This window comes from Georgenia sp. Marseille-Q6866, assembly GCF_965111665.1.
Genome location: NZ_CBCOOR010000017.1, coordinates 1 through 57,214, shown reverse-complemented (window position 1 = coordinate 57,214; position 57,214 = coordinate 1). Strand labels below are relative to the sequence as shown.

Annotated in this window: 49 protein-coding genes and 1 tRNA gene (1 of these 50 cut by a window edge); 24 read left to right on the top strand and 26 right to left on the bottom strand. The window is 71.4% G+C overall.

Translation table 11 applies throughout. From position 1 onward, the window contains the following. Window positions 1–114, bottom strand: partial view of an ABC-F family ATP-binding cassette domain-containing protein gene (locus ACWPXV_RS14055; RefSeq protein WP_454085795.1) — the 5' end (the start) only. It extends 1,446 nt beyond the left edge of the window; only the first 114 of its 1,560 coding nucleotides appear in the window; it begins with the start codon at window positions 112–114; the stop codon falls past the left edge of the window. A gap of 246 nt (window positions 115–360) precedes the next feature. Here ACWPXV_RS14055 and ACWPXV_RS14050 point away from each other — a divergent pair, with 246 nt between their 5' ends. The 5 genes from ACWPXV_RS14050 to ACWPXV_RS14030 are packed head-to-tail and all read left to right on the top strand — an operon-like array spanning window position 361 to window position 4,548. Beyond that, window positions 361–867, top strand: a complete 507-nt coding sequence (locus ACWPXV_RS14050; protein WP_454085794.1) for a DUF2975 domain-containing protein — start codon at window positions 361–363, stop codon at window positions 865–867. Continuing rightward, window positions 868–1,089 carry a helix-turn-helix domain-containing protein gene (locus ACWPXV_RS14045; RefSeq protein WP_454085793.1) on the top strand — a complete coding sequence of 74 codons (222 nt, stop codon included), beginning with the start codon at window positions 868–870 and terminating at the stop codon, window positions 1,087–1,089. It abuts the gene before it with no gap. Further along, complete coding sequence (locus tag ACWPXV_RS14040; RefSeq protein WP_454085792.1) at window positions 1,086–2,210, top strand: NAD(P)/FAD-dependent oxidoreductase; 1,125 nt, start codon at window positions 1,086–1,088, stop codon at window positions 2,208–2,210. Before ACWPXV_RS14045 ends, ACWPXV_RS14040 begins: the two co-directional genes overlap by 4 nt. Window positions 2,211–2,245: 35 nt before the next feature. Next, window positions 2,246–3,043 carry an alpha/beta fold hydrolase gene (locus ACWPXV_RS14035; protein ID WP_454085791.1) on the top strand — a complete coding sequence of 266 codons (798 nt, stop codon included), beginning with the start codon at window positions 2,246–2,248 and terminating at the stop codon, window positions 3,041–3,043. After that, window positions 3,040–4,548: a SpoIIE family protein phosphatase gene (locus tag ACWPXV_RS14030; protein ID WP_454085790.1), complete on the top strand. Its 1,509-nt coding sequence runs from the start codon at window positions 3,040–3,042 to the stop codon at window positions 4,546–4,548. The genes ACWPXV_RS14035 and ACWPXV_RS14030 overlap by 4 nt, the downstream gene beginning before the upstream one ends. A gap of 334 nt (window positions 4,549–4,882) precedes the next feature. On the opposite strand, the gene ACWPXV_RS14025 is transcribed toward ACWPXV_RS14030, so the two are convergent. The 4 genes from ACWPXV_RS14025 to ACWPXV_RS14010 all read right to left on the bottom strand — a co-directional run bounded on the left by ACWPXV_RS14025 (window position 4,883) and on the right by ACWPXV_RS14010 (window position 11,336). Then, the gene (locus tag ACWPXV_RS14025) at window positions 4,883–5,230 is read right to left on the bottom strand and encodes a type II toxin-antitoxin system PemK/MazF family toxin (RefSeq protein ID WP_454085789.1); all 348 of its coding nucleotides are present in this window, start codon (window positions 5,228–5,230) and stop codon (window positions 4,883–4,885) included. Then, complete coding sequence (locus ACWPXV_RS14020) at window positions 5,217–5,447, bottom strand: ribbon-helix-helix domain-containing protein (protein WP_454085788.1); 231 nt, start codon at window positions 5,445–5,447, stop codon at window positions 5,217–5,219. The genes ACWPXV_RS14025 and ACWPXV_RS14020 overlap by 14 nt, the downstream gene beginning before the upstream one ends. A 3,070-nt stretch (window positions 5,448–8,517) precedes the next feature. Further along, window positions 8,518–9,024, bottom strand: coding sequence for a hypothetical protein (locus ACWPXV_RS14015; RefSeq protein ID WP_454085787.1), 507 nt, complete (start codon window positions 9,022–9,024; stop codon window positions 8,518–8,520). A 485-nt stretch (window positions 9,025–9,509) separates the two neighbouring features. Further along, window positions 9,510–11,336 (bottom strand): hypothetical protein, encoded by a 1,827-nt coding sequence (locus tag ACWPXV_RS14010; protein WP_454085786.1) that lies wholly within the window; start codon window positions 11,334–11,336, stop codon window positions 9,510–9,512. Between the two features lie 740 nt (window positions 11,337–12,076). Between ACWPXV_RS14010 and ACWPXV_RS14005 the strand changes: the two genes are divergently transcribed. Beyond that, window positions 12,077–13,123: a DUF3644 domain-containing protein gene (locus ACWPXV_RS14005; RefSeq protein WP_454085785.1), complete on the top strand. Its 1,047-nt coding sequence runs from the start codon at window positions 12,077–12,079 to the stop codon at window positions 13,121–13,123. Between the two features lie 941 nt (window positions 13,124–14,064). On the opposite strand, the gene ACWPXV_RS14000 is transcribed toward ACWPXV_RS14005, so the two are convergent. Together ACWPXV_RS14000 and ACWPXV_RS13995 are read right to left on the bottom strand one after the other, a co-directional pair. Further along, entirely contained in the window at window positions 14,065–14,778 is a 714-nt protein-coding gene (locus ACWPXV_RS14000; RefSeq protein WP_454085784.1) for a hypothetical protein, read from the bottom strand. Between the two features lie 1,078 nt (window positions 14,779–15,856). Then, on the bottom strand, window positions 15,857–16,087 hold the full coding sequence (locus ACWPXV_RS13995) for a hypothetical protein (protein WP_454085783.1): 231 nt from the start codon (window positions 16,085–16,087) through the stop codon (window positions 15,857–15,859). 548 nt (window positions 16,088–16,635) lie between these two features. On the opposite strand from ACWPXV_RS13995, the gene ACWPXV_RS13990 reads away from it, so the two are divergent. Continuing rightward, window positions 16,636–16,839, top strand: a complete 204-nt coding sequence (locus ACWPXV_RS13990; protein ID WP_454085782.1) for a hypothetical protein — start codon at window positions 16,636–16,638, stop codon at window positions 16,837–16,839. A 535-nt stretch (window positions 16,840–17,374) separates the two neighbouring features. Here the strand turns inward: ACWPXV_RS13990 and ACWPXV_RS13985 are convergent. The 4 genes from ACWPXV_RS13985 to ACWPXV_RS13970 form a co-directional block, all read right to left on the bottom strand. Further along, window positions 17,375–18,574 (bottom strand): tyrosine-type recombinase/integrase, encoded by a 1,200-nt coding sequence (locus ACWPXV_RS13985; RefSeq protein WP_454085781.1) that lies wholly within the window; start codon window positions 18,572–18,574, stop codon window positions 17,375–17,377. Window positions 18,575–18,580: 6 nt separating this feature from the next. After that, on the bottom strand, window positions 18,581–18,811 hold the full coding sequence (locus tag ACWPXV_RS13980; RefSeq protein WP_454085780.1) for a helix-turn-helix transcriptional regulator: 231 nt from the start codon (window positions 18,809–18,811) through the stop codon (window positions 18,581–18,583). A gap of 179 nt (window positions 18,812–18,990) precedes the next feature. Further along, a tRNA-Met gene (locus tag ACWPXV_RS13975) sits at window positions 18,991–19,067 on the bottom strand. A gap of 91 nt (window positions 19,068–19,158) precedes the next feature. Then, the gene (locus ACWPXV_RS13970; protein ID WP_454085779.1) at window positions 19,159–22,233 is read right to left on the bottom strand and encodes a UPF0182 family membrane protein; all 3,075 of its coding nucleotides are present in this window, start codon (window positions 22,231–22,233) and stop codon (window positions 19,159–19,161) included. A 134-nt stretch (window positions 22,234–22,367) separates the two neighbouring features. On the opposite strand from ACWPXV_RS13970, the gene ACWPXV_RS13965 reads away from it, so the two are divergent. Further along, window positions 22,368–22,925 (top strand): PPA1309 family protein, encoded by a 558-nt coding sequence (locus ACWPXV_RS13965; RefSeq protein WP_454085778.1) that lies wholly within the window; start codon window positions 22,368–22,370, stop codon window positions 22,923–22,925. Between the two features lie 4 nt (window positions 22,926–22,929). Here ACWPXV_RS13965 and ACWPXV_RS13960 read toward each other — a convergent pair whose 3' ends face one another. Further along, window positions 22,930–24,048: a YlbL family protein gene (locus ACWPXV_RS13960; RefSeq protein ID WP_454085777.1), complete on the bottom strand. Its 1,119-nt coding sequence runs from the start codon at window positions 24,046–24,048 to the stop codon at window positions 22,930–22,932. 139 nt (window positions 24,049–24,187) lie between these two features. Here ACWPXV_RS13960 and ACWPXV_RS13955 point away from each other — a divergent pair, with 139 nt between their 5' ends. Continuing rightward, window positions 24,188–25,639: a zinc-dependent metalloprotease gene (locus ACWPXV_RS13955; RefSeq protein ID WP_454085776.1), complete on the top strand. Its 1,452-nt coding sequence runs from the start codon at window positions 24,188–24,190 to the stop codon at window positions 25,637–25,639. Here ACWPXV_RS13955 and ACWPXV_RS13950 read toward each other — a convergent pair. After that, on the bottom strand, window positions 25,636–26,169 hold the full coding sequence (locus tag ACWPXV_RS13950) for a M48 metallopeptidase family protein (RefSeq protein ID WP_454085775.1): 534 nt from the start codon (window positions 26,167–26,169) through the stop codon (window positions 25,636–25,638). The two genes, ACWPXV_RS13955 and ACWPXV_RS13950, sit on opposite strands and share 4 nt — an antisense overlap. Window positions 26,170–26,305: 136 nt before the next feature. Between ACWPXV_RS13950 and ACWPXV_RS13945 the strand changes: the two genes are divergently transcribed. Continuing rightward, a complete protein-coding gene (locus tag ACWPXV_RS13945; RefSeq protein WP_454085774.1) occupies window positions 26,306–27,337 on the top strand; it encodes a thiamine biosynthesis protein ThiF in 1,032 nt (343 codons plus the stop codon). 1 nt (window position 27,338) lies between these two features. On the opposite strand, the gene ACWPXV_RS13940 is transcribed toward ACWPXV_RS13945, so the two are convergent. From ACWPXV_RS13940 to ACWPXV_RS13930, 3 genes are all read right to left on the bottom strand, one after another. Beyond that, window positions 27,339–27,593: a WhiB family transcriptional regulator gene (locus tag ACWPXV_RS13940; protein ID WP_454085816.1), complete on the bottom strand. Its 255-nt coding sequence runs from the start codon at window positions 27,591–27,593 to the stop codon at window positions 27,339–27,341. 193 nt (window positions 27,594–27,786) lie between these two features. After that, window positions 27,787–27,921: a hypothetical protein gene (locus tag ACWPXV_RS13935; RefSeq protein WP_454085773.1), complete on the bottom strand. Its 135-nt coding sequence runs from the start codon at window positions 27,919–27,921 to the stop codon at window positions 27,787–27,789. A gap of 196 nt (window positions 27,922–28,117) precedes the next feature. After that, a complete protein-coding gene (locus tag ACWPXV_RS13930) occupies window positions 28,118–30,163 on the bottom strand; it encodes an ATP-dependent helicase (RefSeq protein WP_454085772.1) in 2,046 nt (681 codons plus the stop codon). A 101-nt stretch (window positions 30,164–30,264) separates the two neighbouring features. Between ACWPXV_RS13930 and ACWPXV_RS13925 the strand changes: the two genes are divergently transcribed. Then, window positions 30,265–30,537 (top strand): mycoredoxin, encoded by a 273-nt coding sequence (locus ACWPXV_RS13925; RefSeq protein WP_454085771.1) that lies wholly within the window; start codon window positions 30,265–30,267, stop codon window positions 30,535–30,537. Window positions 30,538–30,608: 71 nt separating this feature from the next. On the opposite strand, the gene nudC is transcribed toward ACWPXV_RS13925, so the two are convergent. Then, window positions 30,609–31,583, bottom strand: coding sequence for an NAD(+) diphosphatase (gene nudC, locus ACWPXV_RS13920; protein ID WP_454085770.1), 975 nt, complete (start codon window positions 31,581–31,583; stop codon window positions 30,609–30,611). 85 nt (window positions 31,584–31,668) lie between these two features. On the opposite strand from nudC, the gene ACWPXV_RS13915 reads away from it, so the two are divergent. The 9 genes from ACWPXV_RS13915 (at window position 31,669) to ACWPXV_RS13875 (ending at window position 40,822) form a co-directional block, all read left to right on the top strand. Continuing rightward, complete coding sequence (locus ACWPXV_RS13915; protein WP_454085769.1) at window positions 31,669–32,850, top strand: phosphotransferase; 1,182 nt, start codon at window positions 31,669–31,671, stop codon at window positions 32,848–32,850. Beyond that, window positions 32,847–33,710, top strand: a complete 864-nt coding sequence (locus ACWPXV_RS13910; RefSeq protein ID WP_454085768.1) for a phosphatase PAP2 family protein — start codon at window positions 32,847–32,849, stop codon at window positions 33,708–33,710. Before ACWPXV_RS13915 ends, ACWPXV_RS13910 begins: the two co-directional genes overlap by 4 nt. 109 nt (window positions 33,711–33,819) lie before the next feature. After that, the gene (locus ACWPXV_RS13905; protein WP_454085767.1) at window positions 33,820–35,082 is read left to right on the top strand and encodes a sugar ABC transporter substrate-binding protein; all 1,263 of its coding nucleotides are present in this window, start codon (window positions 33,820–33,822) and stop codon (window positions 35,080–35,082) included. After that, window positions 35,079–36,074, top strand: a complete 996-nt coding sequence (locus ACWPXV_RS13900) for a carbohydrate ABC transporter permease (protein ID WP_454085766.1) — start codon at window positions 35,079–35,081, stop codon at window positions 36,072–36,074. The genes ACWPXV_RS13905 and ACWPXV_RS13900 overlap by 4 nt, the downstream gene beginning before the upstream one ends. Beyond that, a complete protein-coding gene (locus ACWPXV_RS13895) occupies window positions 36,074–36,922 on the top strand; it encodes a carbohydrate ABC transporter permease (RefSeq protein WP_454085765.1) in 849 nt (282 codons plus the stop codon). Before ACWPXV_RS13900 ends, ACWPXV_RS13895 begins: the two co-directional genes overlap by 1 nt. A 25-nt stretch (window positions 36,923–36,947) precedes the next feature. Next, window positions 36,948–38,249 (top strand): ABC transporter ATP-binding protein, encoded by a 1,302-nt coding sequence (locus tag ACWPXV_RS13890; RefSeq protein WP_454085764.1) that lies wholly within the window; start codon window positions 36,948–36,950, stop codon window positions 38,247–38,249. 378 nt (window positions 38,250–38,627) lie between these two features. Continuing rightward, window positions 38,628–39,101 carry a diaminobutyrate acetyltransferase gene (gene ectA, locus ACWPXV_RS13885; protein WP_454085763.1) on the top strand — a complete coding sequence of 158 codons (474 nt, stop codon included), beginning with the start codon at window positions 38,628–38,630 and terminating at the stop codon, window positions 39,099–39,101. A 48-nt stretch (window positions 39,102–39,149) separates the two neighbouring features. After that, a complete protein-coding gene (gene ectB, locus ACWPXV_RS13880; protein WP_454085762.1) occupies window positions 39,150–40,430 on the top strand; it encodes a diaminobutyrate--2-oxoglutarate transaminase in 1,281 nt (426 codons plus the stop codon). Window positions 40,431–40,432: 2 nt separating this feature from the next. Next, window positions 40,433–40,822 carry an ectoine synthase gene (locus tag ACWPXV_RS13875; protein WP_454085761.1) on the top strand — a complete coding sequence of 130 codons (390 nt, stop codon included), beginning with the start codon at window positions 40,433–40,435 and terminating at the stop codon, window positions 40,820–40,822. A 101-nt stretch (window positions 40,823–40,923) separates the two neighbouring features. Here the strand turns inward: ACWPXV_RS13875 and ACWPXV_RS13870 are convergent, their stop codons facing one another. The 5 genes from ACWPXV_RS13870 to ACWPXV_RS13850 all read right to left on the bottom strand — a co-directional run bounded on the left by ACWPXV_RS13870 (window position 40,924) and on the right by ACWPXV_RS13850 (window position 46,265). Continuing rightward, a complete protein-coding gene (locus tag ACWPXV_RS13870) occupies window positions 40,924–42,480 on the bottom strand; it encodes a leucyl aminopeptidase family protein (protein WP_454085760.1) in 1,557 nt (518 codons plus the stop codon). A 3-nt stretch (window positions 42,481–42,483) separates the two neighbouring features. Next, window positions 42,484–42,654 (bottom strand): DUF3117 domain-containing protein, encoded by a 171-nt coding sequence (locus ACWPXV_RS13865; protein ID WP_110852098.1) that lies wholly within the window; start codon window positions 42,652–42,654, stop codon window positions 42,484–42,486. Window positions 42,655–42,794: 140 nt separating this feature from the next. Next, window positions 42,795–43,652 carry an LOG family protein gene (locus tag ACWPXV_RS13860; RefSeq protein WP_454085759.1) on the bottom strand — a complete coding sequence of 286 codons (858 nt, stop codon included), beginning with the start codon at window positions 43,650–43,652 and terminating at the stop codon, window positions 42,795–42,797. Next, on the bottom strand, window positions 43,649–44,755 hold the full coding sequence (gene dapE / locus ACWPXV_RS13855) for a succinyl-diaminopimelate desuccinylase (RefSeq protein ID WP_454085758.1): 1,107 nt from the start codon (window positions 44,753–44,755) through the stop codon (window positions 43,649–43,651). The genes ACWPXV_RS13860 and dapE overlap by 4 nt, the downstream gene beginning before the upstream one ends. Before the next feature lie 4 nt (window positions 44,756–44,759). Continuing rightward, window positions 44,760–46,265, bottom strand: a complete 1,506-nt coding sequence (locus ACWPXV_RS13850; protein ID WP_454085757.1) for an NAD(P)H-quinone dehydrogenase — start codon at window positions 46,263–46,265, stop codon at window positions 44,760–44,762. Window positions 46,266–46,331: 66 nt separating this feature from the next. Here ACWPXV_RS13850 and ACWPXV_RS13845 point away from each other — a divergent pair, with 66 nt between their 5' ends. After that, a complete protein-coding gene (locus ACWPXV_RS13845) occupies window positions 46,332–47,165 on the top strand; it encodes a purine-nucleoside phosphorylase (protein ID WP_454085756.1) in 834 nt (277 codons plus the stop codon). Window positions 47,166–47,180: 15 nt separating this feature from the next. Beyond that, complete coding sequence (locus ACWPXV_RS13840; protein ID WP_454085755.1) at window positions 47,181–48,878, top strand: phospho-sugar mutase; 1,698 nt, start codon at window positions 47,181–47,183, stop codon at window positions 48,876–48,878. 166 nt (window positions 48,879–49,044) lie between these two features. Here ACWPXV_RS13840 and xylA read toward each other — a convergent pair whose 3' ends face one another. After that, window positions 49,045–50,226, bottom strand: a complete 1,182-nt coding sequence (xylA, locus tag ACWPXV_RS13835; protein ID WP_454085754.1) for a xylose isomerase — start codon at window positions 50,224–50,226, stop codon at window positions 49,045–49,047. A gap of 67 nt (window positions 50,227–50,293) precedes the next feature. Further along, on the bottom strand, window positions 50,294–51,535 hold the full coding sequence (locus ACWPXV_RS13830; RefSeq protein WP_454085753.1) for an ROK family protein: 1,242 nt from the start codon (window positions 51,533–51,535) through the stop codon (window positions 50,294–50,296). Window positions 51,536–51,605: 70 nt separating this feature from the next. Between ACWPXV_RS13830 and xylB the strand changes: the two genes are divergently transcribed. After that, window positions 51,606–53,057 carry a xylulokinase gene (xylB, locus tag ACWPXV_RS13825; RefSeq protein WP_454085752.1) on the top strand — a complete coding sequence of 484 codons (1,452 nt, stop codon included), beginning with the start codon at window positions 51,606–51,608 and terminating at the stop codon, window positions 53,055–53,057. Between the two features lie 89 nt (window positions 53,058–53,146). On the opposite strand, the gene ACWPXV_RS13820 is transcribed toward xylB, so the two are convergent. After that, window positions 53,147–53,770 carry a mycothiol-dependent nitroreductase Rv2466c family protein gene (locus ACWPXV_RS13820; RefSeq protein ID WP_454085751.1) on the bottom strand — a complete coding sequence of 208 codons (624 nt, stop codon included), beginning with the start codon at window positions 53,768–53,770 and terminating at the stop codon, window positions 53,147–53,149. 52 nt (window positions 53,771–53,822) lie between these two features. Beyond that, entirely contained in the window at window positions 53,823–54,248 is a 426-nt protein-coding gene (locus ACWPXV_RS13815) for a glutaredoxin domain-containing protein (protein ID WP_454085750.1), read from the bottom strand. A gap of 125 nt (window positions 54,249–54,373) precedes the next feature. Here ACWPXV_RS13815 and pepN point away from each other — a divergent pair, with 125 nt between their 5' ends. Beyond that, a complete protein-coding gene (gene pepN / locus ACWPXV_RS13810) occupies window positions 54,374–56,962 on the top strand; it encodes an aminopeptidase N (RefSeq protein WP_454085749.1) in 2,589 nt (862 codons plus the stop codon). Window positions 56,963–57,214: the final 252 nt, after the last annotated feature.

The window sequence follows — 57,214 nt, the reverse complement described above, 5'->3', positions numbered from 1 at the left end:
GAGCCCGGTGCTCCCGCGGCCGAAGGCGCCGCTGACGCCCTCCAGGGCAGGGGTGCCGTCGGGCCAGGAGAAGGAGAGGTCGTGGAGGACGACGGAGGACGAGGGGTGGGGCACGGTGAGGACCTTCCGGGGCGGCGGGACGTCGCGCCGCGCCCGTGGGGGCGTCAGCGCGCTGGCGGGGCGCTCCGCAGGTCTGTCATCGCTGGTCCTCTCGTCCGTCCCTCTCGCGCGGGGCAGTCCGCGGGGACCCGCACAGCCTGCGTCGCCGTGGCCGCTCGGGCAACGTATTTACTCGCCCCCTTGCCAGCACCTATCGAGTGTCGATAGATTCCGATCGTCGTTCGATTCAAGGAGGCTTCCATGGGCAGGTACGTCATCCGCGTGCTCCAGCTCGTCATCGCGATCGCGCTGCTCGGGTCCGTCGTCGTCCAGGCGGTCCTGCTGCCGCTGCTGTGGATCGATCTCGACGGCCTGGCCACCGCCCCCCGGGTGACCTTCGCCGCCAGCCTCTTCCTCGGGGTCGTGTGCCTCCAGGTCATCGCCGTGTGCATCCTGCGCCTGCTGGGGATGGTGCGCCGTGGCACCGTCTTCTCCACGGGCGCGTTCCGCTACGTCGACGTCGTCATCGGCGCCATCGCGGCGGCGTCGGTGCTCGTCCTCGCCGTCGCGGTGACCTTCGCCGTCGCCAATCGCACGACGCCAGGGGACGAGGTCGCGCCCGGCGTCGTCGGGTTCATCTGCGGCATCGCGCTCGTCGTCGCCGGCGTGGCGCTCGTCGTCTACGTCATGCGGACGCTGCTCGTCCAGGCCGTCGAGACCGCCGCTCGTGCCGAGCACCTGCGCTCCGAGCTCGACGAGGTGATCTAGGTGCCCATCGTCGTCGACATCGACGTCATGCTCGCCCGCCGGAAGATGTCGGTCGGGACGCTCGCCGAGCGGGTGGGCATCACACCCGCGAACCTCGCGGTGCTCAAGAACGGCCGCGCCAAGGCCGTCCGCTTCACCACCCTCGAGGCGCTGTGCGAGGCGCTCGACTGCCAGCCGGGCGACCTGCTGCGCTGGGCGCCGGACGGGACGCCGGCACCGTGAGCGCCGGGTGGGACACCGACGTCCTCGTCGTCGGTGCGGGGCTGGCGGGGCTGCACGTCGCCGCGCTGCTCGCCGGCCGCGGGCACGCCGTGAGTGTCGTCGACAAGCGCACCGACCTCGGCCGGTCAGTGCGCACCACCGGCATCTTCGTGCGCCGCACCCTGGACGACTTCGCGCTCCCCGAGGACCGCCTCGGGCCGCCGATCCGGCGGGTGGCGCTCTACCCGCCGAGCCTGCGCCGGCCCGTCGTCCTGGACAGCGACCGCGACGAGTTCCGCGTCGGGGACATGCCCGGGCTCTACGCGGCCTTCACCGACCGGGCGCGCGCGGCCGGTGCCCGCGTGCTCCTCGGCACCCGATACGCCGGGTACGCCGACGGCGCGGTGCAGTTCGTGGGCAGCGACGGCGCACCGTCCGTGGTCCGCCCGCGGTTCGTCGTCGGGGCCGACGGCGCCCGCTCCCGGGTGGCCCGCGACCTGCACCTGGACCGCAACGAGCGGCTCCTCGTCGGCGCGGAGGAGGTGTTCCCGAGCGCGGGCACCGAGGTGCCGGCCTTCCACTGCGTCCTGCACCCCCGGCTCGCCCCGGGCTACCTCGGCTGGGTCGTCGACGACGGCGAGCACGTCCACCTCGGCACCGCCGGCTACGGCGCCCGCTACCCCGACGGCGTGTGGCGTGCGATGCGGGACCTCGCGGCCGTGGCACCCGGCCTGCCGTCCCGCCCGGCCGCCGTCGAGCGCCGCGGCGGTCCCATCCCGGTGGGCGGGCTGCTGCGACGCATCAGCTCCCCGCGCGGGCTGCTCGTCGGGGACGCCGCCGGGGCCGTGTCCCCACTGACGGCCGGCGGCCTGGACCCGTGCCTGCGCCTGTCCGAGCACGCCGCGGACGCCCTCGACGACGCCCTGACGAGCGACGACGCCGGGGCCCTGCGCTCCTACGATGGTGCCGCGCTGCGCCGCCGGTTCCGCGGGCGGGTGGCGATGCGACGCGCCATGGGCCTCGTGCGTTCCCCGGGTGCCATGGAGGCGGCCTTCGCGGCCCTGCGCACCCCGCCGGGGCAGCGCGCGGCCCGGAGCATCTTCTTCGCAGACCGGTCCTTCCCGCTGCCCGCCCCGGTCTGATCCGGGGCGCGCCGCCATACCGTAATGTCGCCCTCGTGGATGTCCTCGAGCGGAACAACGTCCGGGTGAGCGGCACGGTAGACGGCCCCACCATGGTGCTGGCGCACGGCTTCGGCTGCGACCAGCAGATGTGGCGCCTCGTCGTCCCTCACTTCGAGGCGACGCACCGGGTGGTGCTCTTCGACCACGTCGGCGCCGGGGGCTCCGACGCGTCCGCCTACGACGCCGCCCGCCACGCCCGCCTCGAGGGCTACGCGCAGGACGTCGTCGAGATCATCGAGGCGCTCGACGCCGGGCCCGTCGTCCTCGTCGGCCACTCCGTGAGCGCGATGATCGGCCTCCTCGCCGCTCGCGAGCGGCCCGAGCTCGTCGACCGGCTCGTCCTCGTGGGCCCCAGCCCCCGCTACATCGACGACGGCGACTACCGCGGCGGCTTCAGCCAGGAGGAGATCGACGAGCTCCTCGAGACGATGGACGACAACTACCTCGGCTGGTCGGCCCACATCGCCCCGGTCATCATGGGCGTGCCCGACCGCCCCGAGCTCGGTGAGGAGCTCACGGCGAGCTTCTGCCGCACCGACCCCACCCTCGCGCGCCGCTTCGCCCGCACGACCTTCCTCTCCGACAACCGCGCGGACCTGCCGGAGGTCACCACCCCCGCGCTCGTCGTCCAGTGCCGCGAGGACGTCATCGCGCCCATGGAGGTGGGCGAGTACGTCCGCGACCACCTCCCCCACAGCGACTTCGCCGTCCTCGACGCCGTGGGCCACTGCCCCAACCTCAGCGCCCCGGACCAGCTCGTCGCGGCGATGAAGGCGTACCTGCCGGCGTGAACGACCGCGCCGCCGCCTGGGACGAGGCGCCGTGCGGCCTGCTCCTCCTGGCCGACGACGGCACGGTCCTCGACGCCAACGCGACCTTCCTCCAGTGGGTCGGGCGGCCCGCCGCCGAGGTCCTCGGGCGGGTACGCCTGAGCCAGCTCCTCTCGGTGGGCGGGCGGATCTACTGGGAGACCCACCTGTCCCCGCTGCTGCACGTCGAGGGCCGGGCCGACGAGGTGGGGCTCGAGCTGCGCGGCACGGGCGGCCGCGTCCCCGTGCTCATGACCGCCGTCGTGGGCCCGGACGGCCGCGTGCGGGTCTCCGTCTCCAGCGCGCGGGACCGCTCCCGCTACGAGCGCGAGCTGCTGGCCGCGCGCAAGGACGCCGAGTCCGCCGCCGAGCGCACGCAGGTGCTCCAGGACGTCACCGCCGCCCTCTCGGCCGCCGTCGGCCGGGAGGGGGTGTCCGCCGCCCTGCTGCGCACCACCCCCTCCCTCGGCGCGCGGGCTGCGACGTGCTGGCTCACCGACCCCGCGGGCCGGCTGGTCCCCCACTCGGCCACGGGTGAGGAGGCCGGCAGCACCGGCCCCCTGCCCGTGCGCTCGTGGCCGCGCGCCGCGGTCGTCGCCGACGGCCGGGTCCTCGTCCCGCTCCACGGGCAGGCGGGCCTGCACGGGGTGCTGTCCCTCCAGCCCGACGACGGCGCGGGCGCCGAGCCGCCGGACCTCGCCGTGCTCACCGCCGTCGGGCAGCAGGCAGGCGCCGCCCTGGACCGGGCCGGTCTCTTCGACCGCAGCGCCGCGATCGCCCACCAGCTCCAGCAGGCGCTCCTCACCGCACCCCTGCCCCAGGACGAGCGCGTCGACGTGACGACGGCGTACCGCCCGGGCGTGGAGTCCCTCGAGGTGGGCGGGGACTGGCACGACGCCTTCCACCTCGACGACCACGTCCTGGGGGTCGCCATCGGCGACGTCGTGGGCCGCGGGCTGGACGCCGCCATCGCGATGGGACAGCTGCGCAGCGCCGTCCGGGCGCTCGCCGGTCCCGGCGTCGGCCCCGCCCGGGTGCTCGGCGCCCTGGACACCTTCGTCCAGCGCGTCCCGGACTCCACGTCCGCCACCGTCCTCTACGGCGAGCTCGACCTCCTCACGGGGCGCTTCCGCTTCGCCTGCGCCGGCCACCTGCCGCCGCTGCTCCTCGAGCGCGAGGGCACGCCCCGGCTCGTGTGGGACGGGCGCTCCACGCCCCTCGGGCTCAACGCTCCCGGCAGCGAGCGCCCGGAGGCGTCCGTGGACCTCGTGCCCGGCGACCGGCTGCTCCTGTACACCGACGGGCTCGTGGAGCGGCGCGACCGCCCGCTGCCCACCCGGCTCGACGAGCTCGTCGCCGTGGGCGCGCAGAGCCGGGCGCTCGAGCCGGACGCGGCGGTGCGCACGGTGACCGAGCGGATGCTCCCGGCCGGCGAGGGCCACGACGACGTCTGCCTGCTCCTGCTCACCTGGAGCGGCACCGCCTGACCTGCCGGTGCCCAGCGCCTGGGGAACGCAGAAGGCCCGGACCTGATGGTCCGGGCCTTCTCCTGGTAGCGGGGGCAGGATTTGAACCTGCGACCTCCGGAACGAATCAAGGGCGTTCCGGCTACCGCCGATCGGCGCGGGAAACAGCGGATTCGCTTGTGTTGTCGAGGAAGTCTCCTCGCTGACACCTCCGACTCTACCCGGTCTGTGACGGGCTGTGACGGCTCAATGTGGAGGGTAAATGGAGGGCGGCTCGAACGCTGGCACTCCAGCGATCTCGCCGACTGCCAGCGTCCCCAGGATCCAGGCCAGCGCCACTTTTGCCGTGCGGTGCTTACAGCTGCAGGTGGAGGCGAAGTGCGTCGTCGAGGTGGGCCATGACGTCGGCGGAGGCTCGTCCGAGGACGGCGCCGAGGCGCTCGACTGCGATGGAGCGGACTTGCTCGGCCTGGGCCTTGGAGTCCTGCCGGAGGCCGGTCGCGGCTGCGGGCAGGAGGGTTTGAAAGGGGAAGATCCGGTCGGTGTTGCTGGTCACCGGCACCACGGTGACCACTCCGCGGCCGAGCCGCGCCGCGGTCGCGTTCGCTCGGTCATTGCTGACGATCACGGCAGGACGACGACTGTTGGCCTCGCTCCCGCGAACGGGTTCCAGATCGACGAGCCGGATCTCACCGCGCAACATCAGCGATCCCGTCGGCCGCGCTCGAGTCCCATGCCGCCTGATCACCCGAGGCTTCCCACTCCTGCCACGCGGCTTCGTAGTCCTGCTCCAAAGCGGGCAAGCGAAGCATTCGCACTGCGTGTTGCACCGCTGCAGACCTCGAGGGCAGGCCGGCGGTACGGGCGTACTCGTCAAGGATCGCCACATCCTCCTCCGGCAGGCTGACACTGAGCTTCATACCGCAATGCTACCGCAGTACTACCATGAGTCGAGAGAGCAGCTCTCGTGCTCGCGATGGACGCGCGGGCGTCGCGCGCAGAGCGTGCGTCGAGCGCGTCCGGTGTAACCGCCAGCACTGCCGGTCCGCCCCGCTGGACGATCCGCTCGCGGGGATAGACGGCGCTTAGCGGCTGGTGGCTCGATCGGCGTCGGATCGAGTCCTTGTCACGGCGCAGCCGTTGTCGTCCACAACCGCGGTTCAGGGACAAGGTCGGAGCGGCGTGTGGTATGGCATGTACATGAGAATCGTCGCTGTGGCCGTTGGCCTGATATGCGCCCTTTCCTTCTACCTCGTTTCGGTGACCCTCAACGCTCATCCGGAGCCCACCGCCTTCAATGGCTGGATTGAATTGGTTCAGGAAGAAGACGGACTACCCGAGTCCAAACATCAAATCCTCTTGCAGGCCCACTCGGATTATCGCGGTCTCGAGGCTGAACTATTGACGTACTCTGTCGTTGTATGCGCAACGGACGGTGAGCCATTCGAAGGCTTGCTCCTGATAGGTGGCGATGCACGTCTACGCGATTTGCGTGCAACCGGGCCCACCGAGTCCATTCCTGCGGTGCGCGATATACCGAGTCTCGCGCTTGGCTGGCCGGGAGCTCCGGTAGCGCTCGGCGGTGTGCAGGCGGTCGAGATCAACATCGACCGGCCGTCGCCGTGCTGGGCCGAGACGCTTGAGGACACTTCGGCGGGGTTCGGCGGATCTCCCGTGGAAGTGTCAGGACGCCCAGAGGGTAACGTGAGGCGGCCAACGACGGTGGGATGGTGGTCAGGTCCGCGGTCTGGGATGACATGGCCCCTGATCGGAGCCATTCCTGGACTTCCCTCGAGCGCCGCAGGGGTGTTCGAAGCGGTCGAGGGACTGTCTGGCTCGTGGCTTCGCGTGACGGCCCGACGCAACGTCGTTACCGGCCCCGTACTCGAAGGACGATCGCACATCGAGGTTGCGCGGCCCGGACTTTCGGAGGTCGACACTCTTGCCTGGGAAAGCAGCCGACCGGTCGCACCTACTGTGCGGATAGTGGACTTCGAGATTCTGAACAGGTGGCAGCACTGGCAGGTGGTGGCATCGATTGCTCTTGGTATCGGCGGGTCGCTGGTCGCGGGCGTGTTCCTAAATGACCGGCGCATGGGTCCTACACCACTCGGGACGTCCAGCGGTGAGGGCACGGCGCCAGTTGAGGCGCTTCAGTGGCAGCGGGATGGTGGGGCCCAGCCGTTTCACGGTACGCGCGAGAATCACGTAGTTCGCGTAGTCGTCCTCGCTTTCCTTCTAGCCATTTTCCGCCGTCTTCACGCGTCTCGGAGACGGAGAAGGGGGTGAGGTTCTGAGGTCACGTACCCATGATCGTCGGGCTGCCCGCATCGGGAACCCGGAAAGATGCGAAGCGCAGCCGAGACGCTTGATACCGTGCGTTTATGCCGAAGCACCCTCGCCTCCCGGACGTCGTCGATGCGGCGACCTCGCTCGCCGCTGGACTCGACAATCCAACCCTGCTCGTGACTCTTCATCGCGACATCGATCAGTTGAGCGGTCTGGACGGGCGCAGGCTCGGAAACTCAGCCAAGCAGTACGCGCTACGCTGGGCGGTCTTTTCCATGTCGTACGCAGCGCTCGAGGCATTTTTCAACGACGTACTCAGAGACCCAGCCTCCCCGCGTACGTTGCCGCTGAACCCGGATAAGCTCCGCCATGCCGGTCAACAGCAGGGCGTCACACTCTTCGCCAACAACTGGGGCGTGCGTACGAGGACGCCGAGCGCTGGATTGGGCAACCGATCCAGATGGATGGCATTCGAGGGGACGCAGTCACTGAGTGCCTACCTGGCCGACATGAAGAACCTCCGCGACCTTCTCAGTCATGGACAAGATCCGCGAACGGTCTCTAACGCCTCTGGAGCTTTGTGGCCCCTGGCGGACGGAGGTCACTCAATGCGGCTGATGGGTGCCGAGGGATTCATCCAAGCCGTGTGCGACTTGGCCGCACAGACTGTCCTGGCCTTCGGTGGCGATCAAACCGACTTCCCTGCCTGGCCTGAGCCAGCAAGGTCCGGGCTCTCAGCTGAGCCGCGCCCAGCGCTCACACTCCTCACGTAAGTCCGCCGGTAAGGCCCCGCTGACCGCGGTGGTGTCGGAGAGTTCGTACCCGACGTCCGACGCCTCTCTGCGAGCCTAAGTCGGTGCTCGACGTAGTTGCGTCAAGCGCTATCCCCCGGAGCGGATCTTCCTACCGGACACTCGGACAGAAGCGGTCGTGAGACCGGCCTCGGTCCGAGAATGGCGAGCGCGTTGAGATCTCCCCGATGCCACGATCTGAGGTCGCGAGACCCTAGCCGGCGCTGTGCTGAGCGCCCGGTTCAAGCCGAGCACACCGTGAAGTACTGATCACCTCGGCAGCCACTTGGAATGTGCTCAGCGCTCGATGAGGGCAGCGTCTGGTGGTAGCCCCCCCCAGGGACACGGAGTCGCCCGCGGAGAACGTATGGCCGAATCCGGAGAGCTCGCCAGCTTCGTCGTCCCAGGTGAACTCGGTTGGGAAGACCGGCACGATGACCTAGCCAGCATCATCGACCACCGTGAAGCAGCCGTTCTCCAATGCGACGATGCCCCCGAGAAGTGCGGTGTCGCCCTCGCCCCAGCGGCTCGTTCGCGTGTAAGAGACCGCTGGCGACTCGGGATCCGCCTCGGGAGGCGTCGAAGACGAAGAACACCCCGCGAACGCGATTGTCGCTGCAGCCAATGCCACCCACGATGCTCGGGCGCTCCGGGTGATGGTCCGCATGTGGCCAGCCTGGCATCACTGGACTTCGCTTCGGAGTCGATTCAGACCGCTGACGCCGCATCGTTACGCGCCTTCCACGGCTCTTTGGTCGCCAGCGCCCTAACGCTCCCGAAAGTCGGTCGGCCTACGGAACGTCGACCAGTGCCGCGCCTGCGTTGTGACCGAGAGCGTGGGCCGCCACTGAGCGGCGAAAGAACCCCGCCATCTAGCGGCCAAAGCCAGGCCCCTCGGAGGGGCGGCTGCTCAGTTCACCACCGGTATCGCGACCGTGGTTCCGTGCTCGGAAGTCTCCCACCGGTTTCTGTCGGCATCGGTGAAGCCGATTCTCAGTACTGCGTGAGCCCAGCGCATCCGTGGTGGAGGCAGCTCCTCCATTAGCACTTCTTGGGGGTGCTCAGCTGGGGGCAGAACGCTCAGGCCGACAACCTGCTTCTCCTTGTCGAATACGGCTACGTCGTAGATCGGTCCGCCGGATCCATTGAAAATAAAGTAACTCTGTCGAAACCCTGCGGGTTGACCCGCTTCGAAGGAGGTTGCCGCCTCAACCCAAGCGACGATCCTTCGCGCGCGAGCGTAGCTTTCACGCTTGATGATCTCCTCACGTTCACGCCGGCCGCGTCGAAGCTCGGCGACGGCGAGCCACACAGCCACGACGATCGCGAAGAGGGCCCCCACACCAGCGGCCAGTTCTGCCCAAGAACCGGCAAGGGGGATCGACAGCCACCGTGGCACGTCGCTGGACGTCAGCATGGACAGCGGGGCTCGGAGGTGCACAAGAAGTGAGCGTAGAGGCGCAGAGGCCTCGGTGGTGAATGATCCGGAACGAATCGAGGGCCTTCCGGCTACCGCCGATCGGCTCGGGAAAGAGCGGATTCGCTTGTGTTGTCGAGGAAATCTCCTCGCTGGCACCTCGGACTCTAGCCGATCGATGACGGGCTGTGACGGCTCAATGTGGAGGGTAAATGGAGGGCGGCCGAATCGCGAGGTCCACCGGCGACGTTGAAGGCGGGGAGGGGGCTACCGCGCCGAGGCGCCGAAGCCGAGTCGCGCGGATGGGCAGGGCTGGGGCACCGCGACGGTGACAAACGTCGGGACGAAGACTTCCGCACATTGCCCAGCAGACGCCGCCACGCTTTCCCGTCGCTGCGCGGGTCGTCGGATCGCCCACTCTGGCGCCCGAAGGGCACCACTCATGGCGGGGATCCGCTCCTGGCCGACCCCGCCGGCGTCCGGTCTTAAGGTGCCGAACCGCTACCCGTGCTGGCACGCGGCCCTGAGTCTAAGTCGTTCTGGTTGACCATCACGCCACTCAACGGCACCAAGTGGTACTCCTCCACCCAAGGACCTGCGATCTCCACGGAGGGCCCTGCATCGCGATCCAAGCCGAAGGAAACCGCCTTCTGCGGGTCTATCTGACTCAACTCGTCGAGTTTCGACCGCAAGTCAACGAACTTGTCAGATGGGAGCATGCTCTCATCCACGGTGACGCGTGCAGCGAGGTGCTGGGCACGATCATGAAGGCACCACGTGAGCATGCCGTTCGGATGCCGTACGGCGTACAGGAAGGCAGCGGCGGGATCGGGGACGCGCGGATGCTCCTTGTCGCGGCGGCGGCGGGTCACCGTTTCACGCCATCGCACAAAAGTCTCGTCCCAGTTCGGCTGGCTCGGATCCGCCATGAGCGCGACCAACTCTGGCGACCGTACTTTCCGTTCTTCGAAGGTTCGGGCGCCGGCCAGCATCCACGCGGTTCGCGGATATTTGCTCAGGTTGCGCTTGTTCAGCAGGCGGTCGACGAGGAACGCCAGGAGCTCGTCGAGCCGTGACAGTGCAAGGGTCGCCTCACCACGGGTCGGGACATAGGTGCCGTGGACGACTCGGTGCCGGAGCTGCGCCACGTCGTCATGCCACCTGGTCACCTGGTTCGGCGCGCGGAGATCCCATTGCCCACCGAGGCGCGATGCGTACTCACGCTTCACCCGCGACTTCAGGGAATCAGGCCAACTTCCGGCTACATCCTCAGGATAGGCACCTTCCTCCCAGATCATGTGCAGGAGGAGCTCGTCCAGAAGCGACTCAGACGTTACGCCACACAGGATCGCTGCGATCCGAGTGTCACCGTGGCGGTGCAGCGCGACTTTGGCTTCGCGATAGATATCCAGGGATGCCACGAACGGAGCAGATCCGGCGATTCGAGGCCGCGCACGGGCAACGTCCGCAAGTTGGTCATCCGACAGCGTCGGTGGCGTGATGATCGCGCGGAAATTGTCGTTCGCTTGGACGATGCCATGGGCCCAGGCACCTGGGCCGTCGTCATTAGGTCCGTGCTTGCGCAGGATGAGTGGCACAAACGTGGGCAATCGTTCACGCGTCAAGAGGGTGATCGGGTCGCCAGTGACGGCATGATACGACCGCTGAAAAGCATGGATATCTGAGACTGCGTACTCGAGGGCCATGCTCAGTCGGGGTGCGAGATCCTTCGGTAGCTCAGCGGTGTATGGCCACTCCGCCGTCTGCAGTTGGCGCTCGGAAATATCGAGCACAGGGTGGGGTAACACTGGTACTTCTCCGACGATCCGCAGCGGGACGACCGCTTCGATGATCGTGACTTGGCCGACGCCTTGCTCTCGAGGAGGTCGGGGCGCCTCGGACCAAGTGACGCCGGCCTGATCGAGCGTTGAGAGTGGTGCTTCGTCGTGGAGAAAGTTTGCTCGCATGACGATGTTGGCCGCGTCGAACGCGGTTCTAGCCCACACGTCTGTCTCGACATGGCGGACCATCAGTGAACTGAGAAACGTGCAGTAGTGAAACCACTTCTCGATAGCTTGCACGTCGATGGGAGCGATCTCAGCCCTGCCTCGTGCTTCCAATGGCTTCGTTACGAAGGCGACGCCGCTATCTATGATGCTCTGCGAGGTAGGGACGTCGATGGCACCGTAAGTCGGAATCTCTTGTTTGTCAGCGAGCGCCAAGGGATCGGGCAGAGGTAGGAAAAAGACTGCGTAGACCTCGTCCAAATTTAGTAGCACATGGCGGGGTTCACCCAGGAGTTCATCGTCCATCGCAAACCTTTCCTGACAGCCGCTGGGGCGAGGCTGCTGCCTCTAACACGCAGCCTCTTGGAACTTCCCTTGGATGAGGTCATTACCCACCGAACTTCTTCAGGGTCTTCTCCAGATCACTGAGAGCCTTCGATGCTTGGCGAGCACCGCCACCTTCGTCCTCAAGTTTCACGCTGTGCCCTCGCGAGCAGCGGACTGTCCGTTGTCTGGCAACGTCGTCGAGTGTAAAGCGCACCTTGCCATTACATGACGGGCACTCGGTTTCCAACTTGTCGAACATCGAGCATCACCTTCCTTCGAAGGCCATTGTGCACTCACCCTCCGACATTCTCAGGCGAATCGACGGCGAGCCGGCGGCCAACTCCTCATCGGACACTCGATCTGAGACTGTCCACGCGCCAGAGCGCTCGAGGCAGTGCGAAGTGACGCCAGGTTGCCGAGAGCCGATGCGTGCTACCCGTCCCAGGCAGCCGCGAGTGTCCGTAGCATGATTTCTGCGCGATCTACGGGGAGCACGGCCGCCACCCCGGCATTCCCCCGTGCCGGGTCTCCGGCTAACGACCAGACGACGGCGGGCCCCGTCTGCGGCGATGAGCCAGCCGCCGATCGTGCTGGCCCGTCGTCGGCGGTAACGCGCACAACGCGATAACGACCGCGACCACAGCCAGGAACTCGTAGGCTCTTGCTGACCGCTGACGTTGCAACACCAGTGGGATAGAGCCGAGCGAGAGGGAGTCCGAATGCCGCCCCGCCCACGTTGGTGGCACACCCTGCAAGCGGCCAAGAATGAGGCGCGGCTGGCCGTAGACCTATACAACCGCCAGGGCAACGAACGCCAATTGGAAGCGTTCATCGTGCACATGGCGCTAGCGTGGTTGAAGTTAATGCAGTCCCACACAGAGCGGACCGGCGGCGACCTGTACGTGCGTGATAAGCGAGGTCGACGCGTACGAAGCGAGGACGGGGACTGGCAGTACAAGGCTGCTAGACAGCTGCGTCGCGATCTGTTCCCTGACAACGACCCGCGGCGGATCAACATCGAGTTCTTCGCCGGGCTCCGCAACCGGGTGGAGCACCGGCATGAGAACAACATCGCCACACTCGTTGCAGGTCGGACCCAAGCGCATCTGTTGAATTTCGAGGAGACGCTGATCGAGTGGTTCGGCGCTGACGAAGCCCTGGCAGACGAGTTGCGGTTCCCGCTCTTCGTCTCCTCCATCACCCAGGACGCCGTCTCCGCGGTGAAGCGAGTCCGTAGCCAAGTGCCGGTCGCAGTGCTTGAATGGATCCAAGACTTCGACGCTTCAATCGAACCGGACGTAGCTCAGAACCAGGCGTTCGACTTCCGCATATACCTCATCCCACACAAGGGCCCGAAGACAGAAGCCGACGCAGCGATGACCTACGTCAACGCGAGCGACCTGACCGACGAGCAGAATGCCGTCGTGGACCAGGTCCGCAGCATAATCAAGGAGAAGCAGGTCCCGGTCGTCGACCTCGGAAGCCTACTTCCAGGTCAGGTGGTCGAACAGGTGGCCGCGACCCTCGCGCGACCATTCACCATGCACACCCACACGCAGTGCTGGCGCCACTTCCGGGTGCGACCTCCAGGCGGGGCGAGCGATCCAGCCGCCACGCGTGCTGACTTCTGCCGCTGGAACGCCGCGTTCGAGCAGTACGTCTATACCGAAGCGTGGGTTAAGTTCCTGATCCGCAAATTGAGCGATCAGGAGACCTACACACAGGTCACCGGTACCGCTCCCTCAACGAGTGAGAGACAGGCCTAGCGAGCCCGGAGCGAGACGTCAAAGGCGCCCTGTAGGCACTCGTTTGCAAGGTTTCGCCGGCGCAAGACCGTCCTTGATGTCGCGCGACCGGTGGCTGATCCCCCGCAGATCTTGGCTAGCGTCTGGTCCGAGGAGGCAGATGCCTGATGCCGGGGCCCTCGACGGGTTCCCAAACCGGGACGTGCGCGGGCTTCGCGGCATGAGTGGACTCACGCGCGACCGGGCGTGGTGCGGCCCCGACACCGAAGCGCTACCGCCCGCTGGTGCCGGGGCCGAACGGTCACCCCTTACCGAGAGTCGACGCGGCCTTGCTCTTCGCCGACTTACTCGAGGCGCTAGACGCGAGCGTCTTACCCGCCTTCGACAGTGCTGACTTCGACGGCTTGGCCATGCGGATCACCTCCTCTCAGCATCAATCTCAGCGTCGCATCGAGGTCTGACATCGAGCCGACCGCTCCGGCACTGCGAGAGCATGCGAACTCCTGCCGACTCCTAGTGCGCGGCACATCACCGCCGGCGGCTCGGTCGGCGACCTCCTGCTACTTCACCTCCACGGCGAAGAGAACGAGTTCGTCCCGATCGATCCTGGCCAAGCGAGCCTCGAGGTAATCCATGGGCCACGGACCGGGTTGAAGACGTACCTGGCCGCACGGCACGAAATCTTCAACGAGACGAACAAGGCGGACGCGCTTGCCGACCTCATCGCGTTCATCGACGCGTCCCTCACTAGTTGACCGACCAGCGCATCGACGCTGCAGGTCGTCGACGTACTGTCGAACTCGCACCGATGTCCAGGTAGCCCACGGTGGACAGTGTCTCGACGCCATGATTGTCCGTCGAAGGGTCAGGTTGCCTCACCAGGCGGCACTGGCGGTGTTAGATAATCGTCAGTGCTGCGATCGACGAGCGTTCCCGAAATCCGCACAGGAGTGCGGCCTTCGTCAACTTCCTATCGTTTTCGTCCAACGATCAGGGCGATCTGGTGTTGTTTCAAAGCCGCATTGGCGCAAGAGTTTGCCGAGCTGGAACGGCTCGAGCCCGAGAACCCGGTGAAGATGGTCGGTATCCCATTTGTCTCGGCCATGCAGGTATCTCCTGAGGCGTCTCGAGAGCGTGCCGAACTGCACCCACTTCTGTGCCTCCGTGCGAGCGGGCGAGACTCGCCTGCGTTGAAGGTGTCGGCCTACTTGTTGTACGAACCCCACGGCCCCGTAAAACTCCAGTCCGAAGCGAGCCAGCTCGAGTGCCGAGGCGAGAATGTCCCACAGACCGCTGGGCCCTGCACCGTTCCCGACGCCGTCGAGCGACTCGAGCTCGAACCTGACGCTCGGGTCGTCGAGCCAGGGGCCGAAGTAGTGTCTCAAGTCTTCTATCGTGGCATTGCCATCAAGAATAATCGACGCAGTCTCTGATTGGACGGGCTTCAGCATTATGGCAGGGGACCCTCGGCCGGCGATGATCGGCCCCCACGCCTCGCCGTCGCGAATTTCGCCGATCGCTTTCAGAATCTTGAAAATACTGTCATGACGCGTGCAAGTGACGTCATAGTCGACCCAGGAGTCGGTGTCCGCGGCGTCGGGAGCTTGGTCGGCTGGAGCCGGATATGCTGAGGCCGCCTGGCTACCGATGCGGAATCGGAATATGTGCTGGATCACATGCACAGCCTATGTTGCTGGTTCCAGATGCGATGGCGTATCGCCGGCGGTAGCTCCGCCGATGACCTGCCGTGGCTCCGCCTCGCGGCCAGGAAGATCAACTCGTCCCGATGAGTCATACTCATTGCGCTACCAACAGCGGGCTACGGACCCAGGCGAGACGCAGCACTGTTGGCGTTGTCGTCGAAAGACGGCGACTTCCGTGGCGTCCAGCTTCCTCGCACGCCCCCGGTTCACGCCCAGGTGAGAGAATGCACAAGGTGCGGGCCGGCGCGATTACTCGTGTGCTCCAGCGCGCAACCGTGAGTGCGCGGTGTGGACAGCGATGCCCGCTGCACTCCGGTGGCGCAACCCCGCCGGGCGCGGCTCTGCAGGCCAGTCTTCGGGGGCGACCTGTACTCCTACCCTTCCGCGTTCTGGTCGGAGCGGGCGTGCGCCGTTCAGGACCTCGGCGTCGCGGCTCTCGCGAGACCCCCACCCCCACACATGACCGAGGGACGTCGCCTGGCCGACCACGTTCTCGTTGTCGCCCGCGCTCCCTAGTGAGAACGTCGATGTTCGCCGGACTGTCTAGGAAGTCGGTGCGGTCGAGCACGGACCGGCGTCGGCGCCGCCATCCTCGCCGTCACCGCGACCACCGTCCTCAAGGGCCTGCGTGCGGGGGACTCCCACGCCGTGGCCGGGACGTCCCGGAGTCACGGGACTTCACGAGGCCCGCTTCCTTGCCAACGTCGCGCCCGAGTCACTGCGCGTCGAGAGACCTTCGACGCTGCTGCGTCCAGGCGACTCCGTCAACCCGGAGCGCGCCGTCGACATCGACGGGCGGCCCGGCGGCCACTCCGTCCGAGGTCACACCGACGGCGTCAGGAACGTCCTGCAGCGGCGCTCCGGCCGCCGGCAGGGCGACATCGGCCTCCGGCTTCCCGCCCGTACGTCCCCGAGAAGGGATCCTGCCGCGGACACTGATGACGCTGGAAGGCTGCGGTCTTCGATCTGCGGCGCCGAGTTCATCGGCAGCGCGCACTTCGTTCCTGCCGCACTCGCGGACTCCGGTGAAGACCATGACAGGACCGCACGCTCATCGAGTGCGCGTCCGCGCGAACGCCAGCGTGCCGCCGACGCGTACCGCGACGCCGACGGTCCGCGCCCATTTCGGGTCCCACATTTTCTGCTCGTCAATGAGGTGCTCTACCAGCGCCTCGAGCAGTACCGTGCACGCCACCGGTGACGCGAGCACCCGCCCGACGCAGTCCTCGATCCCATGCTCGTTCTCGACCGTCTGCGTGGTCACCCGGTCGACGACACGCACCGCGCTCGCACCACCTGCGGCCGCACGCCTCTCCTCGTATGCCGCGCGCCGGCACGACTGCGAGCACCACGTAGCGGGGCGCCCCACTCGTTGTCGCGGGACCGGCGCACCGCAACGCGGACAAACTCCCGGGTCGATCTGGATGTCTGACAGCTCCTCCATCACGCACCTCCTTCCGTACGGACGTAACAGCAACGGCCTCTGGTGCCAGAGGTGTGAGGACCACAACTCGGCCCCTGCCAAGCTCGTTCCTCAGGTACCTCAGCAAGAGCGCGACCCGCTCGCAGGGCGGCGTGATTCTCGACGACGAGTCCGCGGTCCCGCTCCGCATCGGGCTACGCGTTGGTGCCCTCTGGCGCCGAGGGCGCACCTGGTAGTCGAACGGGGGCTGCTCGGGCACATGATTCGGGGCATGGACGAGCGTGCGGGAGAGGACTGCACTGTCACCGTGAGCCACAATCCTGGCCGACGTCGGTGCGCCGCAATACCATCGCGATCCATGACCCCGAAGCTGAAGGCGTACATCGAGGCGGGCTACTCGCTCCCCCATGATCAGCGCCTTGAAGCTTGCTCGCATGCTTCGGCTCAGCGTGGATCAGGACGCCGCCACGGATCCGGCGGGGGTCGAGGTCGCCTGGCGCGATGAGGTCGGCTCTCGAATCAACGACATCCTCGCGGGCAAAGTCGAACTGGTCGACGCAGACGAGACATACCGCCTCCTCTCAGCTGAGCTCGCGTCGAAGGGCCGGTGACGCTCGCCCCAGCGCGAGCATCCTGAGGCGCGCGCCGAGCTTCGTGCCGCACAATTGGCGCGACGACACGGCCACCGGCCAGGAGTGGTTACCGGGGTACCGGAAGCACCGCGTGGGCGACTGATCGACGGTTCGCCGCCGGTCGCGGGCGGGGTGTCTGACACCAGTCACCCGACACGCGGCGACCTTCTCCCCGTACGCACCATGACCTGGGCTGACGCTCCTCGTCAGGGTGCGTACGGGGTGCGTACGGGATGCATACGGGGTCAGGCACCCCGTACGTTCTCGGTAACGCACCCCCGCGAGACTGGCCACATGGATCGAGCGATCGCCACTCGTGGACGGTGAGCAGGCCGAAGTCGGCCTGCGCCCCGGGTTCGACGAGCGCGCTTCGGGGGAAGAGAGCGGTGGTGATGAGTCATCACCACCGCGGACGCGCCGGCGGGCAGACGACTCCCTTCGGTGCAGACGCCGACCTCAGGGGGGGGGGGAGAGAGAAGCGGTGGTGAGGAGTCCCCACCACCGGCGTTCAACGTCACTTCTCGTCGTTGCTGCTGTCACGAGGAGCGAGTGACTCGAGGATCTCGGCGGTCACCGGGTTCACCTTCTCGTCGGGCTCGATGTAGTGTTCCCTGGTGATCTGGGACGAGGTGTGGCCGAGCATCTCCGCCGCGAGGTCTGCACCGCCTGCCCGGTCGATGACCGTCGCGACGGTCCGACGGAACGAGTGCGGCGTGACGCCCGCGATGCCGGCCTCGTCCAGGATGGCGCGCAGGCGCCGGCGCACGTTGTTGGTCGTCAGCGGCGTGTGGTTGCGGCTGAAGAAGATCAGGTGCTCCGCGTCCTCGTCGGTGATCGCGGCGAGCCGCTGGCGCAGCACCTCAGCGGTGAAGGACGGCACCGCGACGGTTCGGGCCGACTTCGCGGTCTTGGGGTGCGGCTGCCGATGCGTCGGCCTACCCGTCGGGGAGACGATCGTCCCGCTGAGCCGGACGGTGGCGGGTGAGACGGTGAGGTCGACGTCGCACTTGCGGATCGCCAGCACCTCACCGATCCGGGCCGAGGTGCCGAGCATGACCTCGATGATCTGGTCGAGCTGGCCGTCCGGTGGCGGTCCTGGCATCCCGGGCTCTCGGCGCCAGCCCCGCACCGCGGCCCGGATCGCGTCGACCTGCTCCAGGGTCAGGGCCATCGCCCGGGTCGGCGGCTTCCGCAGCCGGGCCGTGTCCCGCACCGGGTTCTCCCGGAGCGCGTCGTAACGGACCGCCAGGCCGAGGGCGAGGCTGAGGACGGTGCGCGCCTGCTTGGCCATGCTGTAGCTCCGGGTGGTCGCCAGAGCCTTGATGAACCTGTCGACCTTGGCGACGCTGATCTCACGCAGCGTGTAGTTCTCGAAGGCGGGCATCACCAGCTGCCGCATGTTGCGTTCGTAGAGCGCCCTGGTGCTCGGCGCGAGCTTGCCCTCCAGGTCGAGGTCCTCCAGCCAGAGGTCGACGAGGCGCCCGAAGGAGGCGTCGGGAGTCAGCTCGCCGGTCCCGATGGCGTAGTCGGCCCGGCGGGAGAGCCTCTCCTTCAGGCGGTGCTCCGCCGCCTTGCGCGTCGTGGCGCGCGCCTCGACCCGGCGGAGCCGACCGTCGAGGTCCCTGACGCGCACCCGAGCGCGCACCACGCCGTTGGCCAGGGCGGTGAACTCGATGTCGCCGAACGTGCCGATCGGCGTGCGCGGCCGTGCCACCTCAGCTCACCCCGCCGAGCGATCGTGGCCGTGTGTGCCGTTGCGCTGGGCATCGACCCACGCCGCGACGTCGGAGACGGCGAACTTCAGGTGCCGGCCGACCCGGAAGCCGCGCGGACCGTGCCCGGTCTGGCGCCAGTCGTAGATCGTCCGGACAGGCACGCCGAGGTACTCGGCGAGCTCCTGGACGTCCAGGAGCGGGTCCAGCCCGTCCAACCGTGTCGTTGAGGTTCCCATGCCTGCCAGGTGCGCGGGACGCGCCGTGGCAGCCGTGACACCCCGGCAGCGACCGGCGCCGACCGCACGGCAGACCCGGCCCGACCTCGACGGAGAGGTCAAAGTGGAGGGTTTGTGGAGGGTGGATCAAATCTCTATACGCCTCAGGCCCGGGAATCCGTGGATTCCCGGGCCTGACCTGGTAGCGGGGGCAGGATTTGAACCTGCGACCTCCGGGTTATGAGCCCGGCGAGCTACCGAACTGCTCCACCCCGCGTCGGTAGTCACCACCTTACGCGGCGGTGACCCCCGGTGGCAATCCGGCGGGCAGTGAGGTGACTCACCACCCGCCGGACCGCCGGGCCGAGTCAGCCTCCGCCGTCGTCGCCGCCCTCGGGCGGTGTGCCGTCGGCGGGCGCCTCGCCCTCACCGTCGGCCGGCGGGGTCGCGCCGTCCTCCGGCGCGGGGACCTCGCCCGCCGCGGCGGCGTCGAGCTCCTGCTGGGCCTCGGCCGCCTCCGCGAGCGCGGCCTGGAGGCGGGACTGCGCCTCGCCGTAGGTCGTCCAGTCGCCCTCGGTGAGGGCCGCCTGGCCGTCCTGGAGGGCCTCGTTCGCGTCGGCCAGCGCCTGGGTGAGGCGCTCCTGCGCCGCGGCGTCGACCTCGGTCGTGCCCTCGGGGGTCTCCCCCTCGGGTGCCTCGCCCTCGGGCGTCTCGTCGACGACGTCGGCGTCCCCGCCCTCGGCACCCGAGTCACCGCCGAAGACCTGGTCGAGCGCCTCGGTGAGCGTCGGCGCGAAGCCGATCTCGTCACCGAAGGCGACGAGCACGTACTGCAGGAGCGGGTACTGCGTACCGGCCGAGGCCTGGACGTAGACCGGCTGCACGTAGAGCAGGCCACCGCCCACCGGGACGGTGAGGAGGTTGCCGTGCAGCACCTGCGAACCACCCTGCTGGAGCAGGTTGAGCTCGGTGGAGATCGTCGGGTTGGAGTTGAAGGTGTTCTGCACCTGGCCCGGGCCGGGCACCGTGACGTCCGAGGGCAGCTCGAGGAGCCGCAGCTGTCCGAAGCCCTCTCTCACCTCGCCCGCCGTGTTGCCGGTCTCCGAGTCCACCGCGAGGAAGCCGGTGAGGATGTTTCGGTCGGTCTGCCCACCCGGGATGAAGCTCGAGGTGAGCGAGAACTCCGCGGTGTCCTGTCCCGGCATCTGCATCGTCAGGTAGTACGGCGGCTGCGGCACGCCCTCGGCCGCGGTGGGGTCGTTCGGGATGTTCCAGAAGTTTCCACCGGAGTAGAAGGAGGCCGCGTCCGTCACGTGGTAGCGGCTGAGCAGCTCGCGCTGGACCTTGAAGAGGTCCTCGGGGTAACGCAGGTGGCTCATGAGGTCGCCGCTGATGTCCGCCCGCGGGGAGATGTGGTCGGGGAAGACGTTCTGCCAGGTCTGGAGGATCGGGTCCTCCTCGTCCCACTCGTAGAGCGTCACCTCGCCGTCGTAGGCGTTGACGACCGCCTTGACGGAGTTGCGGATGTAGTTGACCTCCTCCGGCGCGGGGCCGACGACGACGCCACCGAGCTCGTCGGTCAGGGCGTCGGTCGTCGCGTCCTCGAGGGACTCACGCGCCGAGTAGGGGTACTCGTTCGTCGTCGTGTAGCCGTCGACGATCCACACGAGGTCCTTGGGGGTGGACTCGTCGTCGTCCATGTCGACGATCGCGGGGTAGGCGCGCGCGTCGAGGGTGAGGTAGGGCGCCACCTTCTGGACGCGCTCGTGCGGGTCGCGGTCGTAGAGGATCTGCGACTCGGCGTTCACGCGGTCGGAGAACAGGATCTGCTCCGAGCCCATGCGGATCGCGTAGAGCAGCTGGTTCCAGAAGCTGCCCAGGCTCGGCCCGCCGTTCCCCTCGTAGGTGGTGTTGACCTGGCCCTGGTCGGCGTCGTCGTTCGGGTAGTCCAGCTCCCACGGCTCGGTGCCCTCGGGGGCGCCGACGATCGAGTAGCTCGGGGTGTTCTGCCCGAAGTAGACCCGCTCCTCGTACTCGCCGAGCTCACCGACGCTCGGGATCCCGTACTCGAAGAAGGCCGGCTGGCCGTCCCCGGCGACGGTGTTGCCGTACGCGGCGACCGCGCCGAAGCCGTGGGTGTAGACGGTGTGGTCGTTGACCCAGGTGCGCTGGTCGTTGCCCAGGCCGTCCTGGTTGAGCTCACGGATCGCGATGACGGTGTCGCGCTTCTCGCCGTCGATGTCGTAGCGGTCCACGGCCAGCGTCGGGGCGAAGTCGTAGTACTGCCGGTTCTGCTGGAGCTGGCGGAAGGTGGGGCTGACGATGTTCGGGTCGAGGAGCCGGATGCTGGCCGTGGACTCGGAGTCGTTGCGCAGCTGGCCGGCCTCCGCCTGGGTGACGGCGTCGTAGGTCTGGGTCTCGACGTCGTCCAGGCCGTACGCGACGAGCGTCGCGTCGATGTTGCGCTGGATGAACGGCGACTCCGCCTCGACGGCGTTGGGCGTCACCTGGAAGCGCTGGACGACAGCGGGGTAGATCCCGCCGATGACGACGCCGGAGACGATCATGACGCCGACGCCCGCGGCCGGCAGCAGCCAGCTCCCGCGGAACGCGGCGACGATGAAGAGGATCGCGATGATGACCGCGATGACGGCGAGGATCTCGCGGCCCGGCAGGTTGGCGTTGATGTCGGCGTAGGACGCACCGGCGAAGCGGTCGTTCTGGCCGACGAGCAGCGAGTAGCGGTCCAGCCAGTAGTTCGCCCCGATGAGGAGGACGAAGACGGCCGCCATGACCGACAGCTGGATCCGTGCCGCGCGCGTCACCCGCTGGGGACGGCCGGCGAGCTGGATGCCGCCGTAGAGGTAGTGCGTGACGAGCGAGGCGACCAGCGTGATGAGGACGACCGTCATGAGGAAGGAGACGAGCGTGCGCAGCACCGGCAGGGTGAAGACGAAGAAGCCGACGTCGATGTTGAACTCGGGGTCGGTGGTGCCGAAGGGCTCACGGTTGAGCCACATGAGCACCGAGCGCCAGTTCCCGCTCGCGGAGATGCCCGAGAAGATGCCGAGCACGATCGGGGCGCCGATCATCACCAGGCGGCGCAGCGGCTCCACGCTCTCGCGGTAGCGGTCGAGGTTCTGCTGCTCAGGGGTGACCGGCGCGTAGATGGGACGCGAGCGGTAGGCCAGGCGCAGGCCGAGCCAGACGGACACGCCCATGACGAGGAAGCCGATGGCGAAGAGCACCGCACGGGTGATCCACTCCCGCCACAGGACCTCCTCGAAGTCCAGGTGCGAGAACCACAGCACCTCCGTCCAGAACTGGGCGGTGATCATGAGGATCGCCGCGAGGACCGCGAGGACGACGAGAGTGGGCACGAGTGCGCCGCGTCGTCGGCCTGCCGCAGGCCGCGGTGGTCGTGGGACGGAAGAGGTCGTCACGTGGTGGCACCTTCGGTCGTGGAGCTGTCGGGAGGCGGCGTGGGTCGCCCCTGCCGGGTCAACGCGCCGCCCACCCTCTAGGTTCCCACACACGCCGCTCGCCTCCCCCTGCCGAGGTGCGCGATCATGGGCCCATGACGGCTTCCCCCACCGAACCCAGCCCCCGCCAGCGCGCCCTCGCCGAGGCGGTCCGCGACATCGAGCGCCACGTCGGCTCCCTCGGCTGGGACTCCCCCGTCCTCGTGTTCTCCCTCGTGCGCACGGCGTCGGCGCTGGCGGTCAACCCCGCGCTCGCCGCCGAGCTGCCCGAGGGCGCGGAGGAGTCGGCGCGCCTGGACCCCGAGCACCTGCTCTCCATCGAGCAGGACGGCCTGCCGCAGGCCGACACCCTCGAGGAGCTCCTCGCCCAGCTCGGCTGGCCCGAGGAGGTCGACGGCGCCGCGATCGTCGTCGAGCGCATCGTCGTGCCGCCGGAGGCGGAGACGGACATGCCGCGCGACCCCGACGCGGCCGTCACCTACCTCGAGGCGCACCCCGACCGGCAGGACGTGCGGATCGTCGCGGGGGTGCTGCGCACCGGGGAGTCCTGGTGCGCGCTGCGCTCGCGTGCGCACGACTCCGACGACGCCGTGGGCGGCTCCCCGGACGCCGTGCCCGGGCTCGTCGAGGCGCTGCGCGCGACCTTCGCCTAACGGCTCAGGGAGCCGGGCAGCGCTCGAGGTCCCCGGTGCGTCCCGCCGTCACGGCCTCGAGTGCCGCGACGGCGTCGGAGACGGTGTCGACGGCGACGACCTCCAGCCCGTCCGGCACCGCGCCGGTGACCTCGTCGCAGTTCTCCACCGGCGCCAGGAACCACTCGGCGCCGTCGCGCTCGGCACCGGCCAGCTTCTGGGCGATGCCGCCGATCGGGCCGACGTCACCGGCGAGGTCGACCGTGCCGGTGCCGGCGACGACGGCGCCGCCGGTGAGCGGGCCGGGGGTGAGCATGTCGACGATCCCGAGCGTGAGCATGAGCCCGGCGCTCGGGCCACCGATGTTCTCGATGGCGAAGCCGACGTCGACGGGCAGGTCGACCTCCGGGGAGATCATCACCCCGAGGAGGCTGCCGCCGTCGCCGTCGTCGGCGGTGACGACCTCCACCGGCGTCTCCTCGCCCGCGCGCTCGACGCCGAGGGTGACGGTCGACCCGGGCGGGGTGTCGGCGAGGACGTCGCTGAGCACGGCGAAGGAGGTGAGCTCGGTGGGCTCCGCGCCGGCGGCGATGCTCACGAGCGTGTCGCCCTCCTCGAGCAGCCCCGTCGTGGGGCCGTGGGGGCTGGTGCCGGCGACGCGCAGCTCGGTGGGCACGTCGTAGCCGAGCTCGGTGAGTGCCGCGACCGTGGCGTTGGTCTGGGAGGAGCTCATCTGCAAGGTCGACTCCTGCTCGACCTCCTCCCGGGTCTGCTCGGGGTCGAAGGCGGCCTCCCGAGGCATGACCGTCGTCGTCCCCGAGAGCCAGCCGCCGATGACCTGGGCCGCCGTGGCCGGGAAGCCCGGTCCGCCGCGCGTGGAGACGGTGGTGAGCAGCAGCTCCCCGTCGGTCGGGTAGGTCTCGGTGCCCTCGACGGTGAGGAGCGGGACGTCGGTGCCGGGCGCGTCCCCGAGGGTGTCGACCGTGGGTCCGGGACTCTGGATCGCGTAGGGCGGGGTGATGACGAGCATCGCCAGGGCGAGGACGAAGGTCACCGCACCGGCGACGGCCGCGGTCACCGTCCGAGGGGTGAGCAGCGGCCGGTCGTCGTCGGTCACCGCAGGGTGGTCGGGTCGCAGGCGCACCGCCACATCATCACCCCGGGCGGGCGGCAGGCCGAACCGTCCGGCGTCGTCACGCCCTCGGCGAAACCGCTCCGGCCGTGCTCTGACCCGCCCGGCCGCGGGGTTACCGTGGTGCCCCCCGAAGGATCGGAGCTGTCGAATGAGCCAGGACCCCGCCGGTGAGGAGAGCTGGGAGGCGCTGCTGCGCTCCATGCTCGGGCCGCAGGCCGCCGACGAGGCCATGGCCGCGATGCGCGCCGCCGGCCTCGACCCGGAGGCCATGGCCAACGCAGCCGGCCTCCCCCAGGACCGCAACCAGCTCGCGATGATGCTCGGCCAGATGCAGCACATCCTCGCCGCCGGCGGCAGCGACCCCGTCAACTGGGCGCTCGCCGGTGACGTCGCCACCCAGGTGGTCCGCCAGACCGGTGACGTCACCGTCACCGCCGCCCAGGCGGCCGACGCCACCGAGGCGCTGCGCGTGGCCGACCTCTGGCTGGACGCCGTCACCGAGCTGGGCCCCAGCGGGGGTGCCACGCGGGCGTGGTCCCGCTCGGACTGGGCCCGCGAGACGCTGCCGACGTGGAAGACGCTCGCCGAGCCCATCGCCCCCTCCGTGGCCCGCGCGCTCGAGCGGGTCCTGGAGGAGCAGACCCGGGAGCTCGGCGGCCACCCGCTCGCGGCCGGCCTGGGCGCGGGCGCGGGCGGCGGCATGATCCGCCAGCTCGGCGGCGCCGTCTTCGGGATGCAGGTGGGCCAGGCCGTGGGCACGCTCGCCGGGGAGGCCTTCGGCGCGTCCGACACCGGCCTCCCGCTCGTCGAGGGCCACGACGCCGCCCTCGTCCCTGCCAACGTCGACGCCTTCGCCGAGGGCCTGGACGCGCCCGCGGAGGAGGTGCGCCTCTTCCTCGCCGTCAGGGAGGTCGCCCACGCGCGGCTCTTCGCGCACGTGCCGTGGCTGCGCGCCCACCTCCTGGGCACTGTCGAGGCCTACGCCCGGGAGATCTCCATCGACACCGGGGCCATCGAGGAGGCCGTCCGCGGCCTGGACCCGAGCGACCCCGAGTCGCTGCGCGAGGCCTTCTCCGGCGGCGTCTTCGCCCTGGAGCAGAGCGACGCGCAGCGCGCGGCGCTGGTCCGGCTCGAGACGGCGCTGGCGCTCGTCGAGGGCTGGGTGGAGGTCGTGGCCGGCCAGGCCGTGGCCCCGCACCTCCCGCACACCGTCCCCCTGCGCGAGATGGTCCGCCGCCGACGGGCCGCCGGCGGTCCGGCCGAGCAGACCTTCGCCTCGCTCGTCGGCCTCGAGCTGCGGCCGCGGCGGCTGCGTGAGGCTGCGGCGCTGTGGACACACCTGGCCGAGCAGCGCGGCGTCGAGGCGCGTGACGCCCTGTGGTCCCACCCCGACCTCATGCCGACCGCCGAGGAGCTCGACGACCCGAAGGGATTCGTCGCCGCCCGCGACGCCGCCGCGAGCGCGGACGAGGACGTCGACGCCGCCCTCGCGAGCATCTTCGCCGAGGCGGAGCAGGCCGAGGGCACGGACGCCGCCCAGGCCGAGGACGCCGACGAGAACCGTCCCGACGGGGACGACAGCGAGAACGACCCCCGCTAGTCCTCCGTCCCGCCGGGCTCGGGGGCCTCCCGGCCCTCGAGCCGGCGGGCGAAGGCGACGCCGTCGAGGAAGCCGCGGGCCCGCTCGGTCTGGGGGTAGCGCTCGACCCAGGCCCAGAAGTCGGGCCCGTGGCCGCCGACGAGCAGGTGGGCGAGCTCGTGGACGAGCACGTAGTCCAGCACCCACGGGGGCATCCCCTTGACCTGGTCGGAGATCCGGATGGTCCCGGTGCCCGGCGTGCACGAGCCCCAGCGCGTGGTCTGGTTGCCCACCCACGCGACGGACTGCGGGCGGGCCCGGCCCTCGAGGTAGCGCGCGGACAGCTGCTCGGCGCGGGTGGCGAGCTGCGCGTCCGACGGCCGACGGCGGCGACCCGTGCGCTCGAGCCGCTCGACCATCCGCGCCACCCACTCCGCCTCCTCGGCCGCGGTGAAGCGGTCCGGGATGGCGACGACGGTGCGCCCGTTCTCGCGGAAGGCCTGGACCGTCCGCGTGCGCCGGCGGCTGCGCCTGACCTCGATCTCCGACATGCCACCAATCTACGGCGGGCCACCGACAGCTCGGCTGCGCGGCCCGTCCCCGTCCACAGGCGCGGCTGTCCACAGGACGCCGGTGCACCCGCGCGGCACCGCTCGGCCCGCTGCCATCCTCGGGGTGGGAGGGCACATGCGACTACGACCAGGCACCCACGTGCTGTGGCGCCAGGAGGGCAGCAGCCAGGTCCACGCGGACCCGGACCTCGCCGTCGTCCTCGACGGGCTCACCGGCGAGGAGCAGCAGCTGCTCGACGGCCTGGAACGCGAGACGAGCGAGGCCGCGTTCCTCGCCCGCGGACGCGAGCTCGGGGTGCGTGCCGGCCGGGCGCGCGAGCTGCTCGCCCGGCTCGAGGACTGCGGCGCGCTCGAGCGGGCGCGCGACCCCTCCCTCGACCACCAGGGACTGGGCGCGGAGGTCGACCACTGGTCGCGGGTGGCCCAGCGCGACGCGAGCGACGTCGTCGCCCGCCGCGGCGGCGCGACGGTGGCAGTCCTCGGGCTGGGGCGGCTCGGGCTGCTCGTCGCCGCGGGCCTCGCGGCCGCCGGCGTGGGGACGCTGCTCGTGGAGGACCGGGCGCGCGTCCGGCGTGACGACGTCGGCCTGGGCGGCTACTGCCTGCACGACGTCGGCACGGAGCGCGGGGAGCGGGGCCGGGCGGTGCTGCGCCTGGCGCACCCCCACCTGCGGACCTCGGCGCCGGCGCGCACCCGGCCCGACGTCGTCGTCCTCGTCGAGCAGGACGTCAGCGACCCGGTGCGGCTGCGGCCGCTCGTGCGGGAGGACGTCGTCCACCTGCTCGTCGTCACCCGGGAGGTGGACGTCGTCGTCGGTCCGCTCGTCACGCCCGGGGCGGGACCGTGCGGGCGCTGCGTCGAGCTGCACCGCACCGCGGCGGACGAGCGGTGGCCGGCGGTGGCCACGCAGCTGCTCGGCACGCCGGCCCGGGGCGTCGAGGCCGCCACCTGCCTGCTCGCGGCCGCCGTCACCGTCGGGCAGCTCGTGGCCTACCTCGACGGCCGGCCGGTGGCGACGGCGGGCACGAGCCTCGTCGTCGACGCGCGGCGGCCGGTGCCCCGGACACAGCAGTGGCCGGTGCACCCGGACTGCGGGTGCACGGGCCTGCCGGCGCGGACGGGGGTGGTGCCGGCCGCTCGGGCCTGACTCAGGCCGCGGGCTGGTGCTTGCGGGGGCGGCCACGGCCGCGCTTGGTCGCGACGACCTCCCCGCCGATGAAGACCTCTCCACCCCACACGCCCCACGGCTCGGCGCGCTCGAGCGCGCCGGCGAGGCAGGCCTCGCGCACGGGGCAGGTACGGCACAGCGTCTTGGCGAACTCGACGTCCGCCTGACGCTCGGCGAACCAGAGGTCGGGGTCCTCCGCGTCCTGGCACGGGGCGAGCGGCGTGGGTTCGAGCAGCGCGAGCTCGTCGGTCTCCTCGGCCAGCGGCCACGACTGTGAGGACCCCTCGTTGAGGCGGTCGAGAAGGGTGGTGAGTTGCACGAGATTCTCCGTGAGTGCGAAGCCGGGTCTGGACAGACCTGCGGCAAGTCCCCGGGAGGGGCGAACCGCGGTCGGGAGCTGCGCGGTCCGGCGGAGAACGTGTGTGGTTCTACGGCGTCCGGAGCGCGCGGCCCTCGGCGAAGCCGACGGGCGCGGGGCGAAGGCGGGAGCAGTCCCCGGTGAACCAGGGCAGAGCTCGGCCCAGCTCACGGCTGGCGGCATCCATCGAGATGATGGTGATCACTGCGGTTCACCTCCCCTTCGCACATGGGGACCCCTCGTGTGCTGGCTAGGCACGGGCCCCGACTCGGTCACGGACGAGTAGGAGATTACGCCCGCCCTGTGACGGGGGGCAAGGTATTTATCGGAGGAGATTTTCCGGGCCGCCTCGACGGCCCGGAACCCGCGTGCTGACGCGGCTCCCGCTGGCCGGAACCGGCTCAGGCGCCGGGCGGCTCGACGACGACCTCCTCGCCGCGCACGACGGCGAGGACGGCAGGCCCGTAGGCCTCGAGCTTGGCGGCACCGACGCCGCGCAGGATGCCGAGCTGGCGCAGGTCCTTGGGCTTGGCCTCGGCGATCGCGGCGAGGGTCGTGTCGTGGAGGACCGTGTAGGGCGGCTTACCGATCGCGGCGGCCACCTGCCCGCGCCAGGCACGCAGGCGTTCGACGAGGGCGGCACCCTCGGGGTCGGACTCGGCGAGCTCGGCGATGCGGTCACGCCGGGGCGCGCGGGCGGCGGGGCGGCGGGCGGTGCCCACCTCGGGCCACAGGCCGTCGAGGAAGCGCGAGGGCTTGCGGCTCGCGCGCCCGCCGACGGTGCGGGCCCGGGCGTAGGAGAGCATGAGGTGCTCGCGGGCCCGGGTGACGCCCACGTAGAGCAGGCGGCGCTCCTCGGCGACCGCCTCCTCCGTCTCCGCCAGGGAGATGGGCAGCAGCCCCTCGCTCACCCCGACGAGGAAGACGGCGTCCCACTCCAGGCCCTTGGCGGCGTGGAGGGAGGCGAGGGTGACCCCGGAGACGGTCGGGGCGTGCTGGGCGCTGGCCCGCTCCTCGAGCTCGGTGACGAGCCCGGCGAGGTCCGCGCCGCGGGCGGCCGCGATCTCGTCCGCGAGCGCGACGAGCGCCTGGAGCGACTCCCAGCGCTCGCGGACCGCGCCGCGGGTGGCCGGCGGGTCCGGGGCCCAGCCCATGCCGGCGAGGACGTCGCGGACGGCGTCGGGCATGGGGTGGTCGGTCATCGTGCGGGCCGCCCCGCGCAGGAGGACGACGGCCTCGCGCACCTCCCGGCGAGAGAAGAAGCGTTCCCCGCCGCGCACGAGGTAGCCGATGTCCGCCTGGGCCAGGGCCTGCTCGAGCGCCTCGGCCTGGCCGTTGGTGCGGTACAGGACGGCGATCTCCCCTCGCGGCACGCCGGACTTCTCCAGGGCCGCGATGCGGGCGGCCACCCCGGCGGCCTCCGCGACGTCGTCGTCGAAGGCCTCGAAGCGGACAGCGGGCCCCGAGGGGCGCTGGGCGACGAGCCGGACGGCCGCGCTCGAGCGGTGCCTCCCGGCCCGCTCCAGCACGCTGTTGGCCAGGGACACCACCTGCGGGGTGGAGCGGTAGTCACGCACGAGCCGCACCACCTCCACGCCGGGGAAGCGGCGCGGGAAGTCGGTGAGGAAGCGCGGGGTGGCGCCGGTGAAGGAGTAAATGGTCTGGGAGACGTCCCCGACGACGCACAGCTCCTTGCGGTCCCCCAGCCACAGGTCGAGGAGGCGCTGCTGGAGCGGGGAGACGTCCTGGTACTCGTCGACGACGAAGTGGCGGTACTGGCGGCGGACCTCCGCGGCAACGTCGTCGCGCTCCTCGAGGATGCCGACCATGAGGAGGAGGACGTCCTCGAAGTCGATGACGCCGCGCTCGGTCTTGACGTCCTCGTAGATCTCCAGCAGGCGCGACACCGTGGCGCGGTCCTGCCCGGCGGCCTCCTCACGGCCGGCGGCGACGGCGCGCGTCACGTAGTCCTCGGCCGTGACGAGGCTGACCTTTGCCCACTCGATCTCGGCGGCGAGGTCCCGGATGCTCACCCGGTCCACGCCCAGGCCCAGGCGCGAGGACGCCTCGGCGACGAGCGGCGCCTTGTGCTCCTGGATCTTCGGCAGGCCCCCGCCGATCACGGCGGGCCAGAAGTAGGACAGCTGGCGCAGCGCGGCCGCGTGGAAGGTACGCGCCTGGACGCCGCCCACCCCGAGGTCACGCAGCCGCGAGCGCATCTCCCCCGCGGCGCGGGCGGTGAAGGTGACGGCGAGGACGGTCGTCGGGCTGTAGACGCCGGCCCGCACGCCATGGGCGATGCGGTAGGTGATGGCACGGGTCTTGCCGGTGCCCGCACCGGCGAGGACGCACAGCGGCCCGGTGAGGGTCTGGGCCACGGCGCGCTGGTCGTCGTCGAGGGCCGCGAGGAGCTCCTCGCTGCTGGGGGTGGTGGTCGAGCTCGTCATCGAGGCCAGTCTCTCAGCCCCCGCCGACACGCGGCCCGAGCGTCCCCAGGCCCGCGGAAATACGCCGTCGCGGCACGGCGTTATGGTCAGCGAACCCCGACATGAAGGAGACCTCTGTGAGCACGACGACGCCCGATCCCGGCACGATCACGATGTACACGACCACGTGGTGCGGGTACTGCCGCCGGCTGAAGAAGCAGCTCGACGGCGAGGGCATCGGCTACCTCGAGGTCAACATCGAGGAGGACCCGCAGGCCGCGAGCTTCGTCGAGGAGGTCAACGGCGGCAACCAGACCGTCCCGACCGTCCTGTTCCCCGACGGCTCCGCCGCGACGAACCCCTCCCTCAACGAGGTCAAGACCCGCCTGGGCTGAGCCCCGGGGCCGCAGCTGGACACACGGTGTGGGGTGGTGGACCTCAGAGGTCCACCACCCCACACCGTGTCTCATGCCCGGGACGGGGCGGCCTCGAGCGGGCCGCCGTACCAGTCCTCGATGAGCGAGCGGGCGATCGAGGACAGCGAGGGCAGGAGCACGGTCCCCTCGGCGACGGCGGCAGCCAGGGCGGCGCGGGTGAAGAAGCGCGCCTCGGTGAGCTCCACGCCGTCGACGGTGATCTCCGTGCCCGCCCCCGCGGCGACGTCCGCCCGGAAGGCGGTCATCAGCGAGCAGGGGAAGGGCCACGGCTGGCTGCCCTCGTAGCGCACCGCGTCGACGACGACGCCGGTCTCCTCGGCCACCTCCCGTTGCACCGCCGCCTCCAGCGACTCCCCCGGCTCGACGTAGCCGGCCAGGGTGGAGAAGCGGTGCTCGGGCCAGTGGGCGGCGTGCCCGAGCAGCAGCCGGTCCTCGGCGTCGACGACCGCCATGATGACCGCGGCGTCGGTGCGCGGGTAGTGCAGCGAGTGGTCGACGACGCAACGGCGCACCCACCCCGCCTCGAGCACCTCGGTCGCCTCCCCGCAGCGGGGGCAGCGCGGGTTGCGCGCGTGCCACGCGGCGAGCGCCACCGCCGTCGTGCCCAGCCCGGTGTCCCGGTCACTCAGCCGGTCCCCGATCTCCCGCAGGTTGCGCATCTCGACACCGGCGAGCAGGCCCACGAGGGGCGCGTCGGTGTCGACCGGTGCGCCGTCGAGGTCCCGCTCGGAGCCGAGGTGGCCGGGCAGGACGAGCGCGACGAAACGCGCGTCCCCCTCCCGGCCGAGGTAGTGGACCTGCTCGGCCGTCCACGCGTCGGCCGGCACGTCGGCCGCGGGGAGCAGGACGAGACCGTCCCGCCCCGCCCCGACCTGGCCCCGGTGGACGAGGAGGACGCGCGTGCCCGGGTCCCCCCGCAGCTCGCCGAGGAGGCCGGGACGGGCGCGGGAGGCGCCGTCGGCGTCGATGGTCGTCCGGGCGAGGGGAAGCTGGGTGAGGGCCACCCGGGCACCGTATCCGCACCCCGATCTGGGGGCGCGCCGCGGGCGCCGCGGGTGAGGAGGGCACGCGGGTCCTACGGTTGGGGGCGTGACACGTAGATCCCCCCTCGCCCTGGCGGCGCTCGCCACTGCGGCGGTGCCGGGCCTCGACGTCGTCGCGACCCGCTCCCCGCAGAGCACCACCGCCGACTTCCAGGTCACCGGGGTCCTCGACTCCGGTGGACGCCACTGGGTGGTCCGCTGCCCCCTGCACGCCTCGGCCGGGGCGTCGCTCGAGGCGGAGGTCGCGCTGCTGGGCGCCCTCGCGGCGCACGTCCGCGACGGCGCGCTGCCCTTCGCCGTGCCCGAGCCCGCCGGCTTCGCCGCCCTTCCCGAGGGCGGGCGCGCGATGGTCTACCGCCAGCTGCGCGGACGCCCGCTCGACCTCGAGCGCCTCGGCCCCGGCCCCGGGCTCGCGGCGGACCTGGGGCGCAGCCTCGCGGCGCTGCACGAGCTGCCGCCGCGGATCGTCGAGGACGCCGGCCTGCCGGTCTACGACGCCGACGAGTACCGCAAGCGCTGCCTCGCCGAGGTCGACGCCGCCGCCCGCACGGGGCACGTGCCGACCGTCGTGCTGGCCCGCTGGGAGCGGGCCCTGGAGGACGTCGCCCTGTGGCGCTTCCGCACCACCCCGGTCCACGGGGACCTCGCCGAGGAGCACGTCCTCGTCCAGGACGGTGAGGTGAGCGCGGTCATCAGCTTCTCCGAGACCCACGTGGGCGACCCCGCCGTCGACCTCGCCTGGCTGCTCGCGAGCGCCCCGGAGGAGTGCCTCGACGCGATCGAGGAGGCCTACGCCCTCGCGCGACCGGAGAACGCCGACGCCTACCTCCTCGACCGGGCTCAGCTCGTCGGGGAGCTCGCGCTCGCGCGCTGGCTCATGCACGGTGTCAACACGTCCGACGAGCAGGTCGTCGCGGACGCCGTCCACATGCTCGAGGACCTCGCCGAGCAGGTGTGGGACGCGGAGCCGATCGGCCACCGCGAGCCCGTCGTCGTCCCCGGCCGGCCCGAGGACTGGGCCGAGGACGGCGACGACGCTCCGGCCGACGTCGAGGACCTCGACCCGAACGCGACCGCCGAGCTGCCCTTCCTGCGCACGGAGCGGGCCCAGGACGACCCGGTCGAGGGGACCGAGCCCGACGGCGGGAAGACCGAGCCCGACGGCGAGGGGACCGAGCCCGACGGCGAGGAGACCGAGCCCGACGGCGGGGAGCCGTCCCGGGCGTGAGCGGCGGCCCGTCCGCCGGTGCCCCGCGCCGGGACGCCGCCCTCTCCGCCGTGCTGGCGGCGGTCGGCGTGCTCGCCGTGTGGTGGGTCTTCGTCACCACCTCCCTGGGCCAGCGGGTGGAGAGCACCGCGCTCGAGGGCTCGCAGATCGGCCGGCGACGCCTGTCCGAGGGCAGCCAGACGGTGCTCGACGTCGTCTCGGTGCCCTTCCTCGTCGTCGTCATCGTCGTCGGTGTCGCAGTCGCCCTGGTGCAGCGGCAGGGGCGGGTCGCGCTCGCCGTGCCGCTCCTCGTCGGCGGTGCCAACGTCACGACGCAGGTCCTCAAGTACCAGGTCCTCACCCGCCCCGACCTCGGCGTCTCCGAGGCCGTCGCCAACTCGCTGCCGAGCGGACACACGACGGTCGCCGGCACGGTGGCCGCCGTCGCCGTCCTCGTCGCGCCGCCGCGCTGGCGCTGGGCCGCCGCGCTGGCCGGCTGGGCCTACGCGGGCGGCACCGGGCTCGCGACGATGGTCAACGGCTGGCACCGGGCCTCCGACGTCGCCGCGGCGATGCTCGTCGTCCTCCTGTGGGGCGCCCTCGCCGTGCTCGTCGGGAGGCCGCTCCCGCCCCGCCTGGACCACCGCCCGACGACGGTGACGCGCCGGCTGGTCCTCCTCGCCGCGGGGGTGAGCGGGCTGCTCGCCGGCCTGTCCCTCGTGCTCACCGCGGGCAGCACCGGACCGGACGCGAGCCGCGCCGAGCTGCTCGTCGCCTACGGCGGTGCCGTGCTCGGGGTCGCCGCGGTCACGCTCCTCACCGCGGGCCTCCTCCTGCGCCTGTGCACGTCCGGCCCGGGGCGCCACGACCGCACGCGCTGACCCGGCCGGACAGCCCTGTCCGCCCTCGAGATGCGGCCCCGCCACTCTCGGTGTTGTCTATGGGCCAACGTCGGCCGGTTCCGGCCGGCCGCGACGCCGAGGAGGGCACGTGCGACGACCGCGGACGACGATCACGGTCCTGACGCTCGCGCTGGCCGCCGGGCTCAGCGCCTGCGCCAGCGAGTCCGGACCCCCCGTGCTCACCTGGTACATCAACCCCGACGACGGCGGCCAGGAGGCCCTCGCCCAGACGTGCACCGAGGAGGCCGAGGGCGAGTACCGCATCGAGACCTCGCTGCTCCCCCGCGACGCCGCGTCCCAGCGCGAGCAGCTCGCCCGCCGCCTCGCAGCCTCCGACGAGTCGATCGACATCATGAGCCTGGACCCGCCGTTCATCCCCGAGATGGCGGCCGCCGGCTTCCTCGCCCCCGTCCCCGACGACCTCCAGGAGACCGAGGACGTCGTCCAGGGCGCGGTGGACTCCGCGACGTGGGACGGGGAGCTCGTCTCCGTCCCGTTCTGGGCCAACACCCAGCTGCTCTGGTACCGCAAGTCGGTGGCCGAGGAGGCCGGGCTGGACATGGAGCAGCCCGTCACCTGGGAGCAGCTCATCGAGGTGGCCACCGACCAGGACCTGCTCCTCGGCGTCCAGGGCGCCAAGGCCGAGTCGCTCACCGTGTGGATCAACGCGCTCATCGCCTCCGGCGGCGGCGAGGTCATCGCCAACCCCGAGGCCGAGGCGGACGAGGTGGAGATCGACCTCGACTCCGACGCCGGCCGCGCCGCCGCTTCGGTGCTCCAACGCATCGGCCAGGAGGGCCTGGCCGGCTCGGGCTTCCCGACGGCGGACGAGAACGCCTCGATGAACCTCTTCCGCGGGGACGACGGCTCCTTCATGGTCAACTGGCCCTTCGTCTGGCCGGCGATCAACGGCTCGGACCCCGACATCGTCGAGGACATCGGCTGGGCCATCTACCCGCGGATGGACGAGGGCACCGACGCCGCTCCGCCCGTCGGCGGCATCAACCTCGGGGTCAGTGCCTACAGCGAGCACGTCGACGCCGCGTACGACGCCGTCGCGTGCATCACCCGGCCCGAGCACCAGGCCGAGTACTTCGTCACTAACGGCAACCCGCCGTCGTCGGTCGAGGCCTACGAGGACGAGCGCGTCCAGGAGGACTTCCCGATGGCCGACACCATCCGGGAGTCCCTGGAGCTCGCCGCCCCGCGTCCCCAGACGCCCTACTACAACGAGGTCTCGATCGGCCTGCAGGAGACCTGGCACCCGCCCGCGGGGGTCGACCCCGAGGTGACCCCCGGGTCCTCGGCGGACTTCATCACCGCGGTCCTGCGAGACGAGAGGCTGCTATGAGCTCGAACATCCCCGCGGCCGGGCCCGCAGCGGACCGGCGTCCCGACGCCGCGACGCCCCGGCCGGACTCCCGCCCGCGCGGCAGGAAGGGCTCCGACCGCTCCCGCTCCGAGGCCCGGCTCGGCTGGTACCTCGCCGGACCGGCGTTCGTCATCATGCTGGCGGTCACGCTCTACCCGATCCTCCAGGCGCTGTACGACTCGCTGTTCAGCCTGCGCCTCACGGCACCGGACGAGACCGAGCTCATCTGGTTCCGCAACTACCAGGTGGTGCTCGGCGACCCCGCGTTCCTCCAGTCGCTGTGGATCACGATCGTCATCACGATCATCACCGTGCTCATCGAGCTCGTCCTCGGCTTCCTCCTCGCGCTCGTCATGCACCGCGCGATCCAGAACCTCCGCGGCCTCATCCGCACGGCGATCCTCGTGCCCTACGGCATCATCACCGTCGTCTCCGCCTTCGCCTGGTTCTACGCCTTCGACATCAACTCCGGCGGCTACGTCAACAACTGGTTCAACTGGGTGCCGGGCATCGAGGAGAACCTCAACTGGTTCGCCTCCCAGGGCACGTCGCTGTTCGTCATCATCGCCTCCGAGGTGTGGAAGACGACCCCGTTCATCTCCCTGCTCCTCCTGTCCGGCCTCGCGCAGGTGCCCGGGGACCTGGAGGAGGCGGCGAAGGTCGACGGCGCGACGGGCTGGCAGGTCCTCAAGCGGGTCATCCTGCCGAACATGAAGGCCGCGATCATGGTCGCCGTGCTCTTCCGGGCGCTGGAGGCCTTCCGGATCTTCGACAACGTCTACATCATGACCAACGGCGCGAACGACACCGAGGTCCTCTCGCTGCTGGCCTACAACACCTCGATCGGACGGCTCGAGATCGGCCTCGGCTCGGCGATCTCGGTGCTGCTCTTCCTCTGCGTGCTCATCATCGCGGGCATCGCGATCAAGGGCTTCAAGGTCGATCTCGCCGGCTCGACGGGAGGCAAGTGATGAGAGGGCTGTCCACGAAGCAGAAGGTCGCCTGGATCGCGATCACGCTCGTCGTACTCCTGTGGTCCCTGTTCCCCGTCGTGTCGATCGCCATGACGTCCTTCAAGACGCAGGCCGGCCTCTTCTCCGGGACCTTCCTCCCCGAGGAGTGGACGCTCGAGAACTACAAGACGATCCTCGCGCCCGGCGGCAGCGCGCAGGACCTCTTCCTCCCCTCGCTGCGCAACTCCATCGGCATCTCGCTCATCGCCACCGCCATCGCCGTCTTCCTCGCGACGCTGTGCGCCTACGCCATCGCGCGGCTGGACTTCCGGGGCAAGCGCGTCATCCTCACCACCGCCCTGGCCGTGTCGGTCTTCCCCGTCGTCTCGATCGTCACGCCGCTGTTCAACCTCTGGCGCACGATCGGCCTGTACGACACCTGGGCCGGCCTCGTCATCCCCTACCTGTCCCTCACCCTGCCGATCTCCATCTGGACCCTGGCGGCCTTCTTCCGGCAGATCCCCTGGGAGCTGGAGCAGGCGGCCCAGGTGGACGGCGCCACCCCGTTCCAGGCCTTCCGCAAGGCCGTCGTCCCGCTCGCCGCCCCCGGCGTGTTCACGACGGCGATCATCGCCTTCTTCATCGCCTGGAACGACTTCGTCTACGGCATCTCGCTCACCTCGACGAGCGCCGCCCGGCCCGTGCCGGCGGCCCTGTCCTTCTTCACCGGCGCCTCGCAGTTCGAGGAGCCCACCGGCTCGATCTCGGCGGCGGCCATCGTCGTCACCGTGCCGGTCGTCATCGTCGTCCTGCTCTTCCAGCGGCGCATCGTGTCCGGCCTCACCCAAGGCGCAGTCAAGGGCTGAGGCCCGAACGACAAGGAGTCCAGCCATGGCATCGATCACCCTCGACAACGTCGTCAAGACCTACCCGGACGGCTTCACCGCGGTCAAGGGCATCAGCCTCGACATCGCCGACGGCGAGTTCGTCATCCTCGTGGGCCCGTCCGGCTGCGGGAAGTCGACCCTGCTGCGGATGATCGTCGGGCTGGAGGACATCAGCGACGGCGAGCTGCGCATCGCCGACGAGGTCGTCAACGACAAGGCACCGCGCGACCGCGACCTCGCGATGGTCTTCCAGAACTACGCGCTGTACCCCCACCTCACGGTCTACGAGAACATCGCCTTCCCGCTGCGCCTGGCCAAGGGCGAGTACACCGACGAGCAGATCGACGACCGGGTCCGCGAGGCCTCCCGGCTCCTCGAGCTCGACGAGCACCTCGAGCGCAAGCCCGCCAACCTCTCCGGTGGCCAGCGTCAGCGCGTCGCCATGGGCCGGGCCATCGTCCGGCGGGCCAAGGCCTTCCTCTTCGACGAGCCGCTGTCCAACCTCGACGCCAAGCTCCGCGGGCAGATGCGCACCGAGATCGCCCGCCTGCAGCGCAACCTCGCCACGACGACGGTCTACGTCACCCACGACCAGACGGAGGCGATGACCCTCGGGGACCGGGTGGCGGTGCTGCGTCGCGGCGAGCTGCAGCAGGTCGCCAGCCCGCGCGGGCTGTACGACCAGCCGATCAACCTCTTCGTCGCGGGCTTCATCGGCTCCCCGCCGATGAACTTCCTGCCGGGGATCGTCGAGGGCGACGTCCTGCGCCTGCCCATCGTCGACGTCCCCATGGACGAGCGGATGCGTGCCGCCGTCGGCAACCGTGAGGTCGTCATCGTCGGCATCCGGCCCGACGCCTTCGAGGACGTCGACACGATGGAGCCCGGGCGCACGGACACCGGGGTGCGCTTCGACGTCGACGTCGACGTCACCGAGTGGCTCGGTGAGGTGCTCTACGCCTACATCCCCTTCGAGACCCACGAGGCCGTCCAGGCGCAGCTCGAGGAGCTGGACCGGGACCTCGACGGCGAGGGCATGCGCACCCAGCTCATCATCTCCCTCGACGCGGCGAGCACTGTCCGCGCCGGGGACCCGGCCGAGCTGTGGTTCGACCCCGCCTCCCTCCACCTCTTCGACCCGGAGTCCGGTGACAACCTCACGCGCAGCGAGGAGCGCGCGGCCGAGCTCGAGGACCAGGCCCGGGCGATGCGGGAGCGTGCCCTCGAGCGGGCCAAGCGGCGGGCCGAGAAGGACGGCCAGCAGGACGGCGAGCGCGCGACTGAGACGGCCCGCACACGCCGCTGACCCACCCGTCTCGTCCCCTCCCCCTCGCCGCCGACAGCTGGATCCCGCACCGGGCGGGATCCAGCTGTCGGCGCATGGGGGTGGGGCGGCGGCAGGCATGGCCCAGGTCACACTCGGGAAAATATCTCACCATGCGGACGCAATTTCGACTGGCCAGGACCACCTCGGACCGAGGCCGACCTTCCCGCACCGTGCCACGCCAGACCGCCGCTCCGCCGACGGCCGACATCCGGCCCGGACGGCGGCGGGAGGCCGCTCGGCGACTGTCGGACGGCGCGGGACCTCGTTAACGTGGTTCGCCGTATGCCCCCCGCCACACCAGCAGCACCCCGTGTCCCGTCCGCCGCCGCACCCGACACAGGCAGCGGCCACCCGCCCGTGACCGTCCGGCCCCCGGAGCCCGCCGAGGGCGCCGACATGTGGCGCCTCGCCCGCGACTCCGGCGCCCTGGACCTCAACACCTCCTACGCCTACCTCCTGCTCGCACGCGACTTCGCGCGCACCTGCCGGGTGGCCGTGGTCGACGGTGAGGTCGTGGGCTTCCTCCTCGGCTACCGCCGCCCCGCGGAGCCCGGCACGCTGTTCGTCTGGCAGGTCGCCGTCGACCCGGCCCAGCGCGGGCGGCGGCTCGCCGCCCGGCTCCTGGCCGACGCCGCCGCCGGCGCCGGCTTCGTCGAGGCCTCGATCACCGCGGACAACACCGCCTCCCAGCGCCTCTTCGAGAGCTTCGCCGCCGAGCGCGGCGCCCCCCTGGTCCGCAGCGAGCTCTTCGCCGCCGCGGACTTCCCCGACGCCGGACACGAGACCGAAGGGCTGGTGAGGATCGGCCCCCTGGAGCCCATCGAGAGCTGAACCCCACACCGACACGCGTCCGTCCCGCCACGAAAGGCAGCCTCCCCGATGACGATCACCAGCCCGACCACGACCACGACCGATCTCGAGTCCCAGGTCCGCAGCTACTCCCGCTCCTGGCCGGTCACCTTCGACCGCGCCGTCGGCGCGACCATGTACGACACCGACGGCAACCCCTACATCGACTTCTTCGCCGGCGCCGGGTCGCTCAACTACGGGCACAACAACCCGGCCCTGAAGAAGGTCCTCCTCGACTACCTCGCGCGTGACGGCGTCGTGCACTCGCTGGACATGTTCACCACGGCACGCGACGAGTTCCTCACGACCTTCGCCGACACGATCCTGCGTCCCCGCGGACTGGACCATAAGGTCGTCTTCCCCGGCCCGGGCGGCGCCAACGCCGTCGAGGCGGCGCTCAAGCTCGCCCGCAAGGTTACCGGCCGCGAGTCGGTCATCAGCTTCACCAACGCCTTCCACGGCATGACCCTGGGCGCGCTGTCGGTGACCGGCAACGCGATGAAGCGCGGCGGGGCGGGCATCCCCCTCGTCCACGCGACCCCGATGCCCTACGACGACTACTTCGACGGCGACGTCCAGGACTTCCTCTACCTCGAGCGGCTGCTCACCGACTCCGGCGGCGGCCTCAACCAGCCGGCCGCCGTCATCGTCGAGACCGTCCAGGGTGAGGGCGGGATCAACGCCGCCCGCGCCGAGTGGCTGCGCAACCTCGCGGACCTGTGCAAGCGGCACGGGATCCTGCTCATCGTCGACGACATCCAGATGGGCTGCGGTCGCACCGGAGGCTTCTTCAGCTTCGAGGAGGCCGACATCGTGCCCGACATCATCACGCTGTCGAAGTCGATCAGCGGCTACGGCCTGCCGATGGCGCTGACCCTCGTGCGCCCCGAGCTCGACATCTGGGAGCCGGGCGAGCACAACGGCACCTTCCGCGGCTTCAACCACGCCTTCGTCACCGCGACCGAGGCGATCCGCCGCTACTGGTCCGACGACGCGCTCGAGCGCAGCACGATCTCCCGCGGCCTGGCGATCGAGTCGCGCTTCAACGCGCTCGTCGCCCGCTACGAGAGCCACGGCCTCGTCGCCAAGGGCCGCGGCCTGGCCCGCGGGCTGCAGCTCCCGTCCGGCGAGCTCGCCGGCCGGGTCACCCAGGAGGCCTTCGCGAACGGCCTGCTCGTCGAGACGTCCGGACCGGGCGACGAGGTCGTCAAGCTGCTTCCGCCGCTCACCATCAGCCCGGCGGAGCTCGAGGCGGGCATGCGCATCCTCGAGCAGGCCGTCGTCACCGTCCTCGAGAACCAGGAGAACTGACCATGATCGTCCGCAGCTTCCACGACCTCGACGACACCGAGTTCGACATCCAGACCCCCAACTGGCGCTCGAAGCGCATCATCCTCGCCCGCGACAAGGTGGGCTTCTCGGTGCACGAGACCACCCTGTACGCCGGCACCGAGAACGAGTTCTGGTACGCCAACCACATCGAGGCCGTGATGATCGTCGAGGGCGAGGGCACGATCACCGACCTCGGCACCGGGGAGACGCACGAGCTGCGTCCGGGCTCGATGTACCTCCTCAACGAGCACGACAAGCACGTCGTCCGCCCGCGGACCGAGATCCGCACGATCTGCGTCTTCAACCCGCCGGTCACCGGCCGCGAGGTCCACGACGAGAACGGCGTCTACCCCCTCGTCACCGAGCCCTGACCCACCCCCACCCCCACCCACCCCCGCCCCCGCATATGCGGAAAATCCGCGGCTCCGGAGACGCCGGAGCCGCGGATTTCGCGCATATGCGGTCGTTGGGGTTAGGCCAGGTCCTGCAGCCAGCGGAGGAGGAGGCGGGCGCCGTAGCCGGTGGGGCCCTCGGGGATCTCGTCGCGGGCCTTGGTGGCGCGGCCGGCGCCGGCGATGTCCAGGTGCGCCCACGGGGTGTCCCCCGCGAAGTGCTGGAGGAACAGCGCGGCGGTGATCGAACCACCCGAGACGTGCGGGTCGCGCGCCTGGTGGGAGATGTCGGCGACGGCGGAGTCCAGGCTGCGCCGGTAGGAGTCCACCAGCGGCAGGCGCCACGTCCGCTCGCCGCTTACCTCGCCCGCCGCCTGGAGGGCGGCGGCCAGGGACTCGTCGGTCGCGTAGAGGCCGGCGTGGGTGCGTCCCAGGCCAAGCGTCACCGCGCCGGTGAGCGTGGCGACGTCGACGAGGACGTCGGGCCGTGCGGTGTCGCGCACCCAGGCCATCGCGTCGGCCAGGACCATGCGGCCCTCGGCGTCGGTGTTGGAGACCTCGATCGACGTGCCGTCGTAGGCGCGCACGACGTCGCCGGGCCGGTAGGAGGAGGCGCCGAAGGCGTTCTCCGCCAGGGCGAGCACGCCCACCACCCGGTGGGGCACCTGCAGCTCGGCGGCGGCGAGGACGGTGGCGAGCACCGCCGCGGCGCTGGCCATGTCGGTCTTCATCCCGACCATCGACTCGCGCGGCTTGATCGAGATGCCGCCGGTGTCGAAGGTGATGCCCTTGCCCACGAGCGCGACGGTCTGCCCGCCGCGCGTGCGCGGGCTGTAGGTGACCGTGACGAGCCGCGGCGGGGTCGCGGAGCCGGAGCCGACGGCGAGCAGCGCGCCCATCCCCTGCTCCCGGATCCAGGTCTCGTCGTGGACCTCGACGCTCACGCCGGGGACGCCCGCGGCGAGGGCCTGGGCCTGCTCGGCCAGCCACTGCGGGTTCTTGACGTTGGACGGCGTCGCGGCGAGGAAGCGGGCGCGCACCGTGGCGGTGGCCGCCGTGCGCGCCGCCGCGATGACGGCGGCGTCCGCGTCGTTGCCGAGGAGGACCAGCCGCGAGGCGGCAGGCTTGCCCGGTCGCGGGGACTGCGCCATGCGCGGGCCGCGGTAGGCGGTGAGCCAGAAGCCCTCGAGCAGGGCGGCCAGGCCGGTGGCGCCGGCGAGCGCGCCGATGGGCGTGACGACCGTGTCCAGGCCGGTGGTCGTGCGGCACAGGGCCGAGCCCACCTTGCGCATGGCGTCCGGGCCGGCGTCGCCGACGCCGAGGAGCACCAGGCGGGCCGGCAGCTCGTTCCAGCCGAAGTCGCGGCCGGGCAGGGCACGCGGCAGGTCGAGGACCGCCGACTCCCCCGCCCGCCCGGTCAGGCCGTGGCGCGCGGCGAGGTCGACGAGGTCGATGCCGTAGCGCGCGGCGGCGTCCGCCGTGCCGGGGCGGGGCTCGACGCCCTCCTCGCCGGCGCCGGCGGGCGCGACGGCGACGACGACGGCGCCGGCCTGGGTGAGGTCGGCGCCGTCGAGCGAACCGGACTCACCGACGACCTCGGGAAGCTCGGCGAGGCCGAGCTCGCTCAGGGAGGTCAACGGTCAGGCGGGGGCGACGGCGCTGAGGGCCTCGCTGAGCTCGCCTGCCTCCGCGGGCGTGAGCTCGACGACGAGGCGACCGCCACCCTCGAGGGGAACGCGCATGACGATGCCGCGTCCCTCCTTCGTGACCTCCATCGGCCCGTCCCCGGTCCTCGGCTTCATCGCGGCCATCTGGCACCCCTATTCGATCGTCGTGTCGTGCCGCAGGGTCTGCGGCGCACCGGGACCAGTCTAGTCCACCCCTCCCCCGCGGCGGTGTGCGCTCGGGGCAACGGTGCAGGTCGGGGCGCTGCGACCGGCGCCCGGGACGCTCAGGAGGTCGAGGCCTCCTCCGCGGTGCGGGCCTGCGACTTCGCCTCGTCCCGCATGAGCGCGAGCCGGTCGCGGACCCGGTCCACCGCCTCCTCGGCGGTGTCGACGAGCTGGATGAGGTCGAGGTCCGCCTCGGCGATGGTGCCGGCCGGGACCATGGTGTCGCGCGCCCAGGCGAGCAGCCCGCCCCAGTACTCCGAGCCGACGAGGACGATCGGGAAGGAGCTCACCTTGCCGGTCTGGACGAGCGTGAGGGCCTCCCACAGCTCGTCCATGGTGCCGAAGCCCCCGGGCAGGACGATGAAGCCGAGGGCGTACTTGACGAACATCGTCTTGCGGGCGAAGAAGTACCGGAAGTTGACCCCGAGGTCGACCCACTCGTTCATGCCCTGCTCGAAGGGGAGCTCGATGCCCAGGCCCACCGACACCCCACCGGCCTCGCAGGCACCCTTGTTCGCGGCCTCCATGACGCCCGGGCCACCGCCGGTGATGACGGCGTAGCCGGCCTCGACGAGCAGGCGCCCGACCTCCTCCCCCATCCGGTACTCCTCGGAGTCACGGCCGGTGCGGGCGGAGCCGAAGACGCTGATGGCGGGGCCGAGCTCGGCGAGCGCGCCGAAGCCCTCGACGAACTCGCTCTGGATGCGCATGACGCGCCACGGGTCGGAGTGGACCCAGTCGGCGTCGTCGTCCTTGGCGAGCAGACGCTCGTCGGAGGTCTCGTCGGGGATCTGCGCGCCGCGCAGGGTCACGGGGCCCTTGCGGTAGACGTCGGCGTCACGGCTGTCGCGGACGGCGGGGCGCTCGGCGCTCCGGCCTCCGCCTGCCGAGCCGTTGCGGTTGTAGGACCGGCTCATCGTGCTCCTTCGGTCAGCCACGCCTCCAGGGCGGTGGCACAGTCACGGATCTGGGTGGTCGGGCAGTGCTCGTCGTCGGCGTGCGCCAGGGACGGGTCACCGGGGCCGAAGTTCACGGCCGGCACCCCGAGCTCGGCGAAGCGGGCGACGTCGGTCCACCCGTACTTGGGGGCGGGGCCGCCGCCCGTCACGCGCCCGACGGCGGCGATGAAGTCGCCCACGCCGGGGGAGTCGAGGCCGGGGCGGGCCCCGGCGGCGCCGTCGACGACGGTGACGTCGTAGCCGGCGAGCACCTCGCGCACGTGCGCCTCGGCCTCGGCGAGCGAGGACGACGGCGCGAAGCGGTAGTTGACGAGCACCTCGCAGGAGTCGGGCACGACGTTGCCCGCGATGCCGCCGCTGATGCCGACCGCGGACAGGCCCTCGCGGTAGACGAGCCCGTCGACCTCGACGGAGCGCGGCTCGTACTCGGCCAGGCGCGTGAGGATGGGCGCGGCGAGGTGGATGGCGTTGACCCCGCGCCAGGCGCGCGCGGAGTGGGCGGCGCGTCCCGCCGTCGTCACGGACACGCGCAGCGTGCCGTTGCATCCACCCTCGATGCCGCCGTTGCTCGGCTCGCCGAGCACGGCGAAGTCGGCGGCCAGCCACTGCGGGTGGTGGCGGGCGAGGCGGCCCAGGCCGTTGCGCTCGGCCTCGACCTCCTCGTTGTCGTAGAAGACCCAGGTGACGTCCCACGCTGGCGCGGTGAGCCGTGCGGCGAGGTGGAGGGCGACGGCGACACCGCCGAGCATGTCGACGCTGCCGCGGCCCCACAGCACCTCCTCGCCGTCGACGGTGCGCAGCTCGCTGGGCAGGTTGCCGGCGACCGGCACGGTGTCGATGTGGCCGGCGACGACCGCCCGACGCTCGCGCCCGAGCCGGGTGCGCGCCATGACGGCGTCACCGTCGCGCAGCACCTCCAGGTGCGGCAGGCCGGCGAGAGCCGCCTCGATCGCGTCGGCGAGCGGCCCCTCCGCGCCCGAGACGGAGGGGATGTCGCACAGGGCGCGCGTGAGGTCGACGACGTCGGCCGTGCGCAGGTCCGGGAGCGCGGGCGCGGTCATGCGTTCACTCCCCCGTCTGGTGCAGCGTGCGGGCGGCCTCGGCGATCGACCCGCTGAGCGAGGGGTAGATCGTGAAGACGTTGGCGAGCTGGTCCACCGTGATCCGCTGCGTGACGGCCACGGCGAGCGGGAAGATGAGCTCGCTGGCGCGCGGCGCGACGACGACCGCGCCGAGCACCGCCCCGGAGTGCCGGTCGGCCATGACCTTGACGAAGCCCTCGCGGATGCCGAGCATCTTGGCCCGGGGGTTGCGGGCCAGCGGCAGCTGGGTGACGACGGCGTCGACCGTGCCGTCGTGCACCTGCCGCTCACCGACGCCGATGGTCGCGATCTCGGGGGCGGTGAAGATGTTGGCGGTGACGGCGTCGACGTCGAGCGGGGAGACGGCGTCGCCCAGCGCGTGCCACATGGCGATGCGGCCCTGCATCGCCGCGACCGAGGCGAGGGGCAGCACGCCGGTGCAGTCGCCGGCGGCGTAGACGCGCACCGCCGTCGTGCGGGAGACGCGGTCGACCTGGATGTGCCCGCTGTCGCGGAGCACGACGCCGGCCTCCTCCAGGCCCAGGCCGGCGGTGCTCGGCACGCCGCCGACGGCGACGAGGCAGTGGGAGGCGGAGACGACGCGGCCGTCGGTGAGCTCGACCTCGACGCCGTCCCCGACGCGGCGGACGGCGGCGGCGCGGGAGCGGGACAGGACGGTCATGCCGCGGCTGCGGAAGACGTTCTCGATGAGCTCGGCGGCGTCCTCGTCCTCCCCGGGCAGCACCCGGTCGCGGCTGGAGACGAGCGTGACGGGCACGCCGAGGCCGTTGTAGGCGCCGGCGAACTCGGCGCCGGTGACGCCGGAGCCGACGACGACGAGGTGCTCGGGCAGCTCGGTGAGGTTGTACATCTGCACCCAGGTGAGGATGCGCTCGCCGTCCGGCTGCGCGTCCGGCAGGACGCGGGGGGTGGCGCCCGTGGCGACGAGGACGATCTCGGCGACGAGCTCGATCTCCTCGCCGTCGGCGGTCGTCACGTGGACGGGCCGGGTCCCGGTGCTGCCGAGGTGGCCGGCCAGCCGGCCGGTGCCGTCGACGACCCGGATGCCCTCCCGCTCGAGGCGTGCGCGGATGTCCTCGGACTGGCGCTGGGCGAGCTCGAGGACCCGCTTGTTGACGGCGGCCATGTCGACGGACGTGCCGCCCCCGCCGCGGATGCCGAGCTCGGCGGCGGCCTCCGTCGTCGTCATCCACTCGGCGGTGGCGATGAGGGTCTTGGAGGGGACGACGTCGGTGAGGACGGCGGCCCCGCCGGTGCCCTGCCGCTCGACGAGCGTGACGCGCGCACCGAGCTGCGCGGCGACGAGCGCCGCCTCGTAGCCGCCGGGCCCGCCGCCGATGATGACGACGCGGCTGCCCGCGCGGACCGGCGAGCTGCCGGCGGCGTCCTGGGTACGGCGCCCCTCGGCGGGGGCGGTCGGGGCGGGGCGCTCCGCGGCGGGCCGGTGCTCGTCGGTCGATGTGCTCACGCAGGCATTGTGCCGCCTTTGTCCCGCCGCATGCCCACCGAGCACCCCGGACGGTAACGTCGGGGCATGGCCACCCCCACCGGCACACCGGACCACGACGCGCCCTTCGCCCTGGCCCGAGAGGCGGCCGACCGCCTCGCCGAGCTCACCGGAGTGGCCCGTCACGACGTCGCCCTCGTCCTCGGCTCGGGATGGGGAGGGGCGGCCGAGCTGCTCGGGGAGACGGTCGCCGAGGTGCCCGCCGAGCAGGTGCCCGGATTCCGCGCCCCCGTCGTCGCCGGACACGGCGCCACCATCCGCTCGATCCGCATCGACGCCGACGGCGAGGCGCGCCACGCGCTCGTGCTCGGCTCGCGCACGCACTACTACGAGTCGCGCGACGTGCGGGCGGTCGCGCACGGCGTGCGGACCGCCGCCGCGGCCGGTGTGCAGCGCCTCGTCCTCACCAACGGCTGCGGGGGCCTGGACCCGACGGTCGCGCCCGGCACGCCGGTCCTCATCTCCGACCACCTCAACCTCACGGCCGCCTCGCCCCTCGAGGGCGCCACCTTCGTCGACCTCACCGACCTGTACTCCCCGCGACTGCGCGAGATCGCGCGCGAGGTCGACCCGACCCTCACCGAGGGCGTCTACGTCCAGCTCCCCGGCCCCCACTACGAGACGCCCGCGGAGGTGCGCATGGTCGCGCTCCTCGGCGGCACGCTCGTGGGGATGTCGACGACGCTGGAAGCCATCGCCGCGCGGCACGTGGGCCTGGAGATCCTGGGCCTGTCGCTCGTGACGAACCAGGCGGCGGGGATCAGTGCCCAGCCGCTCTCGCACGAGGAGGTCATCGAGGCCGGCCGCGCTGCCGGCCCGCGGATCTCCCGGCTGCTGGCAGACATCGTCCGTCGTATCTGAGAGAGGAACCCATTCATGGATGTCGACGTCGTCCGGAGCTGGATGGCCGAGGACCCCGACCCGCACACCGCCAACGAGCTGGGGGTGCTCCTCGAGCGCGCCACGGCCGGCGGCCCGGAGGCCAAGGAGGCCAGTGCCGAGCTGGAGGACCGGTTCTCCGGCCCGCTCGCCTTCGGCACCGCCGGGCTGCGCGGAGCGCTCGGTGGGGGACCCAACCGGATGAACCGCGCCGTCGTCATCCGCACGACGGCGGGACTCGCCGCGTGGCTCACCGAGCAGCTCGGCGGCGCCGCCCCGCGAGTCGTCATCGGCTACGACGCCCGGCACGGCTCGGCGCGCTTCGCCGAGGACGCGGCCGCCGTCGTCACGGGTGCCGGCGGCGAGGCGATGCTCATGCCGACCGTCGGCCCCACCCCCGTCCTCGCCTACGCCGTGCGGGCCCTGGACGCCGACGCCGGGGTCATGGTGACCGCCTCCCACAACCCGAAGGAGGACAACGGCTACAAGGTCTACCTCGGTGGGCGGGTCGTCACCGACTCCGGGCAGGGCGCCCAGCTCGTCTCGCCTGCCGACGCCGAGATCGCCGCGCGCATCGCCGCCGTCGGGCCCCTCGCGGACGTCCCGCTGCCCGCCGACGGCTGGCAGGTGCTCGACGCCTCGATCACGGAGGAGTACGTCGCCCGGGTCGCCTCGCTCGTCCCCCACGGCTACGCCCGCAGCCTGCGGATCGTCTACACCCCGATGCACGGCGTCGGGGCCGAGGTGGCCGTCGCCGCCCTCGCGGCCGCCGGCTTCCCCGACGTCCACGTCGTCGCCGAGCAGGCCGAGCCGGACCCCGAGTTCCCCACGGTGGCCTTCCCCAACCCCGAGGAGCCGGGCGCCCTCGACCTCGCCTTCCGCCTCGCGCAGCAGGTCGAGGCCGACGTCATCATCGCCAACGACCCCGACGCCGACCGCTGCTCGGTGGCCGTGCCGGACACCGGCACGGTCGAGGGCTGGCGCCAGCTCACCGGTGACGAGGTGGGCGCGCTCCTGGGCAAGCAGGCCGCGATCAGCGCCGCGGTGTCCGGGCACGGGGTGCTCGCCAGCTCGATCGTGTCCTCCCGCCTGCTCGCGCGCATCGCCTCCTCCCACGGGCTGGAGCACCGCACGACGCTCACCGGCTTCAAGTGGATCAGCCGGGTGCCGGGGCTCGTCTTCGGCTACGAGGAGGCACTGGGCTACTGCGTGGACCCGCAGGCCGTGCGCGACAAGGACGGCATCAGCGCGGCCGTGCGGGTGGCGCTGCTCGCCTCCCAGCTCGTCGACCGGGGCAGCACGCTCCTCGACGTGCTCGACGAGCTCGCCCTCCAGCACGGGCTGCACGCGACGGCGCCGCTCACCCTGCGCGTCGAGGACGTCTCGGTCATCCCGCCGGCGATGGAGCGGCTGCGCGAGAGCGGCCCCGAGGCGCTGGCCGGCTCGCCGGTCGTGCGGACCATCGACCTCTCGGCCGGCGAGGACGGGCTGCCCCCGACCGACGGGCTGGTCTACCTCACCGCCCGCGGTGACCGGGCGATCATCCGGCCCAGCGGCACGGAGCCAAAGCTCAAGTGCTACCTCGAGGCCGTGGAGCCGGTGAGCGAGCAGGACCGCCTGCCCGCCGCCCGCCGCGCCGCCGCCGAGCGGCTCGAGCAGATGAAGGCCCAGCTCGGCGCCCTCATCGGCCTGTAACCGAGGCCCAGACCACGCGCCACTCCCCCATGCCTTGCGCCGAGCGCTGAGTTGTTCCCCGTAACAACTCACCGCTCGGCGAGGGAGCCCCTAAAGTGGGCCGACGGACGCCGAGAGCCGGACTCCCCTGGAGGAGTCCGGCTCTCGGCGTACGGGGTGGCTGGGGTCAGCCGATGAGGTGCTCCATGGCGAGCTGGTTGAGGCGCACGAAGCGGTACTCGCGGGCAGCGGCGGCGTCGACGTCGAAGTCCTCGAAGGTGCTGCGGTCGGCGAGGAAGCCCTCGAGCGACTCACCCTCGGCGAGCGTGGGCTGCGACAGCTCGAGCACGCCGGACTCCTCGAAGGCCTCCTGCACGCGCGGGTCGGCGCGGTAGGCCTTGGCCTTCTCGGCGAGCATGAGGTACATCGACATGTTCGCCGCCGCCGAGTCCCACACGCCCTGCATGTGCTCGGTGCGCGAGGGCTTGTAGTCGAAGTGCTTGGGGCCCTCGTAGCGGGGGCCACCGCCCGGGAAGCCGTTCTCGAGCAGGTCGACGGTGAAGAAGGCCGAGAGCAGGTCGCCGTGGCCGAAGACGAGGTCCTGGTCGTACTTGATGGACCGCTGGCCGTTGAGGTCGATGTGGAAGAGCTTGTTCGACCACAGCGCCTGCGCGAGGGCGTGGGTGTAGTTCAGGCCGGCCATCTGCTCGTGCCCGGTCTCGGGGTTGAGGCCGACGATGTCGCCGTGCTCGAGCTCGGCGATGAAGCCGAGCGCGTGGCCGACCGTGGGCAGGAGGATGTCGCCACGGGGCTCGTTCGGCTTGGGCTCGAGCGCGATGCGCAGGTCGTAGCCCTTGTCCTTGATGTAGCCGGCGACGGTGTCGATGCCCTCGCGGTAGCGGTTGAGCGCGGCGTTGACGTCCTTGGCGCCGTCGTACTCGCTGCCCTCGCGCCCGCCCCACATGACGAAGGTCGTCGCGCCGAGCTCGGCGGCGAGGTCGACGTTGCGCAGCACCTTGCGCAGGCCGAAGCGGCGCACGGAGCGGTCGTTGGCCGTGAAGCCGCCGTCCTTGAAGATCGGGTGGCTGAAGGTGTTGGTCGTGACCATCTCGATGGTCAGACCGGCGTCGTCGGTCGCCTGCTTGAAGCGGGTGAGGATGCGCTCACGCTCGGCGTCGTCGGCGCCGAAGGGGACGACGTCGTCATCGTGGAAGGTGATGCCCCAGGCGCCGAGCTCGGCGAGCTTGGTGGCGTACTCCCAGGGGTCGAGCACGGGGCGGGTGGCGGCGCCGAACTGGTCCTGGGCGGACCAGCCGACGGTCCAGATGCCGAAGGAGAAGCGGTCGTCGGACGTGGGCTTGCGAACCATGGAGTGACTCCTCGTCGAGTGGGTTTTGTTTCTTAGCGCAATTTAACTACGTGAGGGGCAGGTGGTGTCAAGCACTGAGCAGCCAGCTGCCCGGCGTGGCGACGACGTCACCCAGGACGGCGAGCGCTGCCCCGGTCAGGGCGGGCTCGCCGGAGAGTCCCGGCCGGATGGTCACGTCGAGCCACGGGGCCGCGAGGACGCGGCGCCCGAGCTCCGCCTCCATCGCCGGGCGCATGGCAGGTAGGAGCGGGATGAACTGGCCGCCGAGCACGAGGTCGTCGACGTCGAGGAGGTTGACGACGTTGGCCAGGGCGGTGCCCAGCGCCCGTCCCGCGCGCTCGACGGCGTCACGCGCCGGGCCGGGCTGGGCTGCGGCGGCGGCGGCGAGCTCGTCTGCGGAGGCGTCCGGGCCGAGGCCGGCGGCGGCGAGGAGGGCGTCGCGCCCGGCGTACTGCTCGAGGCAGCCGACGGCACCGCACGTGCAGGCCGGTCCGGTCGGGTCGACGAGCGTGTGGCCCACCTCCCCGGCCCAGCCGTGCCGGCCGCGCACGGGCATGCCGTCGACGACGGACGTGCCACCGACGCCGATGTCGGCTGAGACGTAGAAGAAGGTGCCGCTGCCCGCGGGCCTGCCCGGCGCCTCCAGCGCGTGGGCGAGGGCGGCAAGGTCCGCCTCGTTGCCGACCCCGACGGCGGCGGGCTGGCCCGCGCCGGGCGTGCCGGGGAGCCGGAGGTGCTCCGCGGGCACGATCTCCCGCCAGCCGAGGTTGGGCGCGCGCAGCACCCGGCCGACGGAGTCGACGAGGCCGGGCACGGCGAGGCGCGCCCCCGCGAGCACGGTCCACCGCCCGTCGCTGGCCGCGAGGATCTCCCGGGCCAGATGCGCGAGGCGCCCGAGGACGACGGCTGGGTCGCTGGCCTCGAGGTGCGCGGGGACGACCCGCTCGGCGAGGACCGCCCCGCTGAGGTCGACGAGCCGGGCGCCGAGGTAGCTCGGGGAGACCTCCAGACCCAGCCCCGCGATCGTGCCGCGGGCCGGGACGAGCGGGGTGGCGGGCCGCCCCCGCCCGGCGATCTGCGGCGGCAGCTCCTCGAGCAGCCCCCCGGCGAGGAGCTCGTCCACGAGCCGGGAGACCGTCGAGCGCGTGAGGCCGCTGCCCGCGGCGATGGCGGCGCGGGAGACCGGCTCGGGCGCCGCATAGGCCAGCATGGTGACCACGGAGAGGTTCTGGTCGCGCAGCGAGGCCTGGCCCACGCCAGGCGTGAGCGAGCCCGCGGGGACGCTCCGCGCGTCGTCAGTGACCGTCATACCTTGACCATACCGATCCTGCCTGGTTTAGTTCCATGCTCTAACAATCTCGTCCCGCAGAGGTGGCGCCATGACTTCCCCGCTCGCCGGCCGGCTCGTTGCCGGCATCGACAGCTCGACCCAGTCCTGCAAGGTGGTCGTGCGGGAGGCAGACACCGGTCGCCTGGTCCGTTCGGGCCAGGCGTCCCACCCCGACGGTACCGAGGTGGACCCCGCTGCGTGGTGGGACGCGCTCCAGGATGCACTGACGCAGGCCGGCGGTCTCGACGACGTCGCGGCCGTCTCGGTCGGTGGTCAGCAGCACGGGATGGTCGTCCTCGACGCGGACGGCGCGGTCATCCGCCCCGCGCTGCTGTGGAACGACACCCGCTCCGCGCAGGCCGCCGCCGACCTCGTGCGCGAGCTCGGCGACGGCGACGTCGCGGCCGGGCGGCGCGCCTGGGTCCAGGCCATCGGCTCGGTGCCCGTCGCCTCGCTCACGGTGACGAAGCTGCGCTGGCTCGCCCAGCACGAGCCGGAGAACGCGGCCCGGGTGGCCGCCGTCGCCCTCCCCCACGACTGGCTCACCTGGCGCCTCCTCGGCACCGGGGCGCTGGAGGACCTCGCCACCGACCGGTCCGACGCCTCCGGGACCGGGTACTTCGACCCCGCCGGCAACACCTACCGGCGCGACCTGCTCGACCTCGCGCTCGGCCGGGAGACCGACCTCGTCCTGCCGCGCGTGCTCGGTCCCTCGACTGCCGCCGGCCAGGTGGGCGGCACGGGCGCACTCCTCGGCCCCGGCGCCGGGGACAACGCGGCCGCCGCGCTCGGCGTCGGCCTCGCCACCGGGGACGTGACGCTCTCTCTCGGCACCTCCGGCGTCGTCTCCGCCGTCGCCGCCGACCCGGTCCGCGACGCGAGCGGCCTGGTCACCGGCTTCGCCGACGCGACCGGGAACTTCCTGCCGATGGCGACGACGCTCAACGCCTCCCGCGTGCTCGACGCGACCGCCCGCCTGCTCGGCGTCGACCACGCCGGCCTCAGCGAGCTCGCCCTGGCCGCCGAGCCGGGCGCCGGCGGCCTCGTCCACGTGCCCTACCTCGACGGCGAGCGCACCCCCAACCTGCCCACGGCCACCGGGTCGCTGCACGGGATGACCCGCGCGTCGATGACGCGGGAGAACCTCGCCCGCGCTGCCGTCGAGGGCATGATGTGCCACCTCGCCGAGGGCATGGCCGCGGTCCAGGCCCAGGGTGTGGAGGTGCGCCGCATCAGCCTCATCGGTGGCGCCGCCCGCTCGGCGGCCGTCCAGCAGGTCGCACCGGCCGTGCTGGGCCAGGACGTCGAGCTGCCCGAGCCGGGCGAGTACGTCGCCGACGGCGCGGCCCGCCAGGCCGCCTGGGTGCTGTCCGGCGCCGAGCAGCCGCCGGTGTGGGAGCGGGAGGGGACCCTCGTCCTGTCCGCGGAGCCCACCCCCGAGGTCCTCGCCGCCTACCGCGCCGAGTCCGCCCGCGCCGTCGAGCGCTTCACGACCGCCTGACCCGGCGCCTCTCCCCCTCCCCTCCCGCCGAGAGCCGGATCCCTCCACGGAGGAATCCGGCTCTCGCGACACGGAGGCGGGGCGGGGCGTCAGTCGAAGACGGGGCCCTGGGTGCGGGTGCGCTTGAGCTCGAAGAAGCCCGGGACGCCGGCCACGAGCACGCAGCCGTCCCACAGGCGCCCGGCCTCCTCGCCCTTGGGGGCGGGGGTGATGACCGGGCCGAAGAAGGCGACGTCGTTGAAGGCCACGACCGGGGTGCCGACGTCCTCGCCGACCTTGGTGATGCCCTCACGGTGGGAAGCCCGCAGGGAGTCGTCGAGCTCGTCGGAGGTCGTGTAGCGCACGAGCTCCTCGGGCAGACCGACCTCCGCGAGCGCCTCGGTGAACACCGAGACGTCGTCGATCTCCCGGCCGCCCGGGTGGAAGCGGGTGCCGAGCGCGTCGTACAGCGGCTTGACGACGTCCTGCCCGTGCAGCTCGCGGGCCGCGTTGACCAGGCGGGCCGGGCCCCAGGCCTTGTCCATCATCGCCCGGTAGTCCTCGGGCAGATCACGGCCCTCGTTGAGCACGGCCAGCGACATGATGTGCCAGCGCGCCGTCACGGGACGGACCTGCTCGACCTCACCCATCCAGCGGGACGTCATCCACGCCCACGGGCAGATCGGGTCGAACCAGAAGTCGGCGACATCCTTCGCGGTGGCGTCCTGGGCCATGTACGTCCTCCTCGAGTGCTCCGCGGCACCTGCGTGGGCCGCCGCGGTCAGCCTAAGCCGCGGCGAGCCGCGCGAGCACTCGGCCGGGATCGGGGTTGGTGAAGGACTCACCGTCGATGACGACGGTGGGGACCGTCTCGTTCCCGTCGTTGACGCTCCGCACGAACGCGGCGGCGTCCTCGTCCTGCCAGATATTGACCCACGTGGCGCGGCGGCCCGCACGGCCCAGCCGGGCCCGCAGCCGCGCGCAGTAGGTGCACCCCGGGCGCCAGTAGATGACGACCGCCCGCTCGGCCGCCGGCCGAGCCACGACGTCGGCGTGCCGCGCCCGGCCCGATCCCTGCCACGGGCTGAGCCACCAGGTCAGGGCGAGGCCGACGACGCCGTACCCCACTGCCGCGGCGACGCTTGCCTCCCGCGCCGCGTCGACGACGAGATAGACGGTGCCCGCAAGCATCGGGGCCCAGAGCCAGCGCATGCCACCAGCATGGCAGCCGGGCCCACCGGGAGCCGGATATCGGCGTGTGCCCGCGGCGAGCGGCGTGGCAGGATCGAGGGCGGCCGGTCCGACCGACCGCCGACCCACGTGACAAGGAGCAGACCGTGCCCGGAGAGAACCTCACCCGCCAGGAGGCCGCCGAGCGCGCCGCGCTCGTCGCCGTCGAGTCCTACGACGTCGAGCTCGACCTCACCCGCGGCGCGCGGATCTTCGGCTCCCGCACGACGATCACCTTCACCGCCCGGGACGGCGCGAGCACCTTCGTCGACCTCATCGCCGACGCCGTCCACGAGATCCGCCTCAACGGCGCCCACGTGGACCCGCACGCGTGGGACGGCGCCCGCATCGCCGTCGACGGCCTGGCCGAGCGCAACGAGCTCGTCGTCGTCGCCGACGCGCGCTACATGAACACCGGGGAGGGGCTGCACCGCTTCGTCGACCCGGTCGACGGCGAGGTCTACCTCTACAGCCAGTTCGAGGTCGCCGACTCCCGCCGCGTCTTCGCCGTCCTCGAGCAGCCCGACCTCAAGGCGGCCTTCCGCTTCACGGTCCGCGCGCCGCGGCACTGGACGGTCGTGTCCAACTCCCCCACCCCCGAGCCGGAGCCGGTGGACGGCGACGACGCCGCCGCCGTCTGGCACTTCGCGCCCACCCCGCGCATCTCGAGCTACATCACCGCGATCGTCGCCGGCCCCTACCACCGGGTGACGGGCGAGCTGACGAGCAGCGACGGGCGCACCATCCCGCTCGGTGTCTTCTGCCGCGCCTCCCTCGCCGAGCACCTCGACGCCGAGAACGTCATGGACATCACCCGGTCCGGCTTCGCGTTCTTCGAGGACGCCTTCGGGCGCCCCTACCCCTTCGAGAAGTACGACCAGCTCTTCGTCCCGGAGTTCAACGCCGGCGCCATGGAGAACGCCGGCGCGGTCACCTTCCTCGAGAGCTACGTCTTCCGCTCCAAGGTCCCCGAGGCCACGGTCGAGCGCCGCGTCGTGACGATCCTCCACGAGCTCGCCCACATGTGGTTCGGCGACCTCGTCACCATGCGCTGGTGGAACGACCTGTGGCTCAACGAGTCCTTCGCCGAGTACATGTCCACCCTCGCCACCGCCGAGGCCACCTCGTGGACCGACGCGTGGACCACCTTCTCCTCGCTGGAGAAGTCCTGGGCCTACCGCCAGGACCAGCTCCCCTCGACCCACCCGATCGTCGCGGAGATCAACGACCTCGAGGACGTCGAGGTGAACTTCGACGGCATCACCTACGCCAAGGGCGCCTCGGTCCTCAAGCAGCTCGTCGCCTGGGTGGGCCAGGACGCCTTCCTCGCCGGGGTACGCGCGTACTTCGCGAAGCACGAGTGGGGCAACACCGAGCTGCGCGACCTCCTCACCGAGCTCGAGGCCACGAGCGGGCGCGACCTCACCGCGTGGTCGCAGGTGTGGCTGGAGCAGGCCGGTGTCACGCTCCTGCGCCCCGACCTCACCACGGACGACGGCGGGGTCATCACCTCCTTCGCCGTCGCCCAGGAGGCCCCGGACGAGCACCCCGTGCTGCGTCCGCACCGTCTCGTCGTCGGCGGCTACGACGTCGTCGAGCACGACGGCGGTACGCGCCTGGAGCGGGTGGTGCGGGTGGAGACGGACGTCGACGGCGCCCGCACCGAGATCCCCGAGCTCGTCGGCCGCCCGCGCCCGGACCTCCTGCTCGTCAACGACGAGGACCTCGCCTACGCCAAGGTGCGCCTGGACGAGGAGTCGCTGCGCACCGCCGTCGACCACCTCGACGACTTCACCGAGTCCCTGCCCCGCTCGCTCGTGTGGGCGGCGGCCTGGGACATGACCCGCGACGGCGAGCTGCCGGCGCGTGAGTACCTCGAGCTGGTGCTGGCGAACGTCGGGGCCGAGCGGGACTCGACCGTGCTGCTCGTCCTGCTGCGCCAGCTCAGCCTCACGCTGCGTGCCTACACCGCCCCCGAGTCCCGCGCAGAGCTCACCCCGCGGGTGGTCGACCGCCTGTGGCAGCTCGCCGAGCAGGCCGAGCCCGGGTCCGACGCCCAGCTCCAGCTCGTCCGCGCCTTCGCCGACGAGGCCGCCACCGACGCCCAGCTCGACGTCGTCGCCGGCCTGCTCGACGGCAGCCGCGTGCTCGAGGGCCTGGAGGTCGACACCGACCTGCGCTGGGTGCTGCTCACCGCGCTCGCCGCCGGGGCCCGCGCCGGCCAGGAGGAGATCGCCGCGGAGTCCCGCCGCGACGACACCGCCGCCGGCCGCCAGGCGGCCGCGCGCGCGGGCGCGATCGTCCCGAGCGCCGAGGCCAAGGAGCGGGTGTGGGAGTCGGTCGTCGAGTCCGACGAGCTGCCCAACGCACTCCAGGACGCCGTCATCGACGGCTTCACCGACGTCCACGACCGCTCGCTGCTCGTGCCCTTCGTCGACCGCTACTTCGACTCCCTCCAGACGGTGTGGCGGGAGCGGACGAGTGAGATGGCGCAGAACATCATCACCGGGCTCTACCCCTTCGCCCTCGCCGGCCTCGCCGACGAGCACGGGGTGGACGTGCTCGCCCGCACCGACGAGTGGCTCGCCGCGCACCCGGACGCGCCGGCCGCGCTGCGCCGCCTCGTGGGCGAGGACCGCGACGCCGTGCGCCGCGCCCTCGCCGCCCAGGCCGCCGACCGCGCCTCCCAGGCCTGACGCCCCCGCCCCCGCGGCGCCTCCCCCTCGCCGACAGCTGAGTTGTTACCGGGACGGGGTAACAACTCACCTGTCGGCGATGGAGCGGGGCGGGCGGCGCCACCCACCCCGCTCCATCGCCGACAGCTAGTCCGAAAATGTGGTGACTCTCGGGTGCCAGCTGGCGTGGTTGACGTTAGGCGGCGAGCTCGAGGGTGACCTTGTAGCCCAGGGCCTCGAGGTTGCGGACGTGGTCGCGTATGCGGCGATTGT

What these genes read in the sequence shown, in the direction of transcription:
- ACWPXV_RS14010 (WP_454085786.1), bottom strand. Translation starts at nt 11,336, where the DNA reads ATGGACGATGAACTCCTGGGTGAACCCCGCCATGTGCTACTAAATTTG.
- ACWPXV_RS14025 (WP_454085789.1), bottom strand. Translation starts at nt 5,230, where the DNA reads ATGTTGCGCGGTGAGATCCGGCTCGTCGATCTGGAACCCGTTCGCGGG.
- ACWPXV_RS13950 (WP_454085775.1), bottom strand. Translation starts at nt 26,169, where the DNA reads ATGTCGGAGATCGAGGTCAGGCGCAGCCGCCGGCGCACGCGGACGGTC.
- ACWPXV_RS13820 (WP_454085751.1), bottom strand. Translation starts at nt 53,770, where the DNA reads ATGGCCCAGGACGCCACCGCGAAGGATGTCGCCGACTTCTGGTTCGAC.
- ACWPXV_RS13925 (WP_454085771.1), top strand. Translation starts at nt 30,265, where the DNA reads ATGAAGGAGACCTCTGTGAGCACGACGACGCCCGATCCCGGCACGATC.
- ACWPXV_RS13945 (WP_454085774.1), top strand. Translation starts at nt 26,306, where the DNA reads ATGCGACTACGACCAGGCACCCACGTGCTGTGGCGCCAGGAGGGCAGC.
- xylB (WP_454085752.1), top strand. Translation starts at nt 51,606, where the DNA reads ATGACTTCCCCGCTCGCCGGCCGGCTCGTTGCCGGCATCGACAGCTCG.
- ACWPXV_RS13875 (WP_454085761.1), top strand. Translation starts at nt 40,433, where the DNA reads ATGATCGTCCGCAGCTTCCACGACCTCGACGACACCGAGTTCGACATC.
- ACWPXV_RS13860 (WP_454085759.1), bottom strand. Translation starts at nt 43,652, where the DNA reads ATGAGCCGGTCCTACAACCGCAACGGCTCGGCAGGCGGAGGCCGGAGC.
- dapE (WP_454085758.1), bottom strand. Translation starts at nt 44,755, where the DNA reads ATGACCGCGCCCGCGCTCCCGGACCTGCGCACGGCCGACGTCGTCGAC.
- ACWPXV_RS13895 (WP_454085765.1), top strand. Translation starts at nt 36,074, where the DNA reads ATGAGAGGGCTGTCCACGAAGCAGAAGGTCGCCTGGATCGCGATCACG.
- ACWPXV_RS13890 (WP_454085764.1), top strand. Translation starts at nt 36,948, where the DNA reads ATGGCATCGATCACCCTCGACAACGTCGTCAAGACCTACCCGGACGGC.
- ACWPXV_RS13840 (WP_454085755.1), top strand. Translation starts at nt 47,181, where the DNA reads ATGGATGTCGACGTCGTCCGGAGCTGGATGGCCGAGGACCCCGACCCG.
- ACWPXV_RS13865 (WP_110852098.1), bottom strand. Translation starts at nt 42,654, where the DNA reads ATGGCCGCGATGAAGCCGAGGACCGGGGACGGGCCGATGGAGGTCACG.
- ACWPXV_RS13830 (WP_454085753.1), bottom strand. Translation starts at nt 51,535, where the DNA reads ATGACGGTCACTGACGACGCGCGGAGCGTCCCCGCGGGCTCGCTCACG.
- ACWPXV_RS13930 (WP_454085772.1), bottom strand. Translation starts at nt 30,163, where the DNA reads ATGACGAGCTCGACCACCACCCCCAGCAGCGAGGAGCTCCTCGCGGCC.
- ACWPXV_RS14005 (WP_454085785.1), top strand. Translation starts at nt 12,077, where the DNA reads ATGCCGCCCCGCCCACGTTGGTGGCACACCCTGCAAGCGGCCAAGAAT.
- ACWPXV_RS13965 (WP_454085778.1), top strand. Translation starts at nt 22,368, where the DNA reads ATGACGGCTTCCCCCACCGAACCCAGCCCCCGCCAGCGCGCCCTCGCC.
- ACWPXV_RS13900 (WP_454085766.1), top strand. Translation starts at nt 35,079, where the DNA reads ATGAGCTCGAACATCCCCGCGGCCGGGCCCGCAGCGGACCGGCGTCCC.
- ACWPXV_RS13815 (WP_454085750.1), bottom strand. Translation starts at nt 54,248, where the DNA reads ATGCGCTGGCTCTGGGCCCCGATGCTTGCGGGCACCGTCTATCTCGTC.
- ACWPXV_RS14020 (WP_454085788.1), bottom strand. Translation starts at nt 5,447, where the DNA reads ATGAAGCTCAGTGTCAGCCTGCCGGAGGAGGATGTGGCGATCCTTGAC.
- ACWPXV_RS13980 (WP_454085780.1), bottom strand. Translation starts at nt 18,811, where the DNA reads ATGGGAACCTCAACGACACGGTTGGACGGGCTGGACCCGCTCCTGGAC.
- ACWPXV_RS13990 (WP_454085782.1), top strand. Translation starts at nt 16,636, where the DNA reads ATGATCAGCGCCTTGAAGCTTGCTCGCATGCTTCGGCTCAGCGTGGAT.
- ectB (WP_454085762.1), top strand. Translation starts at nt 39,150, where the DNA reads ATGACGATCACCAGCCCGACCACGACCACGACCGATCTCGAGTCCCAG.
- ACWPXV_RS13845 (WP_454085756.1), top strand. Translation starts at nt 46,332, where the DNA reads ATGGCCACCCCCACCGGCACACCGGACCACGACGCGCCCTTCGCCCTG.
- ACWPXV_RS13955 (WP_454085776.1), top strand. Translation starts at nt 24,188, where the DNA reads ATGAGCCAGGACCCCGCCGGTGAGGAGAGCTGGGAGGCGCTGCTGCGC.
- ACWPXV_RS14050 (WP_454085794.1), top strand. Translation starts at nt 361, where the DNA reads ATGGGCAGGTACGTCATCCGCGTGCTCCAGCTCGTCATCGCGATCGCG.
- ACWPXV_RS14015 (WP_454085787.1), bottom strand. Translation starts at nt 9,024, where the DNA reads ATGCTGACGTCCAGCGACGTGCCACGGTGGCTGTCGATCCCCCTTGCC.
- xylA (WP_454085754.1), bottom strand. Translation starts at nt 50,226, where the DNA reads ATGGTTCGCAAGCCCACGTCCGACGACCGCTTCTCCTTCGGCATCTGG.